General features: G+C 74.5%; 54 protein-coding genes (1 of these 54 running past the window's edge). 31 read left to right on the forward strand and 23 right to left on the reverse strand.

The annotated features are described in order from the left end of the window. Positions 1 to 145 precede the first annotated feature (145 nt). Together AB0E19_RS16100 and AB0E19_RS16105 are read right to left on the reverse strand one after the other, a co-directional pair. Complete coding sequence (locus tag AB0E19_RS16100; protein WP_362179480.1) at positions 146 to 1,006, reverse strand: transglutaminase-like domain-containing protein; 861 nt, start codon at positions 1,004 to 1,006, stop codon at positions 146 to 148. 7 nt (positions 1,007 to 1,013) lie between these two features. After that, positions 1,014 to 2,069, reverse strand: a complete 1,056-nt coding sequence (locus tag AB0E19_RS16105; protein ID WP_362179483.1) for a GNAT family N-acetyltransferase — start codon at positions 2,067 to 2,069, stop codon at positions 1,014 to 1,016. Between the two features lie 112 nt (positions 2,070 to 2,181). On the opposite strand from AB0E19_RS16105, the gene fdxA reads away from it, so the two are divergent. Then, positions 2,182 to 2,502, forward strand: coding sequence for a ferredoxin (gene fdxA, locus AB0E19_RS16110; protein ID WP_030207635.1), 321 nt, complete (start codon positions 2,182 to 2,184; stop codon positions 2,500 to 2,502). A 102-nt stretch (positions 2,503 to 2,604) separates the two neighbouring features. Then, entirely contained in the window at positions 2,605 to 3,699 is a 1,095-nt protein-coding gene (locus AB0E19_RS16115) for a bifunctional succinyldiaminopimelate transaminase/glutamate-prephenate aminotransferase (protein ID WP_362179487.1), read from the forward strand. Between the two features lie 62 nt (positions 3,700 to 3,761). On the opposite strand, the gene AB0E19_RS16120 is transcribed toward AB0E19_RS16115, so the two are convergent. Further along, positions 3,762 to 4,193, reverse strand: a complete 432-nt coding sequence (locus AB0E19_RS16120; protein WP_362179490.1) for an ATP-binding protein — start codon at positions 4,191 to 4,193, stop codon at positions 3,762 to 3,764. Positions 4,194 to 4,561: 368 nt separating this feature from the next. After that, positions 4,562 to 5,482: a hypothetical protein gene (locus AB0E19_RS16125; protein ID WP_362179493.1), complete on the reverse strand. Its 921-nt coding sequence runs from the start codon at positions 5,480 to 5,482 to the stop codon at positions 4,562 to 4,564. 29 nt (positions 5,483 to 5,511) lie between these two features. On the opposite strand from AB0E19_RS16125, the gene dapE reads away from it, so the two are divergent. Both dapE and AB0E19_RS16135 read left to right on the forward strand, forming a co-directional pair. Continuing rightward, the gene (gene dapE / locus AB0E19_RS16130) at positions 5,512 to 6,627 is read left to right on the forward strand and encodes a succinyl-diaminopimelate desuccinylase (RefSeq protein ID WP_362179496.1); all 1,116 of its coding nucleotides are present in this window, start codon (positions 5,512 to 5,514) and stop codon (positions 6,625 to 6,627) included. 79 nt (positions 6,628 to 6,706) lie between these two features. Beyond that, the gene (locus tag AB0E19_RS16135) at positions 6,707 to 7,456 is read left to right on the forward strand and encodes a TIGR00730 family Rossman fold protein (RefSeq protein ID WP_362179499.1); all 750 of its coding nucleotides are present in this window, start codon (positions 6,707 to 6,709) and stop codon (positions 7,454 to 7,456) included. A gap of 33 nt (positions 7,457 to 7,489) precedes the next feature. Here AB0E19_RS16135 and folP read toward each other — a convergent pair whose 3' ends face one another. Continuing rightward, positions 7,490 to 8,350, reverse strand: a complete 861-nt coding sequence (gene folP / locus AB0E19_RS16140; RefSeq protein ID WP_362179502.1) for a dihydropteroate synthase — start codon at positions 8,348 to 8,350, stop codon at positions 7,490 to 7,492. A gap of 111 nt (positions 8,351 to 8,461) precedes the next feature. On the opposite strand from folP, the gene AB0E19_RS16145 reads away from it, so the two are divergent. Both AB0E19_RS16145 and AB0E19_RS16150 read left to right on the forward strand, forming a co-directional pair. Continuing rightward, on the forward strand, positions 8,462 to 8,791 hold the full coding sequence (locus AB0E19_RS16145) for a DivIVA domain-containing protein (RefSeq protein ID WP_362179505.1): 330 nt from the start codon (positions 8,462 to 8,464) through the stop codon (positions 8,789 to 8,791). Next, positions 8,788 to 9,372 (forward strand): DNA-3-methyladenine glycosylase I, encoded by a 585-nt coding sequence (locus AB0E19_RS16150; protein ID WP_362179508.1) that lies wholly within the window; start codon positions 8,788 to 8,790, stop codon positions 9,370 to 9,372. Before AB0E19_RS16145 ends, AB0E19_RS16150 begins: the two co-directional genes overlap by 4 nt. A 20-nt stretch (positions 9,373 to 9,392) precedes the next feature. On the opposite strand, the gene AB0E19_RS16155 is transcribed toward AB0E19_RS16150, so the two are convergent. After that, entirely contained in the window at positions 9,393 to 10,196 is an 804-nt protein-coding gene (locus tag AB0E19_RS16155; RefSeq protein WP_362179511.1) for an enoyl-CoA hydratase-related protein, read from the reverse strand. 312 nt (positions 10,197 to 10,508) lie between these two features. Here AB0E19_RS16155 and AB0E19_RS16160 point away from each other — a divergent pair, with 312 nt between their 5' ends. Beyond that, a complete protein-coding gene (locus AB0E19_RS16160; protein WP_009997451.1) occupies positions 10,509 to 10,676 on the forward strand; it encodes a DUF3117 domain-containing protein in 168 nt (55 codons plus the stop codon). A 141-nt stretch (positions 10,677 to 10,817) separates the two neighbouring features. Here AB0E19_RS16160 and AB0E19_RS16165 read toward each other — a convergent pair whose 3' ends face one another. Further along, positions 10,818 to 11,483: an O-methyltransferase gene (locus tag AB0E19_RS16165; RefSeq protein ID WP_362179516.1), complete on the reverse strand. Its 666-nt coding sequence runs from the start codon at positions 11,481 to 11,483 to the stop codon at positions 10,818 to 10,820. Positions 11,484 to 11,625: 142 nt separating this feature from the next. Between AB0E19_RS16165 and sigE the strand changes: the two genes are divergently transcribed. The 5 genes from sigE to AB0E19_RS16190 all read left to right on the forward strand — a co-directional run bounded on the left by sigE (position 11,626) and on the right by AB0E19_RS16190 (position 16,241). Then, a complete protein-coding gene (sigE, locus tag AB0E19_RS16170) occupies positions 11,626 to 12,384 on the forward strand; it encodes an RNA polymerase sigma factor SigE (RefSeq protein ID WP_360605963.1) in 759 nt (252 codons plus the stop codon). Next, on the forward strand, positions 12,381 to 13,238 hold the full coding sequence (locus AB0E19_RS16175; RefSeq protein WP_362179520.1) for a zf-HC2 domain-containing protein: 858 nt from the start codon (positions 12,381 to 12,383) through the stop codon (positions 13,236 to 13,238). The genes sigE and AB0E19_RS16175 overlap by 4 nt, the downstream gene beginning before the upstream one ends. Positions 13,239 to 13,314: 76 nt before the next feature. Beyond that, positions 13,315 to 14,997, forward strand: coding sequence for a trypsin-like peptidase domain-containing protein (locus AB0E19_RS16180; protein WP_362179523.1), 1,683 nt, complete (start codon positions 13,315 to 13,317; stop codon positions 14,995 to 14,997). A 105-nt stretch (positions 14,998 to 15,102) separates the two neighbouring features. Further along, the gene (locus AB0E19_RS16185; RefSeq protein WP_362179526.1) at positions 15,103 to 15,576 is read left to right on the forward strand and encodes a sec-independent translocase; all 474 of its coding nucleotides are present in this window, start codon (positions 15,103 to 15,105) and stop codon (positions 15,574 to 15,576) included. Between the two features lie 62 nt (positions 15,577 to 15,638). Next, positions 15,639 to 16,241, forward strand: coding sequence for a hypothetical protein (locus tag AB0E19_RS16190; protein WP_362179529.1), 603 nt, complete (start codon positions 15,639 to 15,641; stop codon positions 16,239 to 16,241). A gap of 52 nt (positions 16,242 to 16,293) precedes the next feature. Here AB0E19_RS16190 and AB0E19_RS16195 read toward each other — a convergent pair whose 3' ends face one another. Genes AB0E19_RS16195 through AB0E19_RS16205 form a run of 3 tightly spaced genes read right to left on the reverse strand, consistent with a single transcriptional unit; the run spans position 16,294 to position 19,317 of the window. Then, positions 16,294 to 17,427: an Mrp/NBP35 family ATP-binding protein gene (locus tag AB0E19_RS16195; protein ID WP_362179532.1), complete on the reverse strand. Its 1,134-nt coding sequence runs from the start codon at positions 17,425 to 17,427 to the stop codon at positions 16,294 to 16,296. Positions 17,428 to 17,471: 44 nt separating this feature from the next. Beyond that, on the reverse strand, positions 17,472 to 17,996 hold the full coding sequence (locus tag AB0E19_RS16200; protein ID WP_362180122.1) for a DUF1003 domain-containing protein: 525 nt from the start codon (positions 17,994 to 17,996) through the stop codon (positions 17,472 to 17,474). Between the two features lie 52 nt (positions 17,997 to 18,048). Further along, positions 18,049 to 19,317 (reverse strand): CBS domain-containing protein, encoded by a 1,269-nt coding sequence (locus tag AB0E19_RS16205; protein WP_362179535.1) that lies wholly within the window; start codon positions 19,315 to 19,317, stop codon positions 18,049 to 18,051. 344 nt (positions 19,318 to 19,661) lie between these two features. Between AB0E19_RS16205 and AB0E19_RS16210 the strand changes: the two genes are divergently transcribed. Continuing rightward, positions 19,662 to 20,435, forward strand: coding sequence for a hypothetical protein (locus AB0E19_RS16210; protein ID WP_362179538.1), 774 nt, complete (start codon positions 19,662 to 19,664; stop codon positions 20,433 to 20,435). A 7-nt stretch (positions 20,436 to 20,442) separates the two neighbouring features. On the opposite strand, the gene AB0E19_RS16215 is transcribed toward AB0E19_RS16210, so the two are convergent. Further along, positions 20,443 to 20,811 (reverse strand): helix-turn-helix domain-containing protein, encoded by a 369-nt coding sequence (locus tag AB0E19_RS16215; RefSeq protein WP_362179541.1) that lies wholly within the window; start codon positions 20,809 to 20,811, stop codon positions 20,443 to 20,445. Between the two features lie 62 nt (positions 20,812 to 20,873). Between AB0E19_RS16215 and AB0E19_RS16220 the strand changes: the two genes are divergently transcribed. Continuing rightward, positions 20,874 to 21,329, forward strand: coding sequence for a DUF4440 domain-containing protein (locus tag AB0E19_RS16220; protein WP_362179545.1), 456 nt, complete (start codon positions 20,874 to 20,876; stop codon positions 21,327 to 21,329). On the opposite strand, the gene AB0E19_RS16225 is transcribed toward AB0E19_RS16220, so the two are convergent. Both AB0E19_RS16225 and AB0E19_RS16230 read right to left on the reverse strand, forming a co-directional pair. Beyond that, entirely contained in the window at positions 21,326 to 21,826 is a 501-nt protein-coding gene (locus tag AB0E19_RS16225; protein WP_362179548.1) for a hypothetical protein, read from the reverse strand. The two genes, AB0E19_RS16220 and AB0E19_RS16225, sit on opposite strands and share 4 nt — an antisense overlap. A gap of 25 nt (positions 21,827 to 21,851) precedes the next feature. Continuing rightward, a complete protein-coding gene (locus AB0E19_RS16230) occupies positions 21,852 to 22,979 on the reverse strand; it encodes a magnesium and cobalt transport protein CorA (protein WP_031014203.1) in 1,128 nt (375 codons plus the stop codon). Positions 22,980 to 23,402: 423 nt separating this feature from the next. Between AB0E19_RS16230 and AB0E19_RS16235 the strand changes: the two genes are divergently transcribed. From AB0E19_RS16235 to AB0E19_RS16250, 4 genes are all read left to right on the forward strand, one after another. Beyond that, the gene (locus AB0E19_RS16235; protein ID WP_362179552.1) at positions 23,403 to 23,993 is read left to right on the forward strand and encodes a suppressor of fused domain protein; all 591 of its coding nucleotides are present in this window, start codon (positions 23,403 to 23,405) and stop codon (positions 23,991 to 23,993) included. Positions 23,994 to 24,136: 143 nt separating this feature from the next. Beyond that, on the forward strand, positions 24,137 to 24,775 hold the full coding sequence (locus tag AB0E19_RS16240) for a DUF6758 family protein (protein ID WP_362179555.1): 639 nt from the start codon (positions 24,137 to 24,139) through the stop codon (positions 24,773 to 24,775). A 123-nt stretch (positions 24,776 to 24,898) separates the two neighbouring features. Next, on the forward strand, positions 24,899 to 25,768 hold the full coding sequence (locus AB0E19_RS16245) for a PHP domain-containing protein (RefSeq protein WP_362180125.1): 870 nt from the start codon (positions 24,899 to 24,901) through the stop codon (positions 25,766 to 25,768). A gap of 418 nt (positions 25,769 to 26,186) precedes the next feature. Continuing rightward, positions 26,187 to 26,792, forward strand: coding sequence for a MarC family protein (locus AB0E19_RS16250; RefSeq protein ID WP_362179558.1), 606 nt, complete (start codon positions 26,187 to 26,189; stop codon positions 26,790 to 26,792). Positions 26,793 to 26,881: 89 nt separating this feature from the next. Here AB0E19_RS16250 and AB0E19_RS16255 read toward each other — a convergent pair whose 3' ends face one another. After that, the gene (locus tag AB0E19_RS16255) at positions 26,882 to 27,034 is read right to left on the reverse strand and encodes a hypothetical protein (RefSeq protein ID WP_099054331.1); all 153 of its coding nucleotides are present in this window, start codon (positions 27,032 to 27,034) and stop codon (positions 26,882 to 26,884) included. A gap of 157 nt (positions 27,035 to 27,191) precedes the next feature. Between AB0E19_RS16255 and AB0E19_RS16260 the strand changes: the two genes are divergently transcribed. Continuing rightward, a complete protein-coding gene (locus AB0E19_RS16260; RefSeq protein ID WP_362179562.1) occupies positions 27,192 to 28,115 on the forward strand; it encodes an NYN domain-containing protein in 924 nt (307 codons plus the stop codon). Here the strand turns inward: AB0E19_RS16260 and AB0E19_RS16265 are convergent. Further along, positions 28,099 to 29,001: an alpha/beta hydrolase gene (locus tag AB0E19_RS16265; RefSeq protein ID WP_362179566.1), complete on the reverse strand. Its 903-nt coding sequence runs from the start codon at positions 28,999 to 29,001 to the stop codon at positions 28,099 to 28,101. The genes AB0E19_RS16260 and AB0E19_RS16265 overlap by 17 nt on opposite strands. A gap of 100 nt (positions 29,002 to 29,101) precedes the next feature. Next, positions 29,102 to 31,975 carry a DEAD/DEAH box helicase gene (locus tag AB0E19_RS16270; RefSeq protein ID WP_362179569.1) on the reverse strand — a complete coding sequence of 958 codons (2,874 nt, stop codon included), beginning with the start codon at positions 31,973 to 31,975 and terminating at the stop codon, positions 29,102 to 29,104. Between the two features lie 483 nt (positions 31,976 to 32,458). Here AB0E19_RS16270 and AB0E19_RS16275 point away from each other — a divergent pair, with 483 nt between their 5' ends. Then, positions 32,459 to 33,211, forward strand: coding sequence for a ferritin-like fold-containing protein (locus tag AB0E19_RS16275; protein ID WP_169087119.1), 753 nt, complete (start codon positions 32,459 to 32,461; stop codon positions 33,209 to 33,211). A 122-nt stretch (positions 33,212 to 33,333) separates the two neighbouring features. Here the strand turns inward: AB0E19_RS16275 and AB0E19_RS16280 are convergent, their stop codons facing one another. From AB0E19_RS16280 to AB0E19_RS16295, 4 genes are all read right to left on the reverse strand, one after another. Then, on the reverse strand, positions 33,334 to 33,609 hold the full coding sequence (locus AB0E19_RS16280) for a hypothetical protein (protein ID WP_362179573.1): 276 nt from the start codon (positions 33,607 to 33,609) through the stop codon (positions 33,334 to 33,336). A 254-nt stretch (positions 33,610 to 33,863) separates the two neighbouring features. After that, positions 33,864 to 34,091, reverse strand: a complete 228-nt coding sequence (locus tag AB0E19_RS16285; RefSeq protein ID WP_360606002.1) for a DUF3107 domain-containing protein — start codon at positions 34,089 to 34,091, stop codon at positions 33,864 to 33,866. Between the two features lie 136 nt (positions 34,092 to 34,227). Further along, positions 34,228 to 34,887, reverse strand: coding sequence for a TetR/AcrR family transcriptional regulator (locus AB0E19_RS16290; RefSeq protein ID WP_360606004.1), 660 nt, complete (start codon positions 34,885 to 34,887; stop codon positions 34,228 to 34,230). A gap of 224 nt (positions 34,888 to 35,111) precedes the next feature. Then, entirely contained in the window at positions 35,112 to 35,327 is a 216-nt protein-coding gene (locus AB0E19_RS16295) for a hypothetical protein (protein ID WP_360606006.1), read from the reverse strand. A gap of 199 nt (positions 35,328 to 35,526) precedes the next feature. Here AB0E19_RS16295 and AB0E19_RS16300 point away from each other — a divergent pair, with 199 nt between their 5' ends. The 7 genes from AB0E19_RS16300 to moeZ all read left to right on the forward strand — a co-directional run bounded on the left by AB0E19_RS16300 (position 35,527) and on the right by moeZ (position 44,691). Continuing rightward, the gene (locus tag AB0E19_RS16300; RefSeq protein ID WP_362179578.1) at positions 35,527 to 36,507 is read left to right on the forward strand and encodes an alpha/beta hydrolase; all 981 of its coding nucleotides are present in this window, start codon (positions 35,527 to 35,529) and stop codon (positions 36,505 to 36,507) included. 7 nt (positions 36,508 to 36,514) lie between these two features. After that, the gene (locus tag AB0E19_RS16305) at positions 36,515 to 38,131 is read left to right on the forward strand and encodes a DUF3152 domain-containing protein (RefSeq protein WP_362179581.1); all 1,617 of its coding nucleotides are present in this window, start codon (positions 36,515 to 36,517) and stop codon (positions 38,129 to 38,131) included. Between the two features lie 307 nt (positions 38,132 to 38,438). Further along, positions 38,439 to 40,079 carry a glycosyltransferase gene (locus AB0E19_RS16310; RefSeq protein WP_362179584.1) on the forward strand — a complete coding sequence of 547 codons (1,641 nt, stop codon included), beginning with the start codon at positions 38,439 to 38,441 and terminating at the stop codon, positions 40,077 to 40,079. Positions 40,080 to 40,092: 13 nt separating this feature from the next. Beyond that, positions 40,093 to 41,568, forward strand: coding sequence for a hypothetical protein (locus AB0E19_RS16315; protein WP_362179587.1), 1,476 nt, complete (start codon positions 40,093 to 40,095; stop codon positions 41,566 to 41,568). A 121-nt stretch (positions 41,569 to 41,689) separates the two neighbouring features. After that, positions 41,690 to 42,661 (forward strand): NAD-dependent epimerase/dehydratase family protein, encoded by a 972-nt coding sequence (locus AB0E19_RS16320; RefSeq protein ID WP_362179590.1) that lies wholly within the window; start codon positions 41,690 to 41,692, stop codon positions 42,659 to 42,661. After that, on the forward strand, positions 42,649 to 43,449 hold the full coding sequence (locus AB0E19_RS16325) for a spherulation-specific family 4 protein (protein WP_362179593.1): 801 nt from the start codon (positions 42,649 to 42,651) through the stop codon (positions 43,447 to 43,449). Before AB0E19_RS16320 ends, AB0E19_RS16325 begins: the two co-directional genes overlap by 13 nt. A gap of 63 nt (positions 43,450 to 43,512) precedes the next feature. Then, positions 43,513 to 44,691: an adenylyltransferase/sulfurtransferase MoeZ gene (moeZ, locus tag AB0E19_RS16330; protein WP_360606018.1), complete on the forward strand. Its 1,179-nt coding sequence runs from the start codon at positions 43,513 to 43,515 to the stop codon at positions 44,689 to 44,691. 101 nt (positions 44,692 to 44,792) lie between these two features. On the opposite strand, the gene AB0E19_RS16335 is transcribed toward moeZ, so the two are convergent. Further along, positions 44,793 to 46,214: an alpha/beta hydrolase gene (locus tag AB0E19_RS16335; RefSeq protein WP_362180128.1), complete on the reverse strand. Its 1,422-nt coding sequence runs from the start codon at positions 46,212 to 46,214 to the stop codon at positions 44,793 to 44,795. 149 nt (positions 46,215 to 46,363) lie between these two features. After that, on the reverse strand, positions 46,364 to 47,938 hold the full coding sequence (locus AB0E19_RS16340; protein WP_362179597.1) for an alpha/beta hydrolase: 1,575 nt from the start codon (positions 47,936 to 47,938) through the stop codon (positions 46,364 to 46,366). Here AB0E19_RS16340 and AB0E19_RS16345 point away from each other — a divergent pair. Then, positions 47,937 to 48,260: a hypothetical protein gene (locus AB0E19_RS16345; RefSeq protein ID WP_362179600.1), complete on the forward strand. Its 324-nt coding sequence runs from the start codon at positions 47,937 to 47,939 to the stop codon at positions 48,258 to 48,260. The two genes, AB0E19_RS16340 and AB0E19_RS16345, sit on opposite strands and share 2 nt — an antisense overlap. Before the next feature lie 10 nt (positions 48,261 to 48,270). On the opposite strand, the gene AB0E19_RS16350 is transcribed toward AB0E19_RS16345, so the two are convergent. Beyond that, positions 48,271 to 50,916: a lysylphosphatidylglycerol synthase domain-containing protein gene (locus AB0E19_RS16350; protein WP_362179603.1), complete on the reverse strand. Its 2,646-nt coding sequence runs from the start codon at positions 50,914 to 50,916 to the stop codon at positions 48,271 to 48,273. Between the two features lie 171 nt (positions 50,917 to 51,087). Here AB0E19_RS16350 and AB0E19_RS16355 point away from each other — a divergent pair, with 171 nt between their 5' ends. The 3 genes from AB0E19_RS16355 to AB0E19_RS16365 form a co-directional block, all read left to right on the forward strand. Beyond that, entirely contained in the window at positions 51,088 to 51,498 is a 411-nt protein-coding gene (locus AB0E19_RS16355) for an MGMT family protein (RefSeq protein ID WP_362179606.1), read from the forward strand. A 467-nt stretch (positions 51,499 to 51,965) separates the two neighbouring features. Continuing rightward, positions 51,966 to 55,259 (forward strand): ATP-dependent DNA helicase, encoded by a 3,294-nt coding sequence (locus AB0E19_RS16360; RefSeq protein WP_362180131.1) that lies wholly within the window; start codon positions 51,966 to 51,968, stop codon positions 55,257 to 55,259. Positions 55,260 to 55,419: 160 nt separating this feature from the next. Continuing rightward, positions 55,420 to 55,928, forward strand: partial view of a hypothetical protein gene (locus AB0E19_RS16365; protein ID WP_362179609.1) — the 5' portion only. It continues 268 nt past the right edge of the window; the window shows 509 of its 777 coding nt (coding positions 1-509); the start codon lies at positions 55,420 to 55,422; its stop codon lies off the right edge, out of view.

The raw sequence follows: 55,928 nt of genomic DNA on the forward strand, positions 1-55,928 counted from the left end.
TATCTCACCCCGGAGCCGTTCCACCTCCCCCAACTTCATGACCGGACGATGCCCACCACCAGGCAAGATCACCCAACGTAACGAAGCACTACTAGGGCCTGTCCGACCATTCCCGCCGGGTCCGGGTCGAATGGTCAGACAGGCCCTAGTTGAGGCGGGCCCGGGCCGCCTGGGCGCGGTGGCGGATCGCGGCGGCCGACTCCGGGTCCACCGCGTCCATGATCTCCGCGTACGCCTCCATCTCCGTCGCCCCGGTGAGGAAGTCGCCGCGCTGGACGAGGAGTTCGGCGCGTTCGTAGCGGAGGCGGGCCGGGTGGGAGGGGAGCAGCAGAGCGAGGTCGACCGCCCACAGGGCGACGTCGGAGTGCTCGGGGCGGGGGGTCGCCCAGGCGCGGATGTTGGCGAGGATGCGGAGCACGATGGCGCCGGGTTCGGCCGGGCGGAGCATCGAGCGGTCGAGGGCCTCGCCGGTCGCGCTCGCCACGAGCAGCTCGGCGTCCTCGCCGGTCATCGCGCGGCCGCCCGCGAAGGGGTCGGCGAGGTCGAGGGCGGCGGGGTCGCCGAAGCCGACGACGAAGTGGCCGGGGAGGCCGAGGCCGTACACGGGGGCGCCGGCCCGCCGGGCGACCTCCATCCACACCACGGACAGCAGGATGGGCAGGCCGCGGCGGCGCCGGAGCACCTCGTGGAGGAGCGAGGACTCCAGGCGCTGGTAGTCGGCGGGGACGCCCTCGAAGCCTTCGCGGACGCCGAGGAGCGCCGCCAGTTCCTGCTTCCAGGCGCCGGTGTGCCGGGTGGCGTACGGGACGAGTCCGGCGAGCCGGTCGAGTTCGACGTCCGCCTCGACGAGGTCGTGCTCGGTGAGGGCGGGGTCGGCCACCGCGCAGATCAGCAGGCAGAGGCGGGCGAGGTCGGGCCGCTCGGCCCGGGCCTCCTCCGCGAACTCCCGCCGCCGGTCGGGCGGCGGGTCCGAGGGTCGTCTCAGGGGATGGTCCTCCGCGCTCACGCCGCGCTCACGCCTCCGCCTGCCGGTAGTGGTGGTAGTGGTGGTGCACCGCGAAGTCCATCCCCTCGTACAGCGCCCGCGCGCCGTCGTTGTCGGCCTCGACCTGGAGCCAGGCCGCCGAGGCGCCCTCGTCGAGCGCCTGCCGGGCGAGCGCGGTCATCACCGCGGCGGCCAGGCCCCGGCGGCGGTGCGCCGGGTCGACCTCGATCGCCATGAACCCCGCCCAGCGGCCGTCCACGACACAGCGGCCGATGGCGGCCGGCACCTCTCCCGTGCCCGCGACGGACGCGAACCACACACTGGGGCCGGAGGAGAGCACGTGCCGGACCGTCGGTCCCGCCTCCGTGAACCGCTGGTAGCGGCGCAGCCACGGCTCGTCGAGTGTCCGGGAGAGCCGCACCTCGGCCGGCCCCGGCGCGCGGTCGGCGAGCGGCGCGAGCGCGGCGATCCGCACCTCGGCGGTGACCTCGCGCCGCCAGCCGAGCCGCTCCAGGTCGGCGCAGAGCAGCTCCTGGGTCGACTCGGCCCCGGTGGCGGCCTGGACGTACGCGGGCAGCCGCCGGTCCGCGTACCACTCCCGTACGGCCTCCAGGGCCTCGGCGACGGGCCGGCCGGGATCGCCTTCCGCCAGCGCCGAGTTGGCGCGGCGGGTGAAGCCCACCCGTGGCCCGACCGCCGCCCCTCCGGGACGGGCTTCGCCCGGCCCCTCCTGCATCGCGGCCCGCAGCGTCCACGCGCCGAGCGGTGCGCTCTCGACCGGCTGCCAGGCGCGCGCGGTGACCCGGGACAGCTCGGGGAAGGTGGCGGCGGGACCGCGCCGGCGGGCGGGTGCCGCGGGGACCACCTTGCCCGCGGCCAGGCGGAGTTCCGGGATGCGGACGGTCTCGCCGCTCTTTCGTGTGATCGTGAGCACACCGGCGTCCCAGGATGTGAGCACGCCGACCGCGTCGGTGAATCGCTCACCCGGTGCGGCGGAGTCCGTCACGTACCGAACGGAGACACGTTTTCCCACGTCAGCCCTGGTGAGACGGACCTCGAACCGTCCTCCGCCGATGTTTTCCACAGCTTCTCCGCCCCTCCTGTTCGGATCGCCCCCAAGAACGGAGATACTAGGTGCGGGCATCGACGACACCGCGCTCCCGCGCAGACCAGCCCTACCGAGGAGGAACGACAGCGTGACCTACGTCATCGCGCAGCCTTGTGTCGACGTCAAGGACAAGGCTTGCATCGAGGAGTGCCCCGTCGACTGCATCTACGAGGGCAAGCGATCTCTCTACATCCACCCGGACGAGTGCGTCGACTGTGGAGCCTGTGAGCCGGTCTGCCCGGTCGAGGCGATCTTCTACGAGGACGACACCCCGGAGGAGTGGAAGGACTACTACAAGGCGAACGTCGAGTTCTTCGACGACCTGGGTTCGCCCGGTGGCGCCTCCAAGCTCGGCGAGATCGAGCGCGACCACCCCTTCATCGCCGCCCTGCCGCCGCAGAACGGCTGATCTTTCGTTGCACCCGCTCTCGGTCCCGTACGGCTCCGCCGCCGTACGGGACCGACGCGTATCCGACGCGTACGCGTACGTACTGAGGAAGTGAGCCAACCCGTGAGCGCAGTCTCTTCGCGCCTGCCCGTCTTCCCCTGGGACAAGCTGGAGCCGTACAAGAAGACGGCCCTGGCCCACCCGGACGGGATCGTGGACCTGTCGGTCGGCACGCCGGTCGACCCGGTCCCCGCGCTGATCCAGGAGGCCCTGGTGGCCGCCGCGGACTCGCCCGGCTATCCGACGGTCTGGGGCACTCCGGAGCTGCGGGACGCGCTCACCGGCTGGTGCGAGCGGCGCCTCGGCGCGGTCGGCTTCGCCCACGGGAACGTGCTGCCGGTGGTCGGCTCCAAGGAGCTCGTCGCCTGGCTGCCGACGCAGCTGGGGCTCGGCGCCGGAGACAAGGTGGCCTACCCGCGGCTCGCGTACCCGACGTACGAGGTCGGCGCGCGGCTCTGCGGCGCGGAGCCCGTCGTCTACGACGACCCGACCGAGCTCGACCCGGCCGGTCTGAAGCTGCTCTGGCTCAACTCCCCGTCGAACCCGACCGGCGAGGTGCTCCCGAAGGAGGAGCTGGTCCGGATCGTGGCCTGGGCGCGCGAGCACGGCGTCCTCGTCTTCTCCGACGAGTGCTACCTCGAACTGGGCTGGGAGGCCGACCCGGTGTCGGTCCTGCACCCGGACGTCTGCGGCGGCTCGTACGAGGGGATCGTCGCCGTCCACTCGCTCTCCAAGCGGTCCAACCTGGCGGGGTACCGGGCGGCGTTCATCGCCGGTGACGCGGCGGTCCTCGGCGAACTGCTGCAGATCCGCAAGCACGGCGGCATGATGACGGCGGCGCCCGTCCAGGCGGCGACGGTGGCCGCGCTCGGCGACGACGCGCACGTCGTGGAGCAGCGGGCGCGGTACGCGGCCCGGCGCGAGTCCCTGAAGGCGGCCCTGGAGGCCCACGGCTTCCGCATCGAGCACTCCGAGGCGAGCCTGTACCTGTGGGCGACCCGCGACGAGCCCTGCTGGGACACGGTGGCGTACCTCGCGGAGAAGGGCGTCCTGGTGGCCCCGGGCGACTTCTACGGCGAGGCGGGGGCGCGGCACGTGCGGGTCGCGTTCACGGCGACGGACGAGCGGGTGGCGGCGGCGGTCAAGCGCCTCGGCTGACGGACACGCGGAAGGGCCCGGGCGCGTGGTGCGCCCGGGCCCTTCCGCGTGCGGTGGGGCCGTCAGCCGATCGGGAGGCCGCCGAGCATCTGGCCGGCCGGGGCGCCGCCCAGCGCGCCGCCGGCCGGGGTGCTGCCGGCGGCGGCGCCGGCGGTCTCGCCGAGCGCCTGGCCGGCGCTGCCCGCGGTCTCGCCCGCGATCTTCTGCGCGGCCGGGGTGGCGGTCTTGCCGGCCGCGCCCACGGCCTTGCCGGCCGCCGGGACGGCCGTGCCGACGGCCTCGCCGCCGGTCGCCCCGGCGACGCCGGTCGCGGTCTGCGCGGCACCGTCGACGGCCGAGCCCGCGTTCGCCGCGTCGAGGGCGGTCAGGCCGCCGGTCGGCGCGAGGCTGTGGTCCAGGGCGCTCGCGGATCCGGCCGCACCGACCACGGGGGCTGCGCCGGCCGCGACGATCAGGGCGGCGCGGGCGATCCGGCGGGTCAGGGGGAGGGACATGGTGCTCCTTCGACGGTGGGGACGTTGCCTTTGCGGGCTGCACAACCGAGGCGGGGGCGGGGGAGGTTGCGGGCGTCGAAGGTAAAGGCTGGGCAATGCGTCGTATTGTCGGGTGGGGAGGAAAGCGGACGAACGCCGCCGGGCGCTGCGCTGTGCTGAACCGTCACTCCCCTTGCGCCCCAAGCCCCCCGCGCACCCCACCACCCCCCACGCCCCCGCCGGCCCCCCACCGCCCCCGGATCCCCACCCCGAGCGACCTCTCGCACGCACGTCCACCCCCGGCGGGACGCGCCTGCCCCCACGGGGGTGCGGCGTGCCCGTGGGGGTGCGGTGAGGGCGCGGCTCGGCGGGAGGGAGGGCGCGAGGGGTCAGCGGGTGAGGCGGAGGCGGACCGTGGGAGCTTTGGGGGCGGCGTCGGCGGCGGGGGCGGCGTTCGACCAACCGCCCCCCGAGTCGTCCGCGCGCCACACCTTCCCGCCGTACGACACCTCCGCGACCCGCAGCGTCGCCGCGCGCGCGACCGCCCACTGGGCCAGTTCCCAGCCGCGCCGGTCGGAGCCGTCCCCGACGGGGACGACCAGGACGGCCGGCTCCGTCGCGGAGCGCCCCGCGCCGGTTCCGCCGGAGACGGAGCTGGGCGCCGCGGTGTCGCCGAACGCCCGCACCAGCTCCGTACGGACGAGGACGGGGTCGCCGGGGCGGCCCTCCTTGAGGTCCGCCGTGCACGACAGGGAGGCCGGCGCCCGGCCCGTCAGCGCCGCGGACAGCAGCGTCGCGTCCGGCTCGTGCTTGGCGTACGCCTGCGGGAAGCCGCTCTTCTGGACCTTCTGCGCCGCCACCGTCAGCGGCATCCGCGAGTAGCCGGGGACCTTCTCCAGGCCCTCGTAGAACTTCCCGGCCGAGTACACCGGGTCCATGATCTGCTCCGGCGTGCCCCAGCCCATGGACGGCCGCTGCTGGAAGAGGCCGAGCGAGTCCCGGTCGCCGTGCTCGATGTTGCGCAGGGCCGACTCCTGGAGCGCCGTCGCCAGCGCGATGGTCACGGCACGCTCCGGCAGGCCCCGCGAGGTCCCCACCGCGGCGATCGTCGCCGCGTTCGACGCCTGCTCGGGGGTGAACTCGTACCGGTTGTCGCCGCTGCCCACGGCGCACCGGGGCGCGCCCTTGCTGCCGGTCACCTGGTGGACGGCGATGTACGCCGCGAGGCCGCACAGGACGGCGAGGGCGGCGGCCGAACGGGCGAGTCGGCCGCGACGGGCGGGGCGGGGGGAGTCGGACACGGGGCCCACCGTACTGGAGGCCGGGTTAGGGTCGGCATATGGCTGACATCACCCCGCAGGAGACTGCCCAGGAGACCACGCTCGACCTCGCCCAGGACGGGGCCGCGCTCACCGCCGCCCTCGTCGACTTCGCGTCCGTCAGCGGGACCGAGAAGCCGCTCGCCGACGCCATCGAGCAGGCCCTGCGCGCCCTGCCCCACCTCTCGGTCGACCGCTACGGCAACAACGTCGTCGCCCGGACGCACCTCGGCCGCGCCGAGCGGGTCGTCCTCGCCGGCCACATCGACACCGTGCCGATCGCCGACAACGTCCCGTCCCGGCTCGACGAGGACGGCGTCCTGTGGGGCTGCGGCACCTCCGACATGAAGTCCGGTGTCGCCGTCCAGCTCCGGATCGCCGCGACCGTCCCCGAGCCCAACCGCGACCTCACCTTCGTCTTCTACGACAACGAGGAGGTCGCCGCCGACCTCAACGGCCTCGGGAAGATCGCCGCCGCCCACCCCGAGTGGCTGGAGGGCGACTTCGCGGTCCTCCTGGAGCCCTCCGACGGACAGGTCGAGGGCGGCTGCCAGGGCACGCTCCGCGTCATCCTGCACACGGCCGGCGAGCGCGCCCACTCCGCCCGCTCCTGGATGGGCTCCAACGCCATCCACACCGCCGCGCCGATCCTCGCCCGCCTCGCCGCGTACGAGCCGCGCAAGCCGGTCATCGACGGCCTGGAGTACCACGAGGGCCTCAACGCGGTCGCGATCCAGGGCGGCGTCGCCACCAACGTCATCCCCGACGCCTGCTCGGTCACGGTCAACTACCGGTACGCGCCCGACCGCTCGCCGGCCGAGGCGCTCGCGCACGTCCGCGAGGTCTTCGCGGACTGCGACATCGCCGAGTTCGTCGTCGACGACGAGAGCCCCGGCGCGCTGCCCGGCCTCTCCCACCCGGCGGCCGAGGCCTTCATGAAGGCGGTCGGCGGCACGGCGATGCCCAAGTTCGGCTGGACCGACGTCTCCCGCTTCAGCGCGCTCGGCGTGCCCGCGGTCAACTACGGCCCCGGGGACCCGTTCTACGCGCACAAGCGGGACGAGCACGTGCATGTCGCCCGGATCCACCACTGCGAGGCACGGCTCCACGACTGGCTGACCGCCCGTCTCCCGTAATTTCGCATTTCGTCACCTCAGGAGTCCTACCCTGACCCAAGAGCCAGAGAAGATCGTGGATCGGCGGAGGGAGCAGGCCATGGGCATTCCCGAGGGAATGGCGAAGCCGGAGGAGCAGCGGCTCGGTCCGGTGCTGAGGCGGAGGGACCAGGTCCAGCCGGGCACCACGGACCAGCGGCTGCTCGACACCGAGGGCGACTCGGAGTGGGTGCACACCGACCCCTGGCGGGTCATGCGCATCCAGTCCGAGTTCGTCGAGGGCTTCGGCGCGCTCGCCGAACTGCCGAGCGCGATCAGCGTCTTCGGCTCGGCCCGCACGAAGCCGGACTCGCCCGAGTACGAGGCGGGCGTGCGCATCGGCCGGGCGCTCGTCGAGGCGGGCTTCGCGGTGATCACGGGCGGCGGCCCGGGCTCCATGGAGGCGGCCAACAAGGGCGCCCGGGAAGCGCAGGGCGTCTCGGTCGGCCTCGGCATCGAGCTCCCCTTCGAGCAGGGGCTCAACCCGCACGTCGACATCGGCGTGAACTTCCGGTACTTCTTCGTCCGCAAGACGATGTTCGTGAAGTACGCGCAGGGCTTCGTCGTCCTGCCCGGCGGCCTCGGCACCCTCGACGAGCTCTTCGAGGCGCTCACCCTGGTGCAGACCCGCAAGGTGACCCGCTTCCCGATCGTGCTCTTCGGCACGGAGTACTGGAAGGGCCTCGTCGACTGGCTGCGCGACTCGGTCGTCGCCGGCGGCAAGGCGAGCGAGCGCGACCTCCTCCTCTTCCACGTCACGGACGACGTGGACGAGGCGGTCGCGCTCGTCACCAAGGAGGTCGGCCGCTAGGGGCCGACCCCGTGGGTCCGGCGGGGCGGGGCCTCAGGCCAGGCCCCGCCGGGCCACCGCCGGATCGCGGTGGCCCGCGATCGTCGCGACCATGTCCAGGACCTGCTTCGTCTCGGCGACCTCGTGGACGCGGTACACCCGGGCACCCAGCCAGGCGGAGACGGCGGTCGTCGCCAGGGTCCCGAGGACCCGCTCCTTGACCGGCCGGTCGAGGGTCTCGCCGACGAAGTCCTTGTTGGACAGGGAGACGAGGACCGGCCAGCCCGTCTCCGTCATCTCGCCGAGCCGGCGGGTCGCCTCCAGGCTGTGCCGGGTGTTCTTCCCGAAGTCGTGGCCGGGGTCGATCATGATCCCGTCGCGCCGCACGCCCAGCGAGGCCGCGCGCTCGGCCAGGCCCACGGTGACCCGCAGGATGTCGGCCATCACGTCCTCGTACTCCACCCGGTGCGGCCGGGTCCGTGGCTCGGCGCCGCCCGCGTGGGTGCAGACGAGGCCGGCGCCGTACTTCGCGGCGACCTCCGCGAGCCGGGGGTCGACGCCGCCCCACGCGTCGTTCAGCACGTCCGCGCCGGCCTCGCAGACCGCCTCGCCGACGTCCGCCCGCCAGGTGTCCACGCTGATCACCACGTCGGGGTGGCGGCGGCGGACCTCCGCGACGAAGCCGACCGTGCGGCGGGCCTCCTCCTCGGCCGTGACCTCCTCGCCGGGGCCCGCCTTGACCCCGCCGATGTCGATGATCGCGGCGCCTTCTGCGACCGCCTGCTCGACCCGCGCCAGCGCCGGCTCGTCGCGGAAGGTCGCGCCCTGGTCGTAGAAGGAGTCCGGGGTCCGGTTCACGATCGCCATGATCACCGGCTCGTGCGGCCCGAACTCGCGCCGTCCCAAGCGCAGCATCCCTTATGTCCTCCCTTGCCACCGCTCACCTGCTCGTCTGTGACCCTAACCGCCGGTGGCACGTGGCACGATCGGCACGGGACGTTTTCCACTCCGGGGAGAGGCGCGCTGGTGTTCTGGTTTCTGCTCATCACGATGGTCGTGGTCGTCGCGGCGGTGACCCTCGCCGTCGTCGGCGGCGGCGACAGCGAGGTGCTGCCCGAGGTGGCCCCGGAGCAGCTGGTGGACCCGCTGCCGCTGAGCCGCCCGGTCGACCGCGCGGACGTCGAGGCGCTCCGGCTGCCGGTCGCCGCCCGCGGCTACCGGATGGAGGACGTCGACGACGTCCTGGACCGGCTCGCGGCCGAGCTCGCCGAGCGCGACGCCCGCATCGCGGAACTGGAGGCGGCCCTCGCGGGCGCGCCGGCGGGCGGCGAGGCGACGGAGGGCGAGGAGCGATGACCGCAGGCGCGATCCCCGGCCCGGACGGGCTCCCGCGCTGCCCCTGGGGGCTCTCCGCGGAGGACTACACGGCCTACCACGACGACGAGTGGGGCCGCCCGGTCCACGGCGACGACGCCCTCTTCGAGCGGCTCTGCCTGGAGGCCTTCCAGTCGGGCCTGTCCTGGATCACGATCCTGCGCCGCCGCGAGGGCTTCCGGCGCGCCTTCGGGAACTTCCGCATCGCCTCGGTCGCCGCCTTCGGCGACGCCGACCGCGAGCGGCTCCTCGCCGACGAGGGCATCATCCGCAACCGCGCCAAGATCGACGCGACCCTCGCCAACGCGAAGCTGCTCGCCGACTGGTCGCCGGGCGACCTGGACGCCCTGATCTGGTCGTACGCCCCCGATCCGGCGACCCGCCCGGCCCCGCGCACCCTCGCGGACGTCCCGGCGATCACCGACGAGTCGACGGCCCTGTCGAAGGCCCTCAAGAAGAAGGGCGTCCGCTTCGTCGGCCCGACGACGGCCTACGCCCTCATGCAGGCCTGCGGCCTCGTCGACGACCACCTCGCGGACTGCGCGTCCCGGGGCGGGAAGTAGCCCGCCCCGGTCCGACACCGTCAGCGGCCGAGGTACTTCGGCTTCTCCTTCGCGAGGAAGGCGCGGACGGCGATGGTGTGGTCCTCGGAGGCGCCCGCGAGGGTCTGGAGCTCGTCCTCCTTGTCGAGCGCCTCGTCGAGGGAGTGGTCGGCGCCGTAGGCGACGGAGGCCTTGAGCGCCGCGTACGCCACGGTCGGGCCCTCGGCGAGCTTGCGGGCCAGCTTCAGGGCCTCGGCCGGCAGGTCGGCGGCGGGGACCAGGCGGTTCACGATGCCCAGGTCGTACGCCTCCTGCGCGGTGAGCGTGCGGGGGAAGAGCAGCAGGTCGGAGGCGCGGCTCTGGCCGATGAGGCGGGGGAGCGTCCAGGACATGCCGGAGTCGGCGGTGAGCGCGACGCCCGCGAAAGAGGTGTTGAAGGAGGCGGTGTCGGCGACGATCCGGTAGTCGGCGGCGAGCGCGAAGCCGAAGCCGGCTCCGGCGGCGACGCCGTTGACCGCGGCGATCACGGGCTTCTTCATGCCGGTGAGCGCGCGGACGATCGGGTTGTAGTGGTCCCGGACCGTGGTCATCGTGGCGGTGGTGCCCGACTCCTGGTCCTGGAGCAGCAGACCGACGTGCTCCTTCAGGTCCTGGCCGACGCAGAACGCCCGGTCGCCCGCGGAGGTCAGCAGCACGGCGCGGACCGCCGGGTCGGCGGAGGCCGCCTCGGCCGCGTCGCGCAGCGCCACCTTGGCGGCGATGTTCAGCGCGTTCATGGCCTCGGGCCGGTTGAGCGTGATGGTGGCGAGCCCGTCGCTCACTTCGTACAGGACCGTGTCGGCCATCGGGACCCCTTCGTCTCGTGGATGGGCTGATCAGCCCAGCATGACGGAGATCACCCGTACCGCCCATGTGAGCTGCGTCAAAGAATCGGGGCCCGCGGAGCGACCCGCGGCGGCGAAGTATCGCAGGCCCGACGCCGAAATGTGGGGTTTTGCGTGAGCGCGTTGCGCAAGCGATGCCGATCGATGTTGGTCATCGGGTCCTGCGATGCGGGATAATGACCTGGAAGCAATGTGTTCGAAGCCGGTGACGCGTGCTCCGCGGTACGGAGCTGCCCGGCTGAAGATGAGCTGGTTTCAGGAAGGGGAACGAGCATGGCGGCCATGAAGCCGCGGACGGGTGACGGCCCGCTCGAGGTGACCAAGGAGGGGCGGGGCATCGTCATGCGCGTTCCGCTCGAAGGCGGCGGTCGGCTCGTGGTCGAGCTGACCCCGGACGAGGCCGAGGCGCTCGGTGATGCCCTGAAGAAGGTCGTCGGCTGACCCTCCCCTTATTTCCTGTCCCACCGCCCCGGTACGGCCCCGCCGCACCGGGGCGGTGGTGTGTCCGGAGGGGGAAGCCGGGTGAGGGGCGGAGCCGAGGGAGGGGCGGAGCCTGGTGAGGGGGGGAGCCGGGGGAGGCGCTCAGCCGCGCCGGACCGCGCACAGCAGGCCGTCGCCCACCGGCAGCAGGGTCGGAAGCAGCTGGGAGCTCTCCCGGACCGTGCGCAGCAGCTCGCGGACCCGCTGCACCTCGGCCGGCTGGGCACCGGAGTCGACCGTGCGGCCGTCCGCGAAGACGCCCTCGAAGCAGACCAGACCCCCAGGTCGGAGCAGGCGCAACGATTCAGCGAGATAGTCCGGGTACTCCCCGCGGTCGCCGTCGCAGAAGACGAGGTCGTACCCGCCGTCCGCGAGCCGCGGCAGCACGTCGAGGGCCCGGCCGGGGATGAACCGCGCGCGGTTGCCGGCGAAGCCCGCCGCCCGGAACGCCGACTTCGCGAACTGCTGGTGCTCCGGCTGCACGTCCACCGTGGTGAGGGTGCCGTCGGGACGCATCCCGAGCAGCAGGTAGATGCCCGACACGCCCGTGCCCGTACCGATCTCGGCCACCGCCTTGGCGTCCGCCGACGCGGCCAGCAGACGCAGCGCCGCGCCCGTGCCCGGCGACACCGAGGGCAGCCCTGCCTCACGGGCCCGCTCGCGGGCCCAGCGCAGCGCTTCGTCCTCGGCGACAAAGGCGTCGGCGAACGCCCAGTTCGTCTGCCGGTTGGCGGTAATGGCCCTCTCCTGTCCCCTTAGTTGGCGCAACGGTGACTGTATCCGCTGTCAGCGGGAACCCGCAGATGGGACCGGGCGTTCACCAGGGGAAGGACGAGCGCGTGAGGCGGCCGACGACGCCGGTTCAAAAGCTCGTAAAGATTCTTATCCGGAGCTAACGGGCGAGGTGGCTATGGTAGGGGCTCCACTGGACACCACCAGAGCCGATAGGGGAGGTGCGGCTGCGCCTGTGGATCGGAGAGGGGCGCTGCGTCGCCTCCTCAGGTCGGCGGGTGAGCCGAAATCCGTGACCGACACCGCTGACCAGCTCCACACCACCGACACCGCACCCACCACCGCGACCTTCGCATCGGATGCGGAATCGCAGGCGTGGACTCCGCCCACCTGGGAGGAGATCGTCAGCACGCACAGCGGTCGCGTCTACCGCCTCGCCTACCGTCTGACCGGCAACCAGCACGACGCCGAGGACCTCACCCAGGAGGTCTTCGTCCGCGTCTTCCGCTCGCTGTCGACCTACACCCCGGGCACCTTCGAGGGCTGGCTCCACCGCATCACCACCAATCTGTTCCTCGACATGGTCCGCCGCAAGCAGCGCATCCGCTTCGACGCGCTCGCCGACGACGCCGCCGAGCGGCTCCCCAGCCGTGAGCCCTCCCCCCAGCAGGTGTTCAACGACACCCACTTCGACGCCGACGTCCAGCAGGCCCTCGACACCCTGGCGCCCGAGTTCCGCGCCGCCGTCGTCCTCTGCGACATCGAGGGGCTCTCGTACGAGGAGATCGCCGCGACCCTCGGCGTGAAGCTCGGCACCGTCCGCAGCCGCATCCACCGGGGCCGCTCCCACCTGCGCAAGGCGCTCAAGCACCGCTCGCCCGAGGCCCGGGCGGAGCGCGCCCTGGCCACCGTCGGATGGGAGGCCGGGACAGCGTGAGCGGCACCCGTCCCCCGTCCCCGAGTCCCGCCGAGCACCACCTCGGGGACCGGCTCGCCGCGCTCGTCGACGGCGAGCTCGGCCACGACACCCGCGAGCGGGTCCTCGCCCACCTCGCCACCTGCGCCCGCTGCAAGGCCGAGGCCGACGCGCAGCGCGCCCTGAAGAGCGTCTTCGCGTCCAGCGGCGCCCCACAGCCCTCCGAAGGCTTCCTCGCCCGCCTCCAGGGACTTCCCGGCGGCCCCGGCGATCCCGGGCGCTCCCCGCTGGAGCAGCTCCTCGAAGCCGGCGGCGTGAAGAGCGACGGCTTCGCCACCGCGCCCCCGGCCGCGCCCGACACCGGCACCGGCTTCCGGGTCCACACCGTCACCGCCCCGCCCGGACGCGGCCGGCGCTTCGCCGTCGCCGCCGCCGGCGCGGTCTCCTTCGCGGCCATCGCCCTCGGCGGCACGATCCCGGTCGAGAGCTCCCTCACCGCCACCGCGCGCGGCGGGCAGGGCACCGGCACCGCGGTCACCCCGCTGCGCGCGGGCGCCTCCGCGGGACCCGGCACGGGCTCCGGCTCCGTCCCCGGGCGGTCGGACCGCTCCGAGCGCTCCCCGGGCGGCGCCCAGTCCGTGGCCGGCGCCCCGCTGGTCCCCGGTGGCACCGTCCCCTCGGGCGCGGTCCCGGCGGACGTGGACCGGGCCGGTCCGGTGACGGCGGTACGGCTCCGGACGGCGGTGCAGGCGCAGTCGCTCCTCGCCCTCTCGCCGTTCATACGCCCGACGGCCCCCGCGCTGCAGCTGGCCCTCGGCCCGGCGACCGGCCCGGCCCCCAGCCCGTCCGGCGTCCCGCCGGGCTCCCACCGCTGACCTCCGACCTGGTTGAATCCTCGGTCAGAGCGCCCGAACCACCGGGCGCTCACGGGTCAGCGGTTGCGGGGAGAGCATGAACGACGGGAAGCCGAACTGGTGGAGCCGGCCTTCGACGCCCCCGGAGGCGGCGCGGATACCCACGCCGCCCCCGGCGGAGGCGGAAGACTTCCCCCTCCAGGCCCCGGACCCGGCCGAGCCCGCCACGCCCGCGCCGGTGGCGGAGCCGGCCGCGGAGGCGCCCGCCGCCCCGAAGGTCGACATGACGAAGGAACCGGCGCCCGCGGAGGCGGCTCACGCCGCGTCCCGGCCCCCTGAGGCCCCCGAGGCCCCCGAGGCGGCGCCCGCCCCGGCGGAGCCCGTGACGGCCGACGCCGCCCCGGCGGAGCCCGTACGCGACGAGGCGCCCGCCCCGCAGCCCCTGCACGAGCCCGACGAGTACCGGACGCCGCCCTACGGCGAGCCGGGGCCGTGGGCGCCCGCGCCGCCGGTGCAGCGGCCCGCCGCACTCCTGCCCACCGCGCCCCTGCCCGCCCCGCAGGCCGCCGTCCCGCCGCAGGCACCCGTGCCGCCGCAGGCCTGGGGCCAGTACGACCCCTGGGGCGCCGGCCACGCGCCCGTGCCCCCGCCCGCGCGGAAGAAGTCCCGGCGCGGTCTCGCCCTCGTCGGGGCCCTCGCCTTCGCCCTGGTCACCGGCGTCATCGGCGGCGGCGTCGGCGCCTACGTCGAGCGCAACGGCGGCATCGGCACGGTCGAACTCCCGCAGTCCGGGGCCGGGACCACCGACCGCGCGCCCGACAGCGTCGCCGGCATCGCCGCCGCCGCCCTGCCCGGCGTCGTCACCCTGCACGTCAGCGGCGGCGGCTCGGCCGGCACCGGCACCGGCTTCGTCCTCGACAACCGCGGCCACATCCTCACCAACAACCACGTCGTCGACGCCGCCGCCACCTCCGGCGACATCACCGTCACCTTCTCCAGCGGCGAGACCGCCTCCGCCAAGCTCATCGGCAAGGACACCGGCTACGACCTCGCCGTCGTCCGGGTCACCGGCGTCTCCGGCCTCAAGCCGCTCCCGCTCGGCAACTCCGACGACGTCCGCGTCGGCGACCCCGTCGTCGCCATCGGCGCCCCCTTCGACCTCTCCAACACGGTCACCTCCGGCATCATCAGCGCCAAGGAGCGCCCCATCACCGCCGGCGGCGAGAAGGGCGACGGCAGCGACATCTCCTACGTCGACGCCCTCCAGACCGACGCGCCCATCAACCCCGGCAACTCCGGCGGCCCCCTCCTCGACGGCAAGGGCCGCGTCATCGGCATCAACAGCGCCATCCGCGCCGCCGGCGGCTCCGGCGACGGGGACGGCGGCAGCGGCGGCCAGGCCGGCTCCATCGGCCTCGGCTTCGCCATACCGGTCAACCAGGGCAAGCGGGTCGCCGAGGAGCTCATCAACACCGGCAAGGCCACCCACCCGGTCATCGGCGTCAGCCTCGACATGCAGTTCAACGGCGACGGAGCCCGCGTCGGCGACAAGGGCAAGGACGGCGCGCCGGCCGTCACCCCCGACGGCCCCGCCGCCAAGGCCGGCCTGCGCCCCGGCGACGTCATCACCAAGGTCGACGGCCAGCGGGTGCACAACGGCGAGGAGCTGATCGTGAAGATCCGCGCCCACCGCCCCGGCGACGCGCTCGCCCTCACGCTGACGCGCGACGGCCGCGAAATGACCAGGACGATCACGCTCGGCTCCGCCCAGGGCACCTGAGGACCTGCCCGAGTACATGTGGCGGACATCGCAAGGTACCCGTCCGGCAGCCCGGGCGGGTACCGTGGTCCGGGCCGTCCTGGTCCGGCGTGAAGGAGCTATTAGGTGTTCAGCGACATAGGCGCACTCGAGCTGGTGACGCTCATCGTCCTCGCCGTGCTCGTTTTCGGGCCGGACAAGCTGCCGAAGGTCATCCAGGACGTCTCGCGCTTCATCCGCAAGGTCCGGGAGTTCTCCGACAGCGCCAAGGAGGACATCCGCAGCGAGCTGGGGCCGGAGTTCAAGGACTTCGAGTTCGAGGACCTCAACCCGAAGACCTTCATCCGCAAGCAGCTCGACGGCAACGAGGACCTCAGCGAGCTCAAGGAGCTCCGCTCGACCTTCGACCTCCGCAAGGAGATGAACGACGTCGCCGACGCGGTGAACGGCCGCGAGACCGCCCCGGCCCCCACCCCCTCGCCGGCCGCCGCCCCCGCCGCGGCGCCCGCGGCCGTCAACGGCTCCGCGCCCGACCTGATGAAGAAGCAGGACAAGCCGGCCGCGCCCGAGCGCCCGCCGTACGACTCCGACGCGACCTGACACGGGGTGTCACCGGCCGGTCGCTATCCTCCTTGAGTTGACGCAACGAGGAGGCGGCCGGAATGAAGACGACGAGTCGGGTGGAAGCCGAGGGGTTTCTGCGCGCGCCCTTCGCCTGGTACGGGCTCGACGAGGCGTTCACCGGGCCCCGCAGGCTGATGCAGATCGGCACGGCCGCGGACGGCACGGCCCAGCACGGCTCGGTGGGCCACGGTGACGAGCCGTCGATAAAGTCCGAGGTCGCCGGCACGGACAAGGAGCGGTTCGCCGTCGTCGTGACGGTCGCCGCGAACCCGGTGCGGCGCACCGGCGACGGCACGGGCGTCCTCGACGCCACCACCGTCTCCTCCGCCGCCTGGCTGGCCGGCTCCGGGCTGCTCGCCCACACCTGGCCCGCCTCGCTCGACCACGGGCTGCGGGACCACTGGCTCGACCAGCAGACCGAGACGGCCTTCGAGCTGGCGGACGACCTCGACGGGCCCGCCTGGACCGCGCTGTCGCTGCCGGTCGACGGGGTGCCGGTGCCCTTCCACTACCGCGAGTCCGAGTTCGGCTGGGTGCTCGCCGGCTCCGCCGGGGACGTGCACATCGGGGCGTACGGGCGGGGCATGAGCGCGTACGGGCTCGGCTTCGCACAGATCAAGGACCTGGGGCTGTACGCCTGAGGTTCCGGGTACGACGAAGGGCGCCCCGCAGCGGGGCGCCCTTCGTCGTGGCTCAGAACTTGTTGCGCGGCGTGATGCCGAGGCTCAGCCCGGAGAGGCCGCGCTGGCGGCCGCCGAGCTTGCCGGCGATGGCGCGGAGGGCGGAGCCCGCCGGGGAGTCGGGGTCGGAGAGGACGACCGGCTTGCCGTTGTCGCCGCCCTCGCGCAGGCGCACGTCGATGGGGATCTGGCCGAGGACCGGGACGGTGGCGCCCGTGGTCTTCGTCAGGCCGTCCGCGACCATCTGGCCGCCGCCGGTGCCGAAGACGTCGACCATCTCGTCGCAGTGCGGGCACGGCAGGCCCGACATGTTCTCGACGACGCCGACGATCTTCTGGTGGGTCTGCACGGCGATCGAGCCGGCCCGCTCGGCGACCTCGGCCGCCGCCTGCTGGGGGGTCGTCACGACCAGGATCTCCGCGTTCGGCACCAGCTGCGCGACGGAGATCGCGATGTCGCCGGTGCCCGGGGGCAGGTCGAGGAGCAGGACGTCCAGGTCGCCCCAGTACACGTCCGCGAGGAACTGCTGGAGCGCGCGGTGCAGCATCGGGCCGCGCCACACCACGGGCGCGTTGCCAGGGGTGAACATGCCGATGGAGATGACCTTCACGCCGTTCGCCGACGGCGGCATGATCATGTTCTCGACCTGGGTCGGACGGCCGTCCGCGCCCAGCATGCGGGGCACGCTGTGGCCGTAGATGTCGGCGTCGACGACACCGACCTTCAGGCCGTCCGCGGCCATCGCCGCCGCCAGGTTCACGGTCACCGAGGACTTGCCGACGCCGCCCTTGCCGGACGCCACCGCGTACACCCGGGTCAGCGAGCCCGGCTTGGCGAAGGGCACCTCGCGCTCGGCGGTGGTGCCGCGCAGCGCCGCCGCCAGCTCCTTGCGCTGCGCGTCGCTCATCACGTCGAGCGTCACGTCGACACCGGTGACGCCCTCGACACGGGCGACGGCCTCGGTGACGCGTTGCGTGATGGTGTCGCGCATCGGGCAGCCGGAGACCGTCAGGTAGACCGTCACCGCGACCTTGCCGTCCGGTCCGATCTCCACCGACTTGACCATGCCGAGTTCCGTGATCGGACGATTGATCTCGGGGTCGTTCACCGTCGCCAGTGCTTCGAGCACCGCGTCTTCCGTAGCCATAGGTCCGATGGTACGGGGACGACCACCTCGCTATGAAAGGGCTGTCAACGGTCGGGTACGTCACTCCGGCGCTCGCCGTCCGGCGGGAATAGATCACGATCCCGTCCGCGCTCCTCCAGCTCCCTCACCAGGTCCTGGAGTTCGGAGCGGATCCAGTCGCGGGTGGCGACCTCGCCCAGGCCCATCCGGAGCGCCGCGATCTCCCGCGTCAGGTACTCCGTGTCGGCGATCGACCGCTCGTTCTGCTTGCGGTCCTGCTCCAGGTTGACCCGGTCCCGGTCGTCCTGCCGGTTCTGCGCGAGCAGGATCAGCGGAGCCGCGTACGAGGCCTGGAGGGAGAGCGCCAGCGTCAGGAAGATGAAGGGGTACTCGTCGAACTTCAGCGACGCCGGGGCGAAGACGTTCCACCCGATCCAGACGACGACCGTCAGCGTCATCCAGACCAGGAACCGGCCCGTCCCCAGGAACCGTGCGATCCGCTCCGAGAGCCGCCCGAACGCCTCCGGGTCGTACTCCGGCAGCAGCCTGGCCCGGCGCTCGCGCGGCTGGTCGAGCCGGATGCGGGGGATCCGCGGCTGGTCCCGCTCCCGCTCCCGCTCCCTCTCCCGTTCCTGCGACCGCTCAGCCACCCCGCACCCCCTCCTCGTGGAACTCCGTCTCCCGCCAGTCGTCCGGCAGCAGGTGGTCGAGCACGTCGTCGACGGTGACCGCGCCGAGCAGCGAACCGCTCTCGTCCACGACCGGCGCCGCCACCAGGTTGTACGCGGCGAAGTAGCTGGTCACGGCCGGAAGCGCGGTGTCCGGGCCGAGCGGCGGCAGATCGCTGTCGACCAGCGAGCTGACCAGCGTGAACGGCGGATCGCGCAGCAGCCGCTGGAAGTGGACCGTGCCCAGGTACTTCCCCGTCGGCGTCTCGTCCGGCGGCCGGCACACGTACACCTGCGCCGCGAGCGCCGGCGACAGGTCCTGCTGCCGTACGCGGGCGAGCGCGTCGGCCACCGTGGCGTCCGGGCGCAGCACGATCGGCTCGGTCGTCATCAGGCCGCCCGCCGTCCGCTCCTCGTACGACATCAGCCGGCGCACGTCGGCCGCGTCGTCCGGCTGCATCAGGGTGAGCAGCCGCTCCTTCTCCTCCTCGGGCAGCTCGTTGAGGAGGTCGGCGGCGTCGTCGGGGTCCATCGCCTCCAGGACGTCGGCGGCCCGCTCCTCCTTCAGCTTGCCGAGGATCTCCACCTGGTCGTCCTCGGGCAGCTCCTCCAGGACGTCGGCGAGCCGGTCGTCGTCGAGGGCGACGGCGACCTCGGCGCGCCGCTTGGGGGAGAGGTGGTGCAGGGCGTTGGCGAGGTCGGCCGGGCGGAGCTTCTCGAAGGTGGCGACCAGGCTCTCGGCGCCCTGCCCGTGCTCCTCCAGGGAGAAGCCGGTCACCGCCGACCACTCCACCGTCAGGGTCTCGCCCTTGCGGCGCAGCGCCCCGCCCTTGCCGCGGCGGACGAAGACCCGGTCGATCTCCCAGTCGCGGCGGGCCGGGAGCTGCTGGATGGCGATGTCGAGGACGGTGACCTCCTCGCCGGTCTCGACGAGCGTCACCCGCCGGTCGAGGAGTTCGCCGAGGACGAGCCGCTCGGTGGGCCGCTGCTCGAAGCGCCGCATGTTGACCACGCCGGTGGTGATGACCTGGCCCGACTCGACGCCGGTGATGCGGGTCATCGGGACGAAGACCCGGCGCCGGCTCAGCACCTCGACGACCATGCCGAGCAGTCGGGGCGGGCGGCGGCCGACGCGGAGCATCGCGACCAGGTCGCTGACCCGGCCGACCTGGTCGCCGACGGGGTCGAAGACGGCGACGCCGGCGAGGTGGGAGACGAAGATCCGGGGGGCGCCTGCCGCCATGCCTCGCGCCTCCTCGGTGCCGCACGATCAGGGTCGCCGCGCCGCCCCCGCGGGGGGCTTCGCGGCCTTTGCGGTGTCCTGGGCGGACTCCGCAGGGTTCAGGCTAGCCCGTGGTGTTCCACCCCGCTCCGGCAGCGCCGCCGTCCGGCTGCCTGCGGGGGCGCCGGGCCCGCCCGGGTACGCTGCGGTCTGCCGCCCCCCACCGGCACCGTCCGGCCCGTCCGGCCGACCCCGGCGGCCCCTCCCGCCGTGAGTGCGCGTGGCCGGGGCCCCGTTCCCCCCGCACCGCAGAACGAGAGGCAGCGCAGGTGGCCGTCCGCACCCCGTCATCGCGTATCCCGTCCGTGCCGTCGGCACGCGCCCGCACGGCCCCCGTGGGCCGGTTCCGCCGGGCGGCCGTGCCGCTGGTGCTGTGCGCGGGGCTGACGGTGGGTCTGACGGCCTGCGCCGGGCCCGACCCCGACGAGGGGACGAACGGGGTCGGGAAGCTGTCGGCGCCGGAGATCGAGCGGGAGGCCCGCACGGCGGCGGACGCCGCGAAGGCGGTACGGCTCGCGGGCACCCTGGTCAGCAAGGGCGGCACCTTCAAGCTGAACATGCGGCTGAAGCAGAACGGCGCCACCGGCTCGGTGACCACGAAGAACAGCACCTTCGAACTGCTGAGGGTCGGCGACGCGCTCTACCTCAAGGCCGACGCCGGCTTCTGGTCGCACGAGGAGGAGGGCGACGGCAAGCCCAGCGAGGCCGACACGGAGGCCGCCGACAAGCTCGACGACAAGTACGTGAAGGTGCCGAGCGACGACCCCTCGTACAGGCAGCTGCGCGGCTTCACGGAGATGGACCAGCTGCTGCGCGGCCTGATCGGGCTGCACGGCGAGGTCGTCAAGGGCGACCGGGACCAGATCGGCGGCGTCCGCACGGTGAAGGTGAAGGGCGGCGCGGAAGGCCAGGGCGGCACGCTCGACGTGGCCCTGGAGGGCTCGCCTTACCCGCTCCAGTTCGCCCGCGGCGGCGGCGCGGGCCTGGTCGTCCTCTCCGAGTGGGACAAGGACTTCCCGCTGGCCGAGCCGGACCGCGAGGAGACCCTCGACTACGGCCGCCAGCTGCCCCGGACCTGAACCGGGCTCAGCCGGCCGCGGCGCCCCAGTCCCACAGCGCCTGGAGCACCGGCCCGAGCTCCCGGCCGCGCGGCGTGAGCGCGTACCGCACGGTCGGCGGCCAGCCCGGGTGCCGGTGCCGCGTCACCACACCGGCCTCGGCGAGCTGCGCGAGCCGTTCGGACAGCACCTTGTCGGAGAGCCTCGGCAGCGCCTCCCGCAGCTCGCTGTAGCCGCGCTCGCCGCCGAGGAGTTCGCGGACGACCAGGGTGGTCCAGCGGCCGCGCAGGGCCGCGAGCGCGATCTCCACAGGGCACTCCGGGTCGGGTGCGGCGACGCGGGCGCGGGGGTCGTGGTCCGGGAGCCCCGGCGGGTGGCCAACCGTTCGGTGAGTCACGAGGCCGTCTCCTAGCGTGTCGGGGGTCCGATTCTCCCCGTACGGAAGGACCTCCGTCGGCCATGTCCGCGACCCCGCCCGAAGCCGTGCCCAGCGCCCCGTCCGAGCGCCGGTCCGGAGCCCTGCCCGCGCTCGCGACCCGGCCCGAGGACGTGCCCGCCGTCTTCGCGGCCCGTTTCGGCAGCGGCGACCCGGCGGCCCTCGCCGAGGTCTACGAGGAGGGCGCGGTGCTGGCCGCGGGCCCGGGCGGCGCCCCGCTCGCCGGGTCCGCGCTGCACGCCGCCAACGCGCGCCTCCAGGCGCTGGGCCTCCCCATCGCGGTCCGCCCGCGCACGGTGTACGCCACCGGCGACCTGGCACTGCTCGTGGTGGACTGGATCATCGAGGGCACCGGCCCCGACGGCCGCCCGGTGCGCGTCGAGGGCACCGCCACCGACATCGCCCGACGGGGCGCGGACGGGCGGTGGCGCTACGCGATCGACAACCCCTTCGGGACGGCCCCGGCGGGCCTGCCCTAGCGCCGCTTCTTCCGGCGGAAGAGCAGCTTCGGCAGGGCGGCCGGGACCGGTCGGCGGGTGGTCGCCGGGGACGGCAGGGGGACGGCGGCGAGCGAGCCGTCGGGGAACGCGGTGGTGGCGCCGCGCGGGTCGAGGCGCAGGACGCGGCACTCGCGCGCCCAGCGCTCGGGCATGGCCTCGCCGTCGGGGGCGTTGAGCCGCTTCCCCTTCAGTTCGGCGACGGCCGCGGCCCACTCCTCGGTGCCGGGGGTCAGCTGGTGCACGGCGGCCGTCCAGGAGACGATGCGGCCGCCCTTGTCCTTGCTGCGGACGGTGACCTCGGCGGTGGCCCCGTCGGCGAGGCCGGGCAGCGGCTGCTCGCCGGGGCCGTCGCCGACCACGTGGGCGGCGCCGTCGTGCCAGACGTGCCAGAGCGCCCGGGCGGGCCCGGTGCCCCGGACCCAGACGAGGCCGGACTTCTTGGTGGCCTCCTCGACGAGGAACAGCTCTTCAGTCATGGCCCGCAGCCTATCGGCAGGCCGGTCAGAGCCAGCCGTTGCGCTTCAGGGTGCGGTGGATCGCGAAGCAGATGACGGCGATGCCGCCGAGGACCATCGGGTAGCCGTACTTCCAGTGCAGCTCCGGCATGTGGTCGAAGTTCATGCCGTAGACCCCGCAGACCGCCGTGGGGACGGCGACGATCGCCGCCCACGAGGTGATCTTGCGCATGTCCTCGTTCTGCGCGACGGTCGCCTGCGCCAGGTTGGCCTGGAGGATCGAGTTCAGCAGCTCGTCGAAGCCGACGACCTGCTCCTGGACGCGGGCGAGGTGGTCGGCGACGTCCCGGAAGTACTTCTGGATGTCCGGGTCGACCAGGCGCATCGGCCGCTCGGAGAGCAGCTGCATCGGGCGCAGCAGCGGGGTGACGGCCCGCTTGAACTCCAGGACCTCGCGCTTGAGCTGGTAGATCCGGCCGGTGTCGGTGCCGCGCGTGGAGCCCTTCGCGGCCGGCGAGAAGACGTCGATCTCCAGCTGGTCGATGTCGAGTTCGACGGCGTCGGCGACCGCGATGTAGCCGTCGACGACGTGGTCGGCGAGGGCGTGCAGCACGGCCGAGGGGCCCTTGGCGAGGAGCTCGGGCTCGCCCTGGAGGCGGTGGCGGAGGTTGCGCAGCGAGCCCTGGCCGCCGTGCCGGACGGTGATGACGAAGTCGGGGCCGGTGAAGCACATCACCTCGCCGGTCTCCACTACCTCGCTGGTGGCGGTGAGTTCGGCGTGCTCCACGTAGTGGATCGTCTTGAAGACGGTGAAGAGGGTGTCGTCGTACCGCTCCAGCTTGGGCCGCTGGTGGGCGTGGACGGCGTCCTCGACGGCGAGCGGGTGGAGCCCGAACTCGGCGGCGATACCGGCGAATTCGGCCTCGGTCGGCTCGTGCAGGCCGATCCACGCGAAGCCGCCGGACTCCCGCACCTGCGACATCGCGCCGCGCGGGGTGAGGCAGGCGCGGTCGTCGATGCGCCGGCCGTCGCGGTAGACCGCGCAGTCGACGATGGCGCTGGAGGCCGAGTGGTCGCGGGTCGGGTCGTAGTTCGTGTACGTGGTCGGGGTCTTGCGCAGGCTCGGACGCAGGCTGGGCCGAACGGCGGCGCGCAGGTCACGGATCATCGACATGGGCGTGCTCCTTCACGGACAGGCCGTCGGCGAGCGTGGCGCAACCCGGAATGAGGACGGGAGAGGGACGTCGTCCACAAAGCGGGCGGCACCGGAGGATCGCGGTGACGGCGTTCGCAACTCAGACAGGCAAAGAGGGGCGCTCTTCCGTCGTACGCGATGCCGGAGAGGGGGGTCCGCGGTTCAGGGACCCGGGGTCACCGGAGGGGGGAACGCACCGGGCTCGGGTGCGGTGCGGCGGAAGAGCGGCTGGTACTGCCCGATCGACTTCGGTCCATCGCAGTCCCACCTCCTCCGGCCGGTCCCTCGTGAGGGATGACGTGTGACGCACAGTCGGGAAACCCGACCAGTGGCCAACACTATCAGCCGACCGAGGGTCAATCCCTTACTTTGCCCGTTCCATACGCGATCTATGCTCCCCGCATGGGAGAAGTTCTTGCACTGGTCGAGGCCCGGCTGCGTACGGCCCTGGGCGAACCGGACGCGCGGGCCGCGGTGACGTTCCTGGGCACCGACCGGATCGAGGTGCTCCGCTTCGTCGACGCGGAGGCCGGGCTCGTCCGCTACGCCACGCTCGGCATGTCCGCCGCCCCGATGGCCGACCCGACCGCCGCCCTCGCCGACCCGGTGAAGGGCCCGCGCGCCGAGCTCGTCCTGACCGTACGCCTCGGGCGCGCCGACACCGACAAGGTGCTGCGCCCGCTCGCCGTGCTCGCCGCCACCCCTCAGGTGGAGGGCGTGGTCGTGGCCCCCGGCGCCTCGCTGGACCTCGGTGACCCGCTCTGGCCGGGCGCCGGCTTCAGCTCGGTGCTCGTCGCCGAGTCCGGGGGGCTGGTGGAGCACCTGGAGCTCGACGAGCCGATGGACCCGGTGCGCTTCCTGCCGCTGCTGCCGATGACGCCGAACGAGGCCGCCTGGAAGCGGGTGCACGGCGCGCAGGCCCTGGAGGAGCGGTGGCTCGCGAAGGGCACGGACCTGCGGGACCCGCTGCGCGGCTCGGTCGCCCTCGACTGAGTCCTGGACCGAGCCCGGGACTGAGCCCGGTCCGGGCCCCGGGCCGGGGGCGGCGCGCGCCGGGGTGAACGCTCCCGGCCGGACGGGTGATCGGCCGCTGCCGTTCTTGACGGGAGGCGCGCGCGGGAGGACCGTTGAGCCCTATGAGGGGCGAACCCAGTTGTCCGAAGTGCGGTGGGCGGGTCAGGGCGCCCGGTCTCTTCTCCGACTCCTGGCAGTGCGACGTACACGGACCCGTGCATCCGCTCCAGCCGGTGATCCCGCCCAGCATCGAAGGCCTCGGCGTCGTCGTGCACCGCTCCCACGTGCCCGTCTGGATGCCCTGGCCGCTGCCCGTCGGCTGGCTCTTCACCGGCGTCGCGTACGCCGGTGACGACCGCAGCGGCGGCCGTGCCACCGCCGTGGCCTGCTCCGGGCCCGGCCCGCTCGGCGGCATCGGCGAGCTGCTGCTCGTCGCCGAGGAGCTGGGCGTCGGCCTCGGCGCCCGCTACGCCGGCATCGACGGCCCCGACCCCGGCTCCGGCATGGCCATCGACAAGCCGCCCGCGGCCAAGGTCCTCGCCGCGGGCCGTCCCACCCCCCTGTGGCACGTCACCGGCACCCCCCACGACCGCGCGGTCTTCGCCGGCGAGGCGCGCGGGCTCTGGCTCTGGGCCATCGTCTGGCCCGAGCAGTCCGGGCTGCTCATGTACGACGAGCTGGTCCTCACCGACCTCCGCGACGCGGGTTCCGAGGTCGACCTCCTGCCCTGCGGCGCGCTGACCCCCCGCCTGCTCGGCTGACGGTCCGGGCGCCCCGGGGCGCGTAATGGGCGCCTGCCGGGTGGGGCCCGTACAGGCGGGGGCGTATCGCCCGTTATGCTGGAGCGTCACTCGTCCGTGCCCGAGCCCCTGGAGAACCGCGTCGTGCGCATCGACCTGCACAGCCACTCCACGGCCTCCGACGGCACCGACACCCCCGCCGAGCTGGTGCGCCACGCCGCCGCGGCCGGGCTCGACGTCGTCGCGCTCACCGACCACGACACCACCCGCGGGCACGCCGAGGCGATCGCCGCCGCGCCCGAGGGGCTGACCGTCGTCCCCGGCGCCGAGCTCTCCTGCCGCCTCGACGGCATCGGCCTGCACATGCTGGCCTACCTCTTCGACCCCGAGGAGCCCGCCCTCCTCGCCGAGCGCGAGCTGGTCCGCGACGACCGGGTGCCGCGCGCCCGGGCCATGGTGGCCCGGCTCCGGGAGCTCGGCGTCCCCGTCACCTGGGAGCAGGTCGAGCGGATCGCCGGAGACGGCTCCGTGGGCCGACCGCACGTCGCCGAGGCCCTCGTCGAGCTGGGGGTCGTCCCCGACGTCTCCGGGGCCTTCACCGCCGAGTGGCTCGCCGACGGCGGCCGCGCGCACGTGCAGAAGCACGAGCTGGACCCGGTGGACGCGATCCGGCTCGTGAAGGCGGCCGGCGGCGTCACCGTCTTCGCCCACCCGGGCGCCGTCAAGCGCGGCCAGGTGGTGCCCGAGTCCGCGCTCGCCGCGCTCGCCGAGGCCGGGCTCGACGGCATCGAGGTCGACCACATGGACCACGACGAGCCCACCCGTGCGCGGCTGCGCGGGCTCGCGAAGGAGCTGGGCCTGCTGGTCACCGGCTCCAGCGACTACCACGGCAGCCGCAAGACCTGCCGGCTCGGCGAGTACACCACCGATCCCGAGATCTACGGCGAGATCACCCGCCGTGCCACCGGCGCCTTCCCGGTCCCCGGCGCCGGCGGAGCCCTGACCCAGGGCTGACCCGCCGGGCGCGTCCTCCGGTCCCGACCCGCCGGACGGGCTCCGGGGCTCGACCCGCCGGACGGATCCCCGGGCTCGCCCGTCGTGTGACGCGGCCCCGGGGGGCCGGCCGACGACGGCCGGGGCCTCGGGCCGACCTGCCGGGACGTCTCCCGGGCCCGGTCCGCCGACGGCCTCCGGTCCGACCGGCCGGACGCGCCCTCGGGCCCGGTCCGGCGGACAGGTCCGAGCCGCCCGCGCCGGCCTCCGCGTCCTCCCGTCGTCGTGCGACGGCAGCCCGCGCCCGTATCCGTACCGCCCCTGGCCCCGCGCGTCCGTCGCGCGGGGGCGGGGCACTCCTGCGCCGGTGCCGGAATCCTGAATTCCGGTCCGGTGCCCCACACCCCACCGTTCGACCCTCACCGCAAGGCACCCCACCGTGTTCGACGTCGCCGTCTTCGGCTCGCTCTTCCTCACCCTCTTCGTGATCATGGATCCGCCCGGCATCACGCCGATCTTCCTCGCGCTGACCTCGGGCCGCCCGGCCAAGGTCCAGCGCCGGATGGCCTGGCAGGCCGTCGCCGTCGCCTTCGGCGTCATCACCGTCTTCGGCATCCTCGGCCAGCAGATCCTGGACTACCTGCACGTCTCCGTCCCCGCCCTGATGATCGCGGGCGGCCTCCTGCTGCTGCTCATCGCGCTCGACCTGCTCACCGGCAAGACCGACGAGCCGAAGCAGACCAAGGACGTCAACGTCGCCCTCGTCCCGCTCGGCATGCCGCTGCTCGCCGGGCCCGGCGCCATCGTCTCCGTCATCCTCGCCGTCCAGCACGCCGACACCGCCGCCGCGCAGGTCTCCGTCTGGAGCGCCATCGCCGCCATGCACGTCGTCCTCTGGCTGGCCATGCGCTTCTCGCTGGGGATCATCCGCGTCATCAAGGACGGCGGTGTCGTCCTCGTCACGCGGCTCGCCGGCATGATGCTCTCCGCGATCGCCGTGCAGCAGATCATCAACGGCGTCACCCAGGTGATCCAGGGCGCCTGACCCGGGCCCGGACACCACTGCGCCCCCGTACGGATTCCGCCTCGGCGGAGTCCGCGCGGGGGCGCGGTGCGTGGTGTGGACCTGCCCCGTTACGAGGCGGAGGTCTCTGCGGGGCGGATCCAGATGCGCTGGCCGATCGCTGCGGCCTGCTGCACGATCCGGTTGACGGAGGCGGCGTCCACGACGGTCGAGTCGACGGGCGTGCCGTCGATGTCGTCGAGTCGCAGGATTTCGAAGCGCATGGCTTCTCCCTTCGTCCGAGTTGATCCTCCATGCGGAGAACTGGCGTACGTATGTCTCCAACAGCGGAACCATCCAGAACATTCCTTACGCTAAGGAAAATTTTCGGATGGCTAACTACTGGCGGGTAGCGCGGCCGACGACGGACAATGAGGGCTGATGAACGACGCCATGAACCCCGCACCGCCCACCGACGCCCTCGCCGCGCTCGACGCCCGCCTGGAGCGCACCAACGAGCTCCTGACGCGGATGCTGGCCGAGGTCGCGAAGACCCCGTCCACCCACGCCATCTTCGTCGACGCCGGTTACGTCCATGCTTCCGCCGGGTTGCTGGTGACCGGCACCGAGGACCGGCGCTCCTACGACCTCGACGCCGAGGGCCTCATCGAGGCGTTCATCGACACCGCCCGCACGATCTTCGCCGACAGCCGGCTGCTCCGCGTCTACTGGTACGACGGCGCCCGCCGCCGCATCCACACCCCCGAACAGCAGTCCATCGCCGAGCTCCCCGACGTCAAGGTCCGCCTCGGCAACCTCAACGCCAACAACCAGCAGAAGGGCGTCGACTCCCTCATCCGCTCCGACCTGGAGTCCCTCGCCCGCCACCGCGCCATCAGCGACGCCGCCCTCGTCGGCGGCGACGAGGACCTGGTCTCCGCCGTCGAGGCCGCCCAGGGCTACGGCGCCCGCGTCCACCTCTGGGGCATCGAGGCCGCCGACGGCCCCAACCAGGCCGAGGCGCTGCTCTGGGAGGTCGACAGCCAGCGCACCTTCGACCTCGACTTCTGCCGGCCGTACGTCACCCGCCGCCCGGTCACGATGTACGAGAACGACAGCGAGCCGCCGCCCTCCCGCGACGAGGTCCGCTTCGTCGGCGCCCAGATCGCCGCCACCTGGCTCGGCGAACGCGGCCGCGACCGGCTCGCGGAACTCCTGCCCGGCGACCCGTATCTCCCCGCCGGCTACGACCAGGACCTCCTCGTCGAGGCCGAATCCCGGCTCAGCCGCTCACTGCGCGGCCACGGAGCCCTCCGCCGCGCCCTGCGCGACGGCTTCTGGCAGCACCTCAGGGCGCAGTACTGAGCGGAGCGGCCCGGTGGGCCGGGGCGTCCACCCGCTGCCAGAAGGCGGCGAGCCGCTCGGCCAGCTCGCGCGGGTGCGAGACGTTGGGGGAGTGGCCCGCGCCCTCCACCACCGTGTGGTGCGCGCCGATGCCGGTGGCGACCTCCGCCAGCTCGGCGGGCGCCCAGACCATCTCCTCGGAGCCGTACGCGAGGTGCACGGGCATCGCCAGGCCGGCCAGCTCCGCCGCGCCGTCCGGGTCGCGCAGCAGCAGCCGGCCCGTGCCGGACAGCTGGGCGACCTTGGTCAGCATCCAGCGGCGCCGCAGGAAGCCGAGCACCTCCTCCGAGTCGACCGCCTCGTCGGGCTCCTCGCCCCGGCTGTCCAGCCAGCGGGTCGTCCGCCACACCCGGTCCTTCGCCAGCAGCGCGTGCCCGGCCCGCAGCACCCGGATCCGGACCCGCTGCGGGCGGGCGACCCGGCCGGGACCGGAGGAGAGCAGCGTCAGCGAACGGAAGGCGCGCGGGGCGAGCACCGCCGCCGAGCGGGCGACGATCCCGCCGAAGGAGTGACCGAGCAGGTGCACCGGCCCCTCGCCCAGCGCGAGGGCCTGCGCGACCGCGTCCAGGGCGAGCGCCCGGCGGCGGTAGGCGGCGCGGCCCCGGGGGCCGTACGACTCGTTCTGACCGCGCCCGTCGACGGCGACGACGCGGTACCCGGCCTCGCCCAGCGGGCCGAGCAGCGCCAGGAAGTCCTCCTTGCTGCCGGTGTACCCGGGCAGCATCAGCACCGTCCCGCGCCGCTCGCCCGCCGGTGCCGTGTCGAGCACGGCGAACGCGCCGCGCACGGTGTCGAGGCGGCGGGCTCGGGTGCCCGGCGGGAGGGCCAGGGAGCGGGGCTTGCTCATGAAAGGACTGTAACCGGAGGGCGGTCGCCGGTACGACGACGGCGGCCCGGCCCCTGGTGGGGGCCGGGCCGCCGTCGTGCCCGGCGGTCCGGGCGGAGCGTCACGCCTCCGGCTGGGCGGGGGCGGCCTTCTTCACGGCGCGCTTGCGCGGGGCCTTCGGCGCCTCCTCGGCCGGGGCCTCGGCGGCGACGGCCTTCTTCACCGTGCGCCGACGGGCCGGCGTCGCGGTCTGCGGCTCCGACGCGTCCGGCGCCACGGCCGCGGCCGTCTTCCTGGCGGCGGCGCGCTTGCGGGGAGCCTTGGGGGCCTCCTCGGTGGCGGTGGCGGTGGTGTCGGCCGGTGCCTCGGCGGCCGGGGCGGCCTTCTTGGCGGTGGCGCGCTTGCGGGGGGCCTTGGGGGCTTCCTCGGTGGCGGCCGGTGCCTCGGTGGCGGCCGGGGCCGTCTTCTTGGCGGCGGCGCGCTTGCGGGGAGCCTTGGGGGCCTCCTCGGTGGCGGTGGCGGTGGTGTCGGCCGGTGCCTCGGCGGCCGGGGCGGCCTTCTTGGCGGTGGCGCGCTTGCGGGGGGCCTTGGGGGCTTCCTCGGTGGCGGCCGGTGCCTCGGTGGCGGCCGGGGCCGTCTTCTTGGCGGCGGCCCGCTTGCGCGGAGCCTTCGGGGCCTCCGCCGGCTCGGCGACGGCCGGGGTCGGCTCGGCGACCGGGGCCGGGATGACCACGACGGCCTCGGCGGGGGCCGTGGTCGTCACCGGGCTGGACGCCTTGCGGACCGCACGGCGGCGCGGGCGGCCGGCCGGCTCCTCCACGACCGGGGCCGCGGGGGCCTCGACGACGGCCGGAGCCGCCTCGACGACGGCGCCCGGGGTGGTGGCCGGACGGGTCGCCCGGCGCCGGGCGCGCGGCGGCGCGGCCACGGCCTGCGCCGGGACGGCGGCCTGAGCGGCCTGGACCGGAGCGGCCGGGGCCTGGACGGCCGGGGCCGCCTTGGCCGGTGCCTCGGTGGCGGCCGGGCGGGACGCCGGGCGCTGCTCCGCGGCCTGGGCCGGGACCGACCGCTTGCGGGCGGCGGCCAGCTCGGCGGCGGCCGTCTCCACGGTCTGGAAGCTCACCGTGTCCTCGACCCGCGGCCGGACCCGCCGCTTGCGCGGCGTGAAGACCGGAGCCTGGGCGGCAGCGGGGGCCGGGGCGGCGGGAGCGGCCTTGGCGACCGGCGCCACGACCCTCTCGACGGCGGCCGGAGCCGTCTCCGTACGACCGCCGCGGCCACGGCGGCGGCGCGGGGCGGCCGGCTCGTCGGCCGGGGCCTCGACGGGGGCGGCGGCCTGAACGGGCGCGGCGGCCTGGACGGGCGTCTCGACCGCGGGGGTCTCGACCGCGGGGGTCTCGACGGCGGCCGGAGCCGTCTCCGTACGACCGCCACGACCGCGGCGGCGGCGCGGGGCGGCCGGCTCGTCGGCCGGGGCCTCGACGGGGGCGGCGGCCTGGACGGGCGCGACGGCCTCGACGGGCGCGGCGGGGGCCTCGGCCGGCGTCACCGGGGTGGCGCCGGCGACCGGGATGCCGCCGGTCGACGGGCCGGTGCCGCGGGTGCGGCGGCGGCGCGGACGGCGGGGGCCGTCGACGGCCTCGGGGGCCTCGGCGGTCTCCGGCGCGGCGGTGGTCGCCTGCGCGGCCTCGGCCTCGGCCTCCGTGCCGCCACGGGTGCGGCGGCGCTGGCGCGGCGTGCGGGTGCGGGCGGGGCGCTCCTCGGCCGGGGCCTCGGCGCGGCCGCCACGGCCACGACGGCCGCCGGGCTCGCCCAGGTCCTCCAGCTCCTCCGCCGCGAGACCCGCGCGGGTCCGCTCGGAGCGCGGCAGGATGCCCTTGGTGCCCTCGGGGATGTCGAGGTCGGTGTAGAGGTGCGGGGAGCTGGAGTACGTCTCCACCGGGTCGGCGAAGTCGAGCTCCAGCGCCTTGTTGATCAGCTGCCAGCGCGGGATGTCGTCCCAGTCGACGAGCGTGATCGCCGTACCGGTGTTGCCCGCGCGGCCCGTCCGGCCGGTGCGGTGCAGGTACGTCTTCTCGTCCTCGGGCGTCTGGTAGTTGATGACGTGGGTGACGCCCTCGACGTCGATGCCGCGCGCGGCGACGTCGGTGCAGACGAGGACGTCCACCTTGCCGTTGCGGAAGGCGCGCAGCGCCTGCTCGCGGGCGCCCTGGCCGAGGTCGCCGTGGACCGCGCCGGAGGCGAAGCCGCGCCGCTGGAGCTGCTCGGCGATGTCGGCGGCCGTGCGCTTCGTACGGCAGAAGATCATCGCGAGGCCGCGGCCGCGGGCCTGCAGGATCCGCGCGACCATCTCCGGCTTGTCCATGTTGTGCGCCCGGTACACGCGCTGCGTGATGTTGGCGTGCGTCACGCCCTCGTTGTCCGGCGAGGTGGCGCGGATGTGCGTGGGCCGCGACATGTAGCGGCGGGCCAGGCCGATGACCGCGCCCGGCATGGTGGCCGAGAAGAGCATGGTCTGGCGGGTCGCCGGAAGCATGTTGATGATCTTCTCGACGTCGGGCAGGAAGCCCAGGTCGAGCATCTCGTCGGCCTCGTCGAGGACGAGCGTCTTGACGTGCGACAGGTCGAGCTTGCGCTGGCCCGCCAGGTCGAGCAGGCGGCCGGGGGTGCCGACGACGACGTCGACGCCCTTCTGCAGCGCCTCGACCTGCGGCTCGTAGGCCCGGCCGCCGTAGATGGCGAGGACGCGGACGTTGCGCACCTTGCCGGCGGTCAGGAGGTCGTTGGTGACCTGCTGGCACAGCTCGCGGGTCGGCACGACGACGAGGGCCTGCGGCGCCTCGGTCAGCTGCTCGGGCTTCGCGCGGCCGGCCTCGACGTCGGCGGGGACGGTGACGCGCTCCAGGATCGGCAGGCCGAAGCCGAGGGTCTTGCCCGTGCCGGTCTTGGCCTGGCCGATGACGTCGGTGCCGGTGAGGGCGACCGGAAGGGTCATCTCCTGGATGGGGAAGGGATTGACGATGCCGACGGCTTCCAGCGCCTCGGCGGTCTCGGGAAGGATTCCGAGCTCTCGGAACGTAGTCAGGGTGCTGCCTCTTCTGTGAGACGCGGTACGAGGCGAACGAAGGGGGTCTCATCGTGCCGGGCTCTTCCCGCGGGATCCTGGGGAAGATCACCGCCGGGTGGCACGGGACCACTGCCGCCGCTCGAGCGTCGTACCGCTGAGGGACCCTTCGGCGGGTCCGCCGGAAGGGCTGTCGGGCCGGAGCCGATCGGGCCACCGACCGGGCATCCTCATTCATGCGTCGGCCCACCGGGTACGTCCGAACGTGCGAAAGCATGTCCGCATACTCGGCAGGCGCAATATCACTGTACCCCGGAATCGCGCATGTGTGTTGGGCGAAATGGTGATGAGGGCACGGTCACACTGACTGACCAGCCCCTTCGGGGGTGCGGACGGCGGGCTATTGTGCCGTGCATGGAGACGCCTGACAACGCCACGCCCGCCGGCGGGACCGACGCCGACACCAGCCCCACCGGCATCGCCGCCGAGGACTGGGCCACGGCCTCCGCCGAGCCGCAGTACCGCGCCGCCGTGATCGACCTTCTCGGCGCCCTCGCCTACGGCGAGCTCGCGGCCTTCGAGCGGCTCGCCGAGGACGCCAAGCTCGCGCCGTCCCTGGAGGACAAGGCGGAGCTGGCGAAGATGGCCTCCGCGGAGTTCCACCACTTCGAGCGGCTGCGCGACCGGCTGGCCGCCGTGGACGCCGAGCCGACCGCGGCGATGGAGCCCTTCGCGAAGGCGCTCGACGACTTCCACCGCCAGACCGCCCCGTCGGACTGGCTGGAGGGCCTGGTCAAGGCGTACGTGGGCGACTCGATCGCCAGTGACTTCTACCGCGAGGTCGCGGCCCGCCTCGACTCGGACACCCGCGCCCTGGTGCTCGCGGTCCTCGACGACACGGGCCACGGCAACTTCGCCGTGGAGAAGGTCCGCGCCGCGATCGAGGCCGACCCGCGCGTCGGCGGCCGGCTCGCGCTGTGGGCCCGCCGTCTGATGGGCGAGGCGCTCTCGCAGGCCCAGCGGGTGGTGGCGGAGCGCGACGCGCTCTCCACGATGCTCGTCGGCGGGGTCGCGGACGGCTTCGACCTGGCGGAGGTGGGCCGGATGTTCTCCCGGATCACCGAGGCGCACACCAAGCGGATGGCGGCGCTGGGCCTGGCGGCCTGAGCCCCCGCGTGCGACGGCCGCGTGGCCCGGGACCCGGACGGTCCCGGGCCACGCGGCCGTTCGCGGTCGGCAGGCGCTTCACCGGCGGGCGCTCGGCCGGTACCCGTCCCGCCGCTACGGGCTCAGTACGCGGCGGAGGATGATCGGCGCAGCCGTCGGGCGGCCGGGCGCACCAGGAGCGAGAGCAGCACCGCCGCCACGGCGACGGCGCCGACGAGGGTGGCGAGGAAGTGGCCGGGGCCGAGCGCCCCGTGGGTGACGAGCGCCCCGAAGACGGCGCCGAGCGCACCGGTGAGGAGGACGGTCCTCCGGACGGGCAGGCGGTCGGGCAGGCGGTGCGCGGCGGCCCAGGCCAGGGCGAGTCCGAGCAGGGCGGAACCGAGGGCTTCCAGGAACACGGGTGGATCACCTCGCGGGGGGTGCGGGGCGGGTGGTGCGGTCAAGCCCCCTCCTACCCCGGGCCACCGGAACGCAATCCTCCCTCCGCCCTGGTGGGACGCCCCGTACACACGTCGGCCGCGGCCGGAACCAGGCGGCGGGGGCGCCCCCCGGCACGCCCCCGGCGCCACCCGGACGGAGGTACGCGAAGAGGCCCGGAAGGACGGGTGTCCTTCCGGGCCTCCTCGTCGCCTTCAGCGGCGAGAGCCAGGGCTCAGAGCGTGCCGAAGCCCACGCGGCGCACCGCGGCCTCGCCCAGCTCGACATACGCGATCTTGTCCGACGGGACGAGGACCCGGCGGCCCTTCTCGTCCTCGAGGCTGAGCAGCGGCGCCTTGCCGGACAGCGCGTCGGCGACGGCGCGCTCCACGTCCTCGGCGGGCTGCCCGCTCTCCAGAACGATCTCCCGGGGTGCGTACTGCACGCCGATCTTGACCTCCACGGCTATGTCCCTCCGAACGGTCAGCCATGCGCGATGAACCCGCGCCGTACGCTGCACACATTAGCCCGGTGAGGGGACGCGCACGGCTCAGTGGCGGCACGCCAGGAGCGAACAGTGCCCGGGAACAAAGAGACGGTCAGTGGCCCTCGGCGCTCAGCTGGCCCTCGACGGCGTGCAGCGGGAAGCCCGCGATGCCGCGCCAGGCGAGCGAGGTGAGGAGGGAGACCGCCGTGTCGCGCGGGATCGGGGACTCGCTGGAGAGCCAGTAGCGGGCCACGACCTGCGAGACGCCGCCGAGGCCCACGGCGAGCAGCATCGACTCGTCCTTGGACAGGCCGGTGTCCTCGGCGATGACCTCGGAGATCGCCTCGGCGCACTGGAGGCTCACCCGGTCGACCCGCTCGCGCACGGCCGGCTCGTTGGTGAGGTCGGACTCGAAGACGAGCCGGAAGGCGCCGCCCTCGTCCTCGACGTAGGCGAAGTAGGCGTCCATGGTGGCCGCCACGCGGAGCTTGTTGTCCGAGGTGGAGGCGAGGGCCGTGCGGACGGACTGGAGCAGGGACTCGCAGTGCTGGTCGAGCAGGGCCAGGTAGAGCTCCAGCTTGCCGGGGAAGTGCTGGTAGAGCACCGGCTTGCTGACCCCGGCCCGCTCGGCGATGTCGTCCATGGCCGCCGAGTGGTAGCCCTGGGCGACGAAGACCTCCTGGGCCGCGCCGAGCAGCTGGTTCCGCCGGGCACGGCGCGGCAGCCGCGTACCGCGAGGGCGTGCTGCCTCTGTCTGCTCGATGGCGCTCACGCGGCCTCCCAAGAATTCGATCCAGTGCGCTGTCGCGCCGCGCGGCCATCGTACTTTTGGGTAACCCGGGTGTGCGCGGTGCGGACGCAGAATTTCACGGACCGGACGCCTGGGTCGACAGGCGATTCAAGATTAAACCGAACAAATCAGCGGTAGTCGGCGGAGGATTGTCGTCGGTGGTCGTGGGCCGTGGTCGTGGTCGGTGCTGGTCGTCGGTGGTGTCGTCAGCGGTAGTCGTCTTCGTCCAGCGTGACGACTCGCGCCTGTTCCGAGGCGTCTCCCTCGTCCGCCGCCTCGTGGGTGATGCCGCTGAGCGGCTCGTCCTCCCCGGGGCGCAGGTCGGTGTGCTGCTCGGCCGCGTCGGCCTCCGGGACTTCCTCGTCGAGCACGGTGTCCTCTTCCTCGGGGAACGTGTCCGGCTCGGACGGATCGACAGTCATGCGGTTCCTTCCCGTCCTCCCCGTGCGCGGGCGGCCGCCCGCGCGGATGACCCTCACCTTCGAGCGTAGGAGCAGCGGCGTCCGCCCGCACCCGAGCCGCCCCCGCGGGGGCCGGGACCGGGGCCGGGGCGGGCGCCACGCGGACCCTGTGACCGCACCCACACCCGGGCCCGCGTGATCGTCTCGTAATATTGCGGCCATGTCCTCGACCGAGCTGCCGGAAACCCGGACCGCCGACACCGCTCCGGCGTCGTCGCCTCCGCGCGCCGTCCGGGTCGCCGACGGCGAGGAGCTCCGCTCCGTCGCACTCCCCGGTCTCACCCTCACCGTGCGCTCCCGGCCCGGCGTCCGCACCGGTCTGCCGCCCGCCCTCTACGTGCACGGCCTCGGCGGTTCCTCGCAGAACTGGTCCGCCCTCATGCCGCTCCTGGCCGACCTCGTCGACGGCGAGGCCGTCGACCTGCCCGGCTTCGGCGACTCCCCGCCGCCCGACGACGGCAACTACTCGGTCACCGGGCACGCCCGGGCCGTCATCCGGCTGCTCGACGCCTCCGGGCGCGGCCCGGTCCACCTCTTCGGCAACTCGATGGGCGGCGCCGTCGCCACCCGCGTCGCCGCCGTCCGGCCCGACCTGGTCAGGACCCTGACCCTCGTCTCGCCGGCCCTGCCCGAGCTGCGCGCCCAGCGCACCGCCTGGCCGACGGCACTGCTCGCCGTCCCCGGCGTCGCCGGGCTCTTCGCCCACCTCTCCCGCGACTGGACCGCCGAGCAGCGCGTCCGCGGCGTCCTCTCGCTCTGTTACGGGGACCCGGGCCAGGTCACCGAGGAGGGCTTCCGGCACGCCGTCGAGGAGATGGAGCGCCGGCTCGAACTCCCTTATTTCTGGGACGCGATGGCCAGGTCCTCGCGCGGGATCGTCGACGCCTATACGCTCGGCGGCCAGCACGGCCTGTGGCGGCAGGCGGAGCGGGTCCTCGCGCCCACCCTCCTGATCTACGGCGGCCGTGACCGGCTCGTCTCGTACCGGATGGCCCGCAGGGCCGCCGCGGCCTTCCGTGGCTCGCGGCTGCTGAGCCTGCCCGACGCCGGACACGTGGCGATGATGGAGTACCCGGAGACGGTCGCCGCGGCCGCGCGGGAGCTGATCGCGGACCACGACGCGCGGCACGACGGGAGCTGAACCCGGGGTGGGACGACATAGTCGCAAGGGGCCCGCGCCCACGGCGGGCGACGCCGGGCGCACCCCGACGGGGGACACCGGGCGCACGCCCGACACCGGGCGCACGCCCGTGACGGACACCGGCGCCGGCACGGGCCGCCGCCGCAGGAGCGGCGACGGCACGGGCGAGTACACCCCGGCCCACGGCACCATCCGAGGCCACGGTCCCTTCCAGGGCCAGGGCACACCCGCCCAGGGGACCCCGGCGTACGGCACCCCGCCCCAGGGCGCTCCCGGTCGCGGCGCCTCCGGCCAGGGCGCACCCGCGTACGGCGTTCCCGGGCGCGACGCTTCCGCTTACGGCACCCCGGCACAGGGGACCCCGGCGCACGGCACGCCCGCGCACGGCACGCCCGGACGGGGTGCCTCCGCACAGGGCGCTCCGGGGTACGCGGCTTCCGCGCGCGGTGCCGCGGCGCCGGGCGCGCCCGGCTACGAGACTCCGGCGCACGGGACCCGCGCGTACGGGACCCCCGCGCACGGGACCCCGACGTACGGGAGCCCGGTGGGTGGGGGTGCCGGGCAGGGCACGCCCGCGCACGGGACGCCCGTGCACGGCGACGCGGCCGCGCACGGGGCTCCGGACACGCCCGCGTACGGGATTCCGGTGCGCGGGGGGCATCCCGCGGACGAGGAGAACGGGCGGCCGGGGCCCGAGCGGTACGGGCCCGCCACGGGCGCCGTGCCGGTGATCCCCGGACCCCGTCGGGCGCCCGTGGCCCCGCCGGTCGAGGCCGAGGGCGAGCCCGAGGCCGTCGGGGGGCGCGGCGGCAAGGGGCGGGCGTTCACCGGGATCGCCGCCGCGGCCGTCACCACCTGCCTCGCGATCGTCGTCGCCGGGCAGGTCGCCGACGGCGAGGACGACGCGCCGGCCGCGCGCGCCGCGCAGGAGCCCGCCGAGCGGGCCTCGGACGGTTCGGCCTCGCGCTCCGACGAGCGCGTCGCCCCGTCGAGCCCGGCCCCCGCGAGGACGCAGGCGGCGCCCACGTACGAGCAGTTGATGACCCATCGGTTCCCGATCGACCCGAAGCTCACCGCCTCCGGCGAGTTCGAGGCCGTGGCGGGGCTCGACAAGGCGCCGGGTCCGGGACGGAAGTACCGCTACCGGGTGGACGTCGAGAAGGGGCTCGGTCTCGACGCCAAGCTCTTCGCGCGGGCCGTCCAGCAGACCCTCAACGACAAGCGCAGCTGGGCCGGTCAGGGCGCCATGGCCTTCGAGCGGATCTCCAGCGGGCAACCCGACTTCGTCGTCACCCTCGCCAGCCCCGGCACCACCGGCGCCTGGTGCGCCAAGTCGGGGCTCGACACCACCATCGACAACGTCTCCTGCGACTCCGCCTCCACCGAGCGCGTGATGATCAACGCCTTCCGCTGGGCCCAGGGTTCGGAGACCTTTGGCCCGAAGGCGATGTACGCCTACCGGCAGATGCTGATCAACCACGAGGTCGGACACCGGCTCGGGCACAACCACGTGTCGTGCCGGACGCCCGGCGCGCTGGCGCCCGTCATGCAGCAGCAGACCAAGTCCCTGAACGTCGACGGAATCAGCTGCAAGCCCAACCCCTGGGTGCATCCGGGGAGTTGACCGCGCCGTTCGGCGTTTTCGGCCGGGGGCGTTTTCGTCGCCTCCGGCCGTCGTCGTTTCGCCTTTCCGGCTTTCTCGCGCGCGCCCCCGGAATTCGCCTTTCCCGTCCTGATTCCCGACGGGTTTCCCGCCCGGCGGCGTACTCCGGACGAACGCGACGGGGCCGGGAAAGTCACGCGCATTCACCCCTTCCGGTGGTGCGGCGGACAACCGTCCGTCGTACCACCGGCCGCTGCGCTTACGTTCATCCCGCTGTGGGATTCCCGGCCCGGGAATCCCCGTCGACGACGACCGGGGGTGTGGACTCGTGCGGATCGGACTGCTCACGGAGGGTGGCGCACCGTGCGCCACCGGTGACACCGTGGCGTGGTGGCAGCGGCTCGTCCGCGGCCTGGCCCCTCACGACTTCGACCTGTACGCCGTCGGCGGCCCCCTCCCCGCCGCCCCGCTGCCCCCCAACACCCGGCCCGTCCCCGCCACCGGCGAGGGCGCCCCCGCCGCCGCCCCGCCCGAGCGCGCGGGCCGCCGCGCCTACGGCCGCCGGGACCGCCGCCGCTTCGCCGAGGGCTTCCACGCCCTCGCCACCGGCCTCACCGCCGAGGCCGTCCCCGGCCCCGGGGAGGACGAGCCCGCGCGGGCCTTCGCCGACGGCCTCGGCGCCCTCGCCGACCTCGCGCGCGCCGTCGGCGGCCTTCCCGGCGCGCTCCGCTCCGACGAGGCCGTCCGCCTCCTGGAGGCCGCCTGCCGCGCCCCCGGCGCCCGCCGCGCCGCCGCGGCGTCCGGACTCCGCGACCACCTCGCCTTCGCCGACCACCTGGAGCGGGCCCTGCGCCCCCTCTCCCTCGGCTGGTACGACGAGACCGCCCTCGGCGCCGCCGACCTCTGCCACGCCACCGCCGGCGGACCCGTCGCCCTCCCCGGCCTCCTGGCCAAACGCTTCTTCGGCACCCCGCTCCTCGTCACCGAGTACGGCGTCGGCCTGCGCTCCCACTACCTCGACGCGGGAAACGCCGGGCACTCCACCGCCCTGCGCGCCCTGCTCGCCGCCCTCCACGGCCGCCTCGCCGGGGAGACCTACCGCGAGGCCGCCCTCCTCACCCCGGGGAACGCGCACGCCCGCCGCTGGCAGGAGCGCCTCGGCGCCGACCGGGAGCGGGTCCGCACCGTCCACCCCGGCATGCCCGCCGAGCGGTTCGCCGAGGTCGGCGAGGACGAGGAGAGCGGCGAGCCCGGCACCCTCGTCTGGATCGGCCGCGTCGAGCCCGCCAAGGACCTCGTCGCCCTCCTGCACGCCTTCGCGGACCTCCGCGCCCGGCAGCCCGACACCCGGCTGCGGATCGTCTCCGTCCCCGCCGAGCAGGGCGAGGCCGACCACTGCGCCTACCTCGCGCAGTGCGCCGCGCTCGCCGCGCAGCTCTTCCCCGACGAGGCGGCCGGCGCCCACGCCGTCGGCGAGAACCCCGTCTCCTTCGAGGAGCTCGGCGGACCCGAGGCGCCCACCCTGGAGGACGTCTACGCCTCCGCCGCCGTCGTCGTCCTCTCCAGCACCGTCGAGGGCTTCCCCGCGAGCCTCGTCGAGGCCATGTTCTGCGCCCGGGCCACCGTCTCCACCGACGTCGGCGCCGTGGTCGAGATCATCGGCGGCACCGGGCTCGTCGTGCCCCCGCGCAACCCCCGTGCGCTCGCCGACGCCTGCCTCGCGCTGCTGCGCGACCCCGAGCGCCGGCACCGGCTCGGCGCGGCCGCCCGCGCCCGCGCGCTCGAACTCTTCACCGTCGACCAGAACCTCGCCGCGTTCCGCGGCATCTACCTGGAACTCCTCTCCCTTGCGCCGGTACGCCACCGCGCCGGGTCCGACGTGCCCTTCGCCCACCCCGCGGAGGCCCACCTCCCCGGCAGCTGGGCGCCGAAGGCCGTCTCCGCGGGCACAGGAGCCCCCGATGCCTGAAGGAGGCACCCCCATGCGCGGCCCCGCCGCCCCGACGAGCCCCGGAGCCTGGGACGCCCGCTCCGAGGCCCTCCTCGGCGCCCCCGCGGTGGATGCGGAACCCACGCCACCCGGCATAGCCCCGGGGCCCGCCGGCACGCTCCCCACCCTCGACCTCCACGCGGACCCCGCCCCCCTTCCCGGTGGGGAGACCGCCCTCGACGACCTCCTCTCCGCCTTCGGCCCGCCCCGCCCCGCCCCGCACGCGCGCGTGCGCGAGGCGGAGCCGGAGCCGGACGACGTGTCCGAGCCGGAAGCCGAGGCCGAGGCCTGCGCACCGGAGGGCGTACCCGAGCCCACCCCCGAGCCCGAGCCCGTCCCCGCCCCGGGAGGAGCCGTCGCGCCCGGGCCCGGGGCCGCCTGGGGGGAGCCGCCCGCCCCCGCACCCGCCTCCCCGCCCGGCAGCGCGCCCGCCGGGAAGGCGCGCCGCAGCGGCGGCGATCCCGTCAAGGTGCTCATGCACCGGCACCGGGAGCTGTGCGAGCGGGCCGTCGACCCGCTGGAGGTCGCCGCCGGACTCGAAGCGCAGGGGTTCACCGACCGGACCGCCGCCCGCTACCGGCACCGGGACGTCTTCTCGCTCGCCGAGGAGCTGTACGCGCGCGTGCCGCGCGCGCACCGCGAGGCCGCGCCCGACGAGGAGGCCGACGGGCCCCGCGCGCCCTGGGCGCTCGCCGCGTGCGCGCCCGGGGCCGCCGCCGCGCTCCTCGTGCCCGCGCTGCTCCACCTCGACGGGGCCGCCCGGCTCGTCACCGGCACCGCCGGCGTGCTCGGGCTCGCCGCCGCGCTCGTCCTCGCCGTCCGGCGCGGACCCCTGCACGCGCCCGCCGCCGCGCCCGCCGCCCGGGTGTGGACCCTCTGGCTGCTCGTCTACGCCGTCGCCGGCGACGGGCTCCTGGAGGAGGTGCTCCGCGGCGGACCCGACGGCGCCTGGCGCGTCGACCCCGCTCCGCTCCTCGGGCTCGCGCTCGCCGTCGCGCCCGCCGCCTGGTGCGCCCGCCTCTTCGCGGGCCGGGCCCGGCGGTGCATCGCCGAGAGCCGGGGCCTCGCCGACTTCGCCGCCGCCACGCGCGCGTGGCTGCTGGCCGCCGTGCTCCTGCACCTCGCCGCCCTCACCGCCCTGCTCGCGCTCACCGGCCTCACCGCCGGCGCGCTCGCCCTCGGCGCCCTGCTCCTCACCGCCCGGCTGCTCGCCGTCCACGGACACGGCGAGACCGCCGCCGCCGCACTCGCCGCCGCCTGCGCCGCCGAAGCCCTCGGCCTCGCGAGCGTGCTGGCCGCCCGGCTCCCGCTCCCCGGCTTCGACGCGCTCGCCGTCCCCGTACGGACCGCCGTCGACGCCTGGGGCGCCGACGCCCTCCCCGCGCTCGTCTGCGGCGCCGCCGCGCTCGGCCTGCTGGCCCACGCGACCGGCGCCCTCACCCGGGCCTCCGCCCACACCACCCCCTGACCCGTCGCACCCGCGGAGCCGACGCCGCGGGCGCCCGGCCCGACTCACCACCCGCAAGGAGAACCCAGACCATGACCCCTCACTCCCCAGCACCGGCCGGTCGGCACGAAGGGGCCGCACGATGAGGGTGCTACTGCTCGGAGCCAACGGCTTCATCGGCCGCTTCGTCGCCGACCGGCTGCTCGCCGACCCGGCGGTCCACCTCACCGCCCTCGGCCGCGGCGACGACGCCGACGTCCGCTTCGACCTCGCCACCGGCAGCCCCGGCGCGCTCACCCGCTTCCTGGACGCCGTCCACCCCGGCGTGGTCGTCAACTGCGCCGGCGCCACCCGCGGCGGCGCCCGCGACCTCACCCGGCACAACACCGTCGCCGTCGCCACCGTCTGCGAGGCCCTGCGCCGCAGCGGCTGCGGCGCCCGGCTCGTCCAGGTCGGCTGCGCCTCCGAGTACGGGCCCAGCCAGCCAGGCTCCTCGACCGCCGAGGACGCCGTGCCGCGCCCGGGAGGCCCGTACGGCGTCTCCAAGCTCGCCGCCACCGAACTCGTCCTCGGCTCCGGACTCGACGCCGTCGTCCTGCGGGTCTTCTCGCCCGTCGGCCCCGGCACCCCGGCCGGCTCCCCGCTCGGCCGGCTCGCCGAGGCCATGCGCCGGGCGATGCAGGCCGGCGACGGCGAGCTCAAGCTCAGCGGCCTCGGCGTGCAGCGGGACTTCGTGGACGTCCGGGACGTGGCCCGCGCCGTGCACGCCGCCTCCCTCTCCGCCGCCCAGGGCGTCGTCAACATCGGTACGGGCCGGGCCGTCCGGCTCCGGGACGCCGCCGCCGTCCTCGCCCGGGTCGCCGGCTACGCGGGCAACCTCCACGAGGTCGACGTCCCGCACGGCGTCCCGCAGCGGCCCGTCATCGGCGCCCCGCGCACCGAGGCGACCATCGCCGAACAGCTGGCGGCCACGCCCTTCCCGTACCCCGACGGCTGCGGGCCCTGGCAGCAGGCCGACGTCCGCACCGCCCGGGACCGGCTCGGCTGGCGCCCCCGGATCAACCTGGAGGAGTCGCTCGCCGACATCTGGATGGAGGCGGCGTGTCGCATCTGACGCGCGCCGGCACCGCGACCGGCGCCCTCCGGACCCTCGGCATCGGTGCCCCCGGCTACGCCCATCCGCTGCTCGCCCCGGTCGAATGGGCCGAACTGACCCGCCCCGGCACGCCCGTGCACTGGGCGGTGCTCAACGTCGCCGACGGCCCCGGCTCCCGCCCCGACCCGCACTGCCTGGAGGCCACCGGACGGCTCCGGCACGCGTTCGAGGAGGCCGCGCGCAGCGCGTCGATGTGGGGCGGCGGCCGGGCGACGGGCGGGAAGGTGCTCGGGCACCTGGACCTGGCGCACGGCTCGCGCCCCTTCGGGGAGCTGGTCTCGCAGGCCCAGCGCTACCTCGACTGGTACCGCGTCGGCGGCTTCTACCTGGACCGCTGTCCCACGGACCGGACGGACCTGCCGGGAGTGAGGAGGGTCACCGCGACCCTCTCGGCGCTCCTCGGCGGTGACGCCCACCTCGTCCTCGGCCAGGGCCACCACCCGTACCCCGGCTACGCGGAGACGGCGGACCAGCTGGTCACCTTCGCCGGGTCCTGGGCGGACTACCGTTGGTCGCAGGTGGCCGAGTGGACCGCGGAGTACCCGGAGGGGAAGTTCGCCCACTTCGTCCACGGGGTGCCGCGCACCCATCTCGACGAGGCGCTGCGGATCGCCCGCTGGCAGGGCGCCGGCACGATCTTCTTCACGGACCGCGGAGCGGCGCCGGGACAGACCATGCCATTTCACTCGCTGCCCGGCTACTGGGACGAAATCGTCTCGCGTATCGGACCGGGTGTCTCGGAATGAGGAGGGGCGTGGCAGTGTTACGGGGAGAACAACCGTACTGACATACCGACCAACGGAGTCCCCGTGTCGCTGCCACCCCTGGTCGAGCCGGCTGCCGAGCTCACCGTAGACGAGGTCCGCAGGTACTCCCGCCACCTGATCATTCCCGACGTGGGGATGGACGGGCAGAAGCGGCTGAAGAACGCCAAGGTGCTGGCCGTCGGCGCCGGCGGCCTCGGCTCGCCGGCCCTCATGTACCTGGCCGCGGCCGGTGTCGGCACGCTCGGCATCGTGGAGTTCGACGAGGTCGACGAGTCGAACCTCCAGCGCCAGATCATCCACAGCCAGGCCGACATCGGCCGCTCCAAGGCGGAGTCGGCGCGCGACAGCGTGCTCGGCATCAACCCGTACGTGAACGTGGTCCTGCACGAGGAGCGGCTCGAAGCCGACAACGTGATGGACATCTTCAGCCAGTACGACCTGATCGTCGACGGCACCGACAACTTCGCCACCCGCTATCTGGTGAACGACGCCTGCGTGCTGCTGAACAAGCCGTACGTCTGGGGCTCGATCTACCGCTTCGACGGCCAGGCCTCCGTCTTCTGGTCCGAGCACGGTCCCTGCTACCGCTGCCTCTACCCGGAGCCCCCGCCGCCGGGCATGGTCCCCTCCTGCGCCGAGGGCGGCGTCCTGGGCGTGCTGTGCGCGTCCATCGGCTCCATCCAGGTCAACGAGGCCATCAAGCTCCTCGCCGGCATCGGCGAGCCGCTGGTCGGCCGGCTGATGATCTACGACGCCCTGGAGATGCAGTACCGCCAGGTGAAGGTCCGCAAGGACCCGAACTGCGCGGTCTGCGGCGAGAACCCGACCGTCACCGAGCTCATCGACTACGAGGCCTTCTGCGGCGTCGTGTCCGAGGAGGCCCAGGAGGCGGCGCTCGGCTCCACGATCACTCCGAAGCAGCTCAAGGAGTGGATCGACGACGGCGAGAACATCGACATCATCGACGTCCGCGAGATCAACGAGTACGAGATCGTCTCGATCCCCGGTGCCCGCCTGATCCCGAAGAACGAGTTCCTGATGGGCAACGCCCTCCAGGACCTCCCGCAGGACAAGAAGATCGTCCTGCACTGCAAGACGGGTGTCCGCAGTGCGGAGGTCCTCGCCGTGCTCAAGTCCGCGGGCTTCGCGGACGCCGTGCACGTCGGCGGCGGCGTGATCGGCTGGGTCCACCAGATCGAGCCCGAGAAGCCGGTCTACTAGTCGACCGTGCGGAAGGCCCCGGACCGCGTGTCGGTCCGGGGCCTTCGCGCGTCCGCGCTAGGCCGTCTCTTCCGGATCAGGCCGGATCAGGGAGAAACGGCCTAGCCGCAGGTCGTGCCGTACGCGGGCACCTTCCCGTCGAGCAGGTACGCGTCGACCGTCCGCGTCACGCACGGGGAGGTGCCGTACGCGCCGTGCCCCTCGCCCTTGTTGGTGACCAGGATCCCGACGCCCTCGCCGAGTTCGGCCGCCATCCGCTCGGCGCCCTCGTAGGGGGTCGCCGGGTCGCCCGTCGTGCCCACGACGAGCACCGGGTCCGCGCCCGGGGCCGACGCCGCCGGCGTCCTCGCCTCGCCCTTCACCGGCCAGCCGGCGCACCAGCCGGCCGTGTCCCAGGCGAGGAAGGCGCCGAAGACGGGGGAGAGCCGGCGGAACTCCGGCAGCAGCGCCTTCGCCCGCGCGGCCGTCGGGCGCTCGCTGGAGTCGGCGCAGGAGATCGCCCGCTGCGCGTGCGACTGGGTGGCGTAACGTCCCTGCTCGTCCCGGTCGTTGTAGGCGTCCGCGAGCCGCAGCAGCCCGCTGCCGTCGCCGGCCTCGGCCGCCTCCAGGGCCTGGGTGAGCAGCGGCCAGCTCGACTCCGCGTAGAGGGTGACCGCGATGCCGGTGGTCGCCAGGCCCTCGGTGAGCAGCCGGTCGCCGACCTCCAGGGGCCGCTGGTCGAGCATGGCGAGCAGCGTGGTGATCCGCGCGGTGCCGGCCTGAGGGGTCTGCCCGGTGGACTTCAGGTAGTTGTCCAGGGCCCGCTGGAAGCCGACCGTCTGGTGCCGGGCGTGGCCCGAGGCGTCGGCGGTCGGGTCGACCACGGCGTCCAGGACCAGCCGGCCCACTCGGCGCGGGAAGAGGTGGGCGTAGACGCCGCCGAGCTGGGTGCCGTACGAGATGCCGAGGTAGTGCAGCTTCTCGTCGCCGAGGGCCTGCCGGATCAGGTCCAGGTCGCGGGCGGTGGCCGAGGTGGTGGTGTGCGGGACGACCGTGCCGGAGCGGCGGGCGCAGCCGGCCCCGAAGGCGGCGGCGTCCTTCAGGTAGGCGGCCTCCTCGGCGGGCGTGTCCGGGGTGGAGTCGACCGTGGCCTCGGCGGCGGCCTGCTCGGCGTCGTCGCGGCAGACGACTCCGGAGCTGCGGCCCACCCCGCGCGGGTCGAAGCCGACGAGGTCGTACCGCCCGCCCAGGGAGGCGTACTCCCCGGAGAGCTGCGGCAGCATCTCGACGCCGGAGGCGCCGGGCCCGCCGAAGTTGAAGAGCAGCGACCCGATCCGCCGCTTCCGGTCGGTCGCCTCCTTGCGGATCAGGGCGATGTCCAGGGTGGCCCCGGCCGGCTTCGCGTGGTCCAGCGGGACCCGCACGGTGGCGCAGCGCCACTCGTCGCCGGCGTCGTCGCAGCGCTTCCAGTCGAGGCCCCGGGAGGCGGCGGAGGGCTTCGTGTCGGAGGCGGCGGGGCCCGTGCCCGTACAGCCGGTGGCCAGCAGGCCGCCCGCGACGGCGAGCACCGTCAGACGCCTGCGCAGGGACCGTAGGGACCGTATGGACCGTATGGACAAGGAGGACCCCCGAGGGTTCGGGCCGGGACTGGCCCGCCATCCTAGGGGGCCCGGGGCGGCACCCCGCGGACGGCCTACGTGCAGACGGTGCCCGAGGCGGGGACCTTGCCGTCGAGGAGGTAGCCGTCGACGGCCTTCTTCACGCAGGCGCTGCCGCCGTTGTACGCGCCGTGGCCCTCGCCCTCGTACGTCAGCTCCACGCCGACGCCCTCGCCGAGGGCCTGGACCATGGCGCGGGCGCCCTCGTACGGGGTCGCGGGGTCGCCGGTGTTGCCGACCACCAGGATCGGCGCGGAGCCGGGCGCGGACACGTCCGGGTGGTCCCAGGCACCCGGCACCGGCCACTGCGAGCAGGAGGAGAGGGCCCAGCCCATGAAGTCGCCGAAGACGGGGGAGGCCTCGCGGAACTGCGGGAGGCGCTCCTTGGCCTGGCCGAGGGTGTAGCGCTCCTTGAAGTCGACGCAGTTGATGGCGGCGTTGGCGGCCTGGATGTTGCTGTAACTGCCGTTCTCCCCGCGGCCGTTCATCGAGTCGGAGAGGGCGAGGAGGAGGGCGCCGTCGCCGCCGTCCGCGGCCTCCAGGCCCTGCTCCAGGTAGGGCCAGAACTCCTTCGAGTACAGCGACTGGGCGATGCCGTTGGTGGCCTGGGTCTGCGTCAGCTTCCGGCTTCCGATGCCGGCGATCGGCTTCTCGTCGAGCGCGGTGAGGAGATCGGTGACGCCCTCCTCGATCTCGGCGACCGTCGAGCCCGGCAGGGCGCACTCGTCGCCCCGGTCGACGCAGTCCTGCGCGAAGTTGTCCAGCGCCAGCTGGAAGCCCTTCGCCTGGCCGAGGGCGCCCTCCTGGACGCCCGCGTCCGGGTCCACGACCGCGTCGAAGACGGCCCGGCCGACGCGCTCGGGGAAGAGGTGGGCGTAGACGCCGCCGAGCTCCGTGCCGTACGAGATGCCGAAGTAGTGCAGCCGGTCGTCGCCGAGGACCTGGCGCAGGAGGTCCATGTCCCGGGCCGCGCTCTCCGTGCCGACGTGCGGGAGGACCGGGCCGGCGTCGGCGTCGCAGCCCGCGGCGTACTTCTTCTGCGCGTCGGACAGGGTCCGCTCCTCGGCCTGGTCGTCCGGGGTGAAGTCGAGGGCGTAGTACGCGTCCAGCTCCTTGTCCGTGGCGCACTCCACGGGCTCGCTGCGGCCGACACCGCGCGGGTCGAAGGAGACCAGGTCGTAGCGGGAGCGGAGGGTCTCGTAGTCGTTCGCGAAGCCCGGCAGACCGGTGACGCCGGAGCCGCCGGGGCCGCCGAAGTTGAAGACGAGGGAGCCGATGCGGCGGGCGTTGTCCCGGGCCCGCGCGCGGATCAGGGCCAGCTCGATCGTCTCGCCCTCCGGCTGGGACCAGTCCAGCGGGGTGCGCAGGAACGCGCACTCCCAGGGGGTGCCGCCGGGGAGCGGGGTCGGGGCCTGCCCGCCGCCCTCCGCCGGGGACGGCGGCGGGCAGGTGTCCCATTCGAGCTGCTGGCTCGTGAGGGAGGCGAGGCCGCCGGTGCCGGTGGGGCGGGCCGGGGTGGCCTCGTCGCCGTCGTCCGAGCAGCCGGTCAGGCAGAGGAGGGTGGTGGCGGTGAGGAGGGCGGCGGCGCGCCGGCCGGCGGAGAGGGGCATGCACCCATGCTCGTCGCCCCCGCCACCCCCCGCCCGCGACACACCCCCAAGCGGGTGCCTCCCCGCCACGGCGAACAGGCCGACCCGGCCGCTCCGGCCGCGGCGCCCGCTCCGGCCGCGGCGCCCGCGCCGCCGCTTCGTCGTCGGCGTACGTTCCTCCCCCGGAGGGGCCCCAGGCCTCCGGCTCGGCGTCCCCTTCGCCGGCTACCTCGCCCGCGCCGCCCTGCTGCCCGGGCGCGGGACCGGGGTGCCGGTCGCGGGGGCGGTCGAGGTCGGCTGCCGGCTGCTGCTCCTCGGCTTCCTCGTCGGCGGGTGCGGCTGACCGCCGGTGCTCAGAGCGCTTCCCGCTTCGTCAGCCAGTTGAAGCAGATCCAGCCCGGCAGGACCGGCAGCCACAGGGTCAGCAGACGGTAGAGGAGGACGGCCGGGGTGGCGACCTCGATGGGCAGGCCCACCGCGACCAGACCGCCGATGAGCGCGCCCTCGACCGCGCCGACGCCGCCGGGCGTCGGGGCCGCCGAGCCGATCGCGTTGCCCGCGAGGAAGACCACGGCCACGCTCGCGTAGCTGATCGACGCGTGGCCGTGCCCGAAGGCGCGGATCGAGGCGTCCAGGCAGAGCACGAAGGTGCCGGTGATCAGCAGCATCCCGCTGATGCCCGTCGCCAGCTTCAGCGGCCTCTGGAGCACGTCCAGCATGCGCGGCACCACACCCGCGAAGAGCGAGCGCAGCCGGGTCGAGACGAACTTCCGCATGAAGGGGATCGCCGTCACCACCAGGACGAGCACCGCGACCGTCAGCAGACCCGCGATGACCGTCCGCGACGGGGTGAACGACTGCGACTTCTCGGTGCCGGTCAGATAGCCGAAGGAGAGCAGCAGCAGGATGTGCGCCCCGAGCCCGAAGAGCTGCGAGGCGCCGACGCTCGCCACCGCGAGGCCCGGGCGCACCCCCGCGCGCTGCAGGAAGCGGGTGTTGAGGGCGACACCGCCGACCGCCGCCGGGGCGACGATCTTCACGAACGAGCCGGCGACCTGCGCCACCACCGTCCGCCAGAAGCCGACCCGCTCCGGCACGAAACCGAGCAGGCTCATCGCCGCCGCCAGGTAGCTGAGCGCCGAGAAGACCACGGCCGCCGCCACCCACCGCCAGTCCGCCTCGCTCACCGTGGACAGCGGCGTCCGGGTGATCTGCGACAGCAGGAAGTACGCGGCGACGGCGCCCGCGATCAGCGAGATCAGCGTCCGCGGCTTGATCCGCTCCAGCCGGACCGGCTCCACCGGCGCCTGCGGCCGGATCAGCAGCACCTGCCGGCGGATCTGCGCGAGCAGGTCCTCCTCGCGGGCCTCGTCCAGGGCCTCGTCGAGCGCCCGCTTCTCCGCCTTCTTGTCCGCCCGCTTCTCGGCCTTCTCGGCCTTCGGGTCGGCGCCCGGCGCCGGCAGCCCGGCGTGGGCGGCCGCCTTGGCCCGCTCCCGTTCCTTCTTCGCCTCCTCGGAGGCGGCGAGGACCGCGTCCCGCTCCCGCTGCGAGCGCTCCCGCGCCAGCTTCCGCAGGGTCGCGCGGGTCGAGCGGCTCAGCGCGATCGGCTGGAGCAGCGGCAGGCAGTCCGCCACCGCGTCCGGGCCGAGCACCTCCACGGCCGCGGCCACCGCCCGCTCCGCCCCGACCCGCAGCCCCAGGGTCGTCAGGAACTGGGCGATGTCCATCCGCAGCACCAGATCGCCGGCCGCGATGTCGCCGCCGCGCAGATCCGTCAGGAACACCCTGCCGGAACGATCCACCAGGATCGCGTCGCCCGACAGCCTGCGGTGCGCGATCCGCCGCGACTGGAGCGCCTTCACCTGCCGCCAGGCGCTGCGCACCAGCTCGTCGGTGATCTCGTCGTCGTCGAGCGAGTCCAGGCTCCGCCCGCCGATGTGCTCGTACACGAGCATCACCGCGTCCGGGCCCAGCTCGGAGGTGGCGATCAGCTTCGGCGCGTTCGCGCCGGCCGCGATCGCCGCGTACGCGAGGAGCGCCTCCTGCTCCAGGGCCTGCCGCAGCGAGACGATCGAACGGCGGGTCGTCACCGTCCGCAGGGTGATCCGCCGCCACAGCCGGTAGAAGAAGCCGTGCGCCTGCTGCTCCCGGTCGACGACCGTGACGTCCAGCGGCGGCCCGTCCTCCAGGGTCACGAGGTACCGGCGGCCCCGGTCGCCGCTCTCCGCGGTCTCCGGCACCTCCTCCGCGCGCAGCGCCGTCACCGGCCGGAAGCCGACCCGGCGCAGGCCCGCGAGGAGGGTCTGGCCGGTCGGCCGGACGTTCGGCGAGCCGACCGCGTACAGGGTGCCGTACGCCACCGTCCAGCCGATGAGGACGGTGAGGATGATCGAGAAGGCGGTGGTGTAGCCGGCCACGAGCATGGTGAAGGCGTCGAGCAGCAGCACCGCCCAGAGCGAGAACCGCCAGCGCGGTCTTCGGGCCATCCCGACGGCCGTCATGTAGGCGATCACCGGCGCGAGGTAGTTGTGCACCGGGTCGGTCAGCCCGCCGCCGCTCGCCGGCTGGGTCAGCGCGTCCTGGATGGTGTCCGGCGCGCCCTTCGCCACCCACAGGTCGATCGCCAGGGTGACGCCGTGCGCGAGCACCGCCGCGAGCACGCCGTCCGCGATCCGCAGCCCGTCCCGTTTCACCAGGCGCTCGATGGCGAACGCCACCGGCAGGACGAGGATCGCGATCGACGAGACGAGCCCCGCGATCCTGACGAAGACGTCGGAGGCGCCGACCGCCCCCTTGTTGATGTCCTGCTCCAGGCCGGAGGTGGTGCCGTGGGCGAAGGCGGCGATGGCGAGGACGACGGCGATGGCGAGCGTCCCGGCGAGCAGACGCATGAGGTCGGAGGGCCGGTGGACACGGGCGGCGAGCAGCGGCTCGTCGCCGGAGACCCGCTCGGGCATGTCGGGCCGAGCCTCACCGGGAGGCTGTGTGTCCTGACCCATCACCATGTCCGTCTCTGCGTGTCCTGCTGCTTGCGTCTGTCGCTGTCGATCGCGAAGTCGATCTCGAAGTTGATCTCGTATCACCGGTCACCGCCCGGACGATGGTGGCACGAAGAGCCGCCCGGCGGAGGCATCAGGGCCATGTCGGTGGGGTGAGGCAGGATGAGACGGATGAGCCTGGAGGGACCCGTGGGACGGACCGGAGCGAGCGGAGCGGAAGACTCCGGAGCGGCGGGCGAGCTGCCCCCGTACGCCGAGGCGGTGCTCGACGCCGCCGACCGGATCCCGCCGGGCCGGGTGATGACCTACGGGGACGTCGCCGAATGGCTCGGCGAGGGCGGACCCCGCCAGGTCGGCCGCGTCATGGCCCTCTACGGCGGCGGCGCCCCGTGGTGGCGGGTCGTCCGCGCCGACGGCGCCCTGCTCCCCGGCCACGAGCTGCGCGCCCTCGGCCACTACCGCGAGGAGGGCACCCCGCTCCGCGAGCGCGGCCCGGCGGCGGAGGGGCACCTGCCGAGGATCGACATGCGCCGGGCCCGCTGGGACGGCGTCGAAGCGGAACCCGGCGGCGAAGCGGAATGACGCACGGGCCGCGCGGCGCGGCCCGTGCGTGCGGGATCTCACACGCGACCCCGGCACCCCCGTGGCGCCCGGGCCCCCGCCCGTCCGGTCCCGGAGACACGGGCCCGCGAGCGCCCGGTTTCGCGTAACGTCGACGGGCATGCCGCCGACGGCGACGGATGCGGCGACGGATCCGCTGCCGGATCCAGCGAAGGATCCACCGAAGGATCCGGCAGAGGCACGGAGAGCGGTACGGGCCCCGGCACGCGCGCGTGCGCGGACCCGCACCCGTCCGCGTACCGCTGCCCGCGCCCCCGCCGTCGTCACCGGCACCGTACGCACCACCCGCACCGCCCGCGCCACCTCACCACCGACCAGGACCGGCCCACCACGTGAGTTCCTCCTCCACCACCCGGCCGACGCCGCCGCACCAGGGACAGCCGTACCCGGGCGCGGGCAGGCAGCGGACCCCCGGCGCGTACCGGCTGGTGCGCACGGCGCCGGCCCCGGTGGATCCCCCTCAGCTGGACGCAGCCCAGCGCGCGGTGGTTGAGCACGACCGGGGACCCCTCCTCGTCCTCGCCGGACCCGGCACCGGGAAGACGACGACGCTGGTGGAGGCGGTCGCGACCCGCATGGAGCGCGGCACCGACCCCGAGCGGATCCTCGTCCTCACCTTCAGCCGCAAGGCCGCCGTCGAACTCCGCGACCGGATGGCGACCCGGCTCGGCGGCCGCCGCCCGCCCCAGGCCACCACCTTCCACTCGTACTGCTACGCCCTCATCCGCGCCCACCAGGACGCCGAACTCTTCGCCGAACCCCTCCGGCTCCTCTCGGGACCCGAGCAGGACCTCGCCGTCCGCGAACTCCTCGCCGGCCAGATCGACCTCGAACGGACCGGGCTCGGCGGCGTCCTCTGGCCCGACGAACTCCGCGCCTGCCTCACCACCCGGGGCTTCGCCGACGAGGTCCGCGCCGTCCTCGCCCGCTCCCGCGAACTCGGCCTCGGCCCCGACGCGCTGCGCCGCTTCGCCGAACGCGTCGGCCGCCCCGACTGGAAGGCCGCGGCGGGCTTCCTCGCCGAGTACCTCGACGTCCTCGACCTCCAGGGCGTCCTCGACTACACCGAGCTCGTCCACCGGGCCGTGCTGCTCGCCGAACGGATCACCCTCCCCGCCTACGACGCCGTGTACGTCGACGAGTACCAGGACACCGACCCCGCCCAGGTCCGGCTCCTCACCGCGCTCACCGGCGGCGGCCGGAACACGGTCGTCGCCTTCGGCGACCCCGACCAGTCCATCTACGCCTTCCGCGGCGCCGACGTGAACGGCATCCTCGACTTCCCCGCCGCCTTCGGCGGAGCCCCCGTCCGCGTCCTCGGCACCTCCCGCCGCGCCGGCGCCGACCTGCTCGCCGCCACCCGCCAGCTCACCCGGCGCATGCCGCTGACCCGGCTGCCCGCGGCCGCCGTCCGCGCCCACCGCGAGCTGTCGCCGGTACGCGACGGAGGCCGCGCCGAGGCGTACACGTACCCCACCGCCTCCGCCGAGTCCGAGAACATCGCCGACCTGCTGCGCCGCGCCCACCTGGAGGACGGCGTCCCCTGGCACGACATGGCCGTCCTCGCCCGCGCCGCCGCCCTTCTCCCCTCCCTCCGCCGAGCCCTCACCTCGGCCGGTGTCCCCGTCGAGACGGACACCGCCGACACCCCGCTGCGCCACGAGCCGGCGGTGGCCCCGCTGCTGCTGGCCCTGAGGGCCGTCGCCGCCCCGGTCGTGGGCAGGCGTCCTTCCCCCGAGGACTCCGTCCAGGGGGGACCCCCGGCGGAAGGGGCGGGCACCCCCACCCACGGCGCCGAACCGGCCCCCGAGCCCGGACCCGCACCGGACGAGCCCGCACACGAGGGCACCTGGCTCCCGGTCGAGACGGCTCTCGACCTTCTGGCCTCGCCCCTCGGCGGCGTGGACCCGGCCGACCTCAGGCGACTGGGCCGCGCCCTCAGGGAAGAGCACCGCGCCGCGGGCGACCGGCTCCCGCCCCCCTCCGACGTCCTCCTCACCCGGGCCCTCGCCGAACCCGAACGCCTCGCCGCCCACGACCCCGCCTACGCCCGCGGCGCCCAGCGCCTCGGCCGCCTCCTCCAGGAGGCCCGTACCCTCCTCGCCGGCGGCGGCACCGCCGAGGAGGTCCTCTGGCTGCTCTGGAACGGCACGCCCTGGCCCGGCCGTCTGGAGCGCGCCGCCCTCCGCGGCGGCCCGGCCGGCCGCAACGCCGACCGCGACCTCGACGCCGTCTGCGCCCTCTTCGAGACCGCCGCCCGCGCCGAGGAACGGCTCGGCGGCCGCGGCGTCCTCAACTTCCTGGAGGAGCTCGACGCCCAGGACATCGCCGCCGACACCCTGACCCGCCGCCACACCCGCCCGGACGCGGTCCGGCTGATGACCGCCCACCGCTCCAAGGGCCTGGAGTGGGGCCTCGTCGTCGTCGCCGGCGTCCAGGAGGGCCTCTGGCCCGACCTGCGCCGCCGCGGCTCCCTCCTCGAAGCCGACCGCATCGGCCGCGACGGCCTCGCCGAACCCCTCACCGCCGGCGCCCTCCTCGCCGAGGAGCGCCGCCTCTTCTACGTCGCCGCCACCCGCGCCCGCGAACGGCTCGTCGTCACCGCCGTGAAGGCCCCCGCCGAGGACGGCGACCAGCCCTCCCGCTTCCTCGCCGAGCTGGGCGCCGAGCCGAAGGAGGTGCCGGGCCGGCCCCGCCGCCCGCTCGCCGTCTCCGCGCTCGTCGCCGAGCTGCGCGCCACCACCGTCGACCCGGAGGCCTCGCCCGCGCTCCGCGACGCCGCCGCCCGCCGCCTCGCCTCCCTCGCCTCCCTCGCCGACGAGGACGGGCAGCCGATGGTCCCGGCCGCCCACCCGGACCGCTGGTGGGGGCTGCACGAGCCGACCCGCGGCGAGGTGCCGCTGCGCGACCCGGACCGGCCCGTCGCGCTCTCCCCGAGCGCCCTGGAGAACCTCGCCGCCACCTGCTCCCTCCAGTGGTTCCTCGGCCGCGAGGTGAAGGCCGCCGAACCCGCCTCCGCCGCGCAGGGCTTCGGCAACGTCGTCCACGTCCTCGCCGACGAGGTCGCCTCCGGCCGCACCCCCGCCGACCTGGACGTCCTCATGGCCCGCCTCGACACCGTGTGGGACGCCCTCGCCTTCGACGCCCCGTGGAAGTCCGCGCAGGAGAAGGAGCACGCGCGCGTGGCGCTCGAACGCTTCCTGCGCTGGCACGTGATGGACCGCGGCGCCCGCACCCCCGTCGCCTCCGAGCACGGCTTCGACGTCACCCTGGACGCGGGGGAGTACCAGGTCCGCATCCGCGGCTCCATGGACCGCGTCGAGACGGACGCGGAGGGCCGGGCGTACGTCGTCGACTTCAAGACCGGCAAGTCCGCGCCCACCCGGGACGAGGTCGCCCACCACCCGCAGCTCGCCGTCTACCAGCTCGCCGTCCGCGAGGGCGCCCTCGACGAGGTCCTCGACGGCCGCCGCCCCGAGCCCGGCGGCGCCGAACTCGTCCAGCTGCGCCAGGCCGCCCCCAAGAAGGAGGGCGGCGACGCCCTGCCCAAGGTGCAGGCCCAGCGGCCGCCGGAGGGCGAGTGGGTCGGCGAGCTGCTCGCCACCGCCGCCGGCCGGGTCCTCGACGAGCGCTTCACCCCGACCGCCGGGCAGCACTGCGCGAACTGCTCCTTCCGCGCCGCGTGCAGCGCCCGACCGGAGGGCCGCCAGGTCGTCGACTGAGCGGGAGTGACCGGAGTCACGTTTCCATCCGTGCATCCTTTCGCGACCCCGGCTTGTCACTCTGTGGGCGGCACCGCATAAGGTCGCCGTCAAGAAAAGCTGTGAATCTTCGCTTTCGAACACGCCGAAAGCACCACCAAGCACGCTGAGGAGTACGCGCATGAGGGCCAACCGGAAGCTCTGGGCCACCGCGGCGATCTGTCTGACCGTCGTCGCCGGTGTCACCGGCTGCGGCAAGGGCGACGACAAGGCCGCCGACCCCTTCGCGGGCCTCTCCGCCGACGACATCGCCAAGAAGGCCGTCGAGACGACCAAGGCCGCCACCTCCGTCCACATGAAGGGCGAGGGCAAGGACGACGGCAAGGACATGACCCTCGACTTCTCGGTCGACGACAAGGGCACCTGCCAGGGCACCATGTCCATGGGCGGCGGCGGCAAGGCCGAGGTCATGCGGACCGGCGGCTTCAGCTACATGAAGGGCGACGACGCCTTCTACAAGGGCACCGCGGGCGAGGACGGCTCCTCGGCCGAGGAGGCCGGCGCCATCGCCACGCTGCTCAACGGCCGCTGGATGAAGCTCCCCGCCGACGACGCCGACTCCAACGACATGGGCGAGTTCTGCGACCTGAAGGCGATCTTCGCCGACATGGACAAGGAGACCGAGACCAC

The sequence above is a fragment of the Streptomyces sp. NPDC047974 genome, from assembly GCF_040653375.1.
In the GTDB taxonomy this organism is placed as follows: domain Bacteria; phylum Actinomycetota; class Actinomycetes; order Streptomycetales; family Streptomycetaceae; genus Streptomyces.

Bases quoted from the DNA above. Each gene is read 5' to 3' on its own strand.
- AB0E19_RS16120 (WP_362179490.1), bottom strand. From the start codon at position 4,193: ATGTCCCTCCCCCTGACCCGCCGGATCGCCCGCGCCGCCCTGATCGTC.
- dapE (WP_362179496.1), top strand. From the start codon at position 5,512: ATGGCTGACATCACCCCGCAGGAGACTGCCCAGGAGACCACGCTCGAC.
- AB0E19_RS16135 (WP_362179499.1), top strand. From the start codon at position 6,707: ATGGGCATTCCCGAGGGAATGGCGAAGCCGGAGGAGCAGCGGCTCGGT.
- folP (WP_362179502.1), bottom strand. From the start codon at position 8,350: ATGCTGCGCTTGGGACGGCGCGAGTTCGGGCCGCACGAGCCGGTGATC.
- AB0E19_RS16150 (WP_362179508.1), top strand. From the start codon at position 8,788: ATGACCGCAGGCGCGATCCCCGGCCCGGACGGGCTCCCGCGCTGCCCC.
- AB0E19_RS16155 (WP_362179511.1), bottom strand. From the start codon at position 10,196: ATGGCCGACACGGTCCTGTACGAAGTGAGCGACGGGCTCGCCACCATC.
- AB0E19_RS16160 (WP_009997451.1), top strand. From the start codon at position 10,509: ATGGCGGCCATGAAGCCGCGGACGGGTGACGGCCCGCTCGAGGTGACC.
- sigE (WP_360605963.1), top strand. From the start codon at position 11,626: ATGGTAGGGGCTCCACTGGACACCACCAGAGCCGATAGGGGAGGTGCG.
- AB0E19_RS16180 (WP_362179523.1), top strand. From the start codon at position 13,315: ATGAACGACGGGAAGCCGAACTGGTGGAGCCGGCCTTCGACGCCCCCG.
- AB0E19_RS16190 (WP_362179529.1), top strand. From the start codon at position 15,639: ATGAAGACGACGAGTCGGGTGGAAGCCGAGGGGTTTCTGCGCGCGCCC.
- AB0E19_RS16195 (WP_362179532.1), bottom strand. From the start codon at position 17,427: ATGGCTACGGAAGACGCGGTGCTCGAAGCACTGGCGACGGTGAACGAC.
- AB0E19_RS16205 (WP_362179535.1), bottom strand. From the start codon at position 19,317: ATGGCGGCAGGCGCCCCCCGGATCTTCGTCTCCCACCTCGCCGGCGTC.
- AB0E19_RS16220 (WP_362179545.1), top strand. From the start codon at position 20,874: ATGTCCGCGACCCCGCCCGAAGCCGTGCCCAGCGCCCCGTCCGAGCGC.
- AB0E19_RS16225 (WP_362179548.1), bottom strand. From the start codon at position 21,826: ATGACTGAAGAGCTGTTCCTCGTCGAGGAGGCCACCAAGAAGTCCGGC.
- AB0E19_RS16230 (WP_031014203.1), bottom strand. From the start codon at position 22,979: ATGTCGATGATCCGTGACCTGCGCGCCGCCGTTCGGCCCAGCCTGCGT.
- AB0E19_RS16235 (WP_362179552.1), top strand. From the start codon at position 23,403: ATGGGAGAAGTTCTTGCACTGGTCGAGGCCCGGCTGCGTACGGCCCTG.
- AB0E19_RS16240 (WP_362179555.1), top strand. From the start codon at position 24,137: ATGAGGGGCGAACCCAGTTGTCCGAAGTGCGGTGGGCGGGTCAGGGCG.
- AB0E19_RS16255 (WP_099054331.1), bottom strand. From the start codon at position 27,034: ATGCGCTTCGAAATCCTGCGACTCGACGACATCGACGGCACGCCCGTC.
- AB0E19_RS16260 (WP_362179562.1), top strand. From the start codon at position 27,192: ATGAACGACGCCATGAACCCCGCACCGCCCACCGACGCCCTCGCCGCG.
- AB0E19_RS16265 (WP_362179566.1), bottom strand. From the start codon at position 29,001: ATGAGCAAGCCCCGCTCCCTGGCCCTCCCGCCGGGCACCCGAGCCCGC.
- AB0E19_RS16270 (WP_362179569.1), bottom strand. From the start codon at position 31,975: ATGACCCTTCCGGTCGCCCTCACCGGCACCGACGTCATCGGCCAGGCC.
- AB0E19_RS16275 (WP_169087119.1), top strand. From the start codon at position 32,459: ATGGAGACGCCTGACAACGCCACGCCCGCCGGCGGGACCGACGCCGAC.
- AB0E19_RS16295 (WP_360606006.1), bottom strand. From the start codon at position 35,327: ATGACTGTCGATCCGTCCGAGCCGGACACGTTCCCCGAGGAAGAGGAC.
- AB0E19_RS16300 (WP_362179578.1), top strand. From the start codon at position 35,527: ATGTCCTCGACCGAGCTGCCGGAAACCCGGACCGCCGACACCGCTCCG.
- AB0E19_RS16315 (WP_362179587.1), top strand. From the start codon at position 40,093: ATGCGCGGCCCCGCCGCCCCGACGAGCCCCGGAGCCTGGGACGCCCGC.
- AB0E19_RS16320 (WP_362179590.1), top strand. From the start codon at position 41,690: ATGAGGGTGCTACTGCTCGGAGCCAACGGCTTCATCGGCCGCTTCGTC.
- AB0E19_RS16345 (WP_362179600.1), top strand. From the start codon at position 47,937: ATGCACCCATGCTCGTCGCCCCCGCCACCCCCCGCCCGCGACACACCC.
- AB0E19_RS16340 (WP_362179597.1), bottom strand. From the start codon at position 47,938: ATGCCCCTCTCCGCCGGCCGGCGCGCCGCCGCCCTCCTCACCGCCACC.
- AB0E19_RS16350 (WP_362179603.1), bottom strand. From the start codon at position 50,916: ATGGGTCAGGACACACAGCCTCCCGGTGAGGCTCGGCCCGACATGCCC.
- AB0E19_RS16355 (WP_362179606.1), top strand. From the start codon at position 51,088: ATGAGCCTGGAGGGACCCGTGGGACGGACCGGAGCGAGCGGAGCGGAA.